The 57671-nt window shown below is 66.5% G+C and carries 44 protein-coding genes, 1 tRNA gene and 3 pseudogenes (1 of these 48 running past the window's edge); 27 read left to right on the forward strand and 21 right to left on the reverse strand.

The genetic code is table 11. The features are described 5' to 3' along the window. Positions 1–324 precede the first annotated feature (324 nt). Both DFR50_RS24965 and DFR50_RS24970 read left to right on the forward strand, forming a co-directional pair. The gene (locus tag DFR50_RS24965; protein ID WP_113891989.1) at positions 325–1044 is read left to right on the forward strand and encodes an SDR family oxidoreductase; all 720 of its coding nucleotides are present in this window, start codon (positions 325–327) and stop codon (positions 1042–1044) included. 99 nt (positions 1045–1143) lie between these two features. Further along, positions 1144–1845, forward strand: coding sequence for an SDR family NAD(P)-dependent oxidoreductase (locus DFR50_RS24970; protein ID WP_113891990.1), 702 nt, complete (start codon positions 1144–1146; stop codon positions 1843–1845). Between the two features lie 112 nt (positions 1846–1957). On the opposite strand, the gene DFR50_RS24975 is transcribed toward DFR50_RS24970, so the two are convergent. The 11 genes and pseudogenes from DFR50_RS24975 to DFR50_RS25020 all read right to left on the reverse strand — a co-directional run bounded on the left by DFR50_RS24975 (position 1958) and on the right by DFR50_RS25020 (position 10025). Then, positions 1958–2551, reverse strand: a complete 594-nt coding sequence (locus DFR50_RS24975; RefSeq protein ID WP_113891991.1) for a TetR/AcrR family transcriptional regulator — start codon at positions 2549–2551, stop codon at positions 1958–1960. Positions 2552–2634: 83 nt separating this feature from the next. Next, a pseudogene (locus DFR50_RS24980) lies at positions 2635–3073 on the reverse strand (SDR family NAD(P)-dependent oxidoreductase). 264 nt (positions 3074–3337) lie between these two features. Continuing rightward, positions 3338–3622, reverse strand: a complete 285-nt coding sequence (locus DFR50_RS31665) for a hypothetical protein (RefSeq protein ID WP_147262910.1) — start codon at positions 3620–3622, stop codon at positions 3338–3340. 171 nt (positions 3623–3793) lie between these two features. Beyond that, positions 3794–4342 (reverse strand): AAA family ATPase, encoded by a 549-nt coding sequence (locus DFR50_RS24990; protein WP_113891993.1) that lies wholly within the window; start codon positions 4340–4342, stop codon positions 3794–3796. Continuing rightward, a complete protein-coding gene (locus DFR50_RS31670; RefSeq protein ID WP_147262911.1) occupies positions 4339–4644 on the reverse strand; it encodes a hypothetical protein in 306 nt (101 codons plus the stop codon). Before DFR50_RS31670 ends, DFR50_RS24990 begins: the two co-directional genes overlap by 4 nt. A gap of 138 nt (positions 4645–4782) precedes the next feature. Next, complete coding sequence (locus DFR50_RS31680) at positions 4783–6117, reverse strand: hypothetical protein (protein ID WP_147262913.1); 1335 nt, start codon at positions 6115–6117, stop codon at positions 4783–4785. Continuing rightward, positions 6114–7142, reverse strand: coding sequence for a radical SAM family protein (locus DFR50_RS25000; protein ID WP_113891995.1), 1029 nt, complete (start codon positions 7140–7142; stop codon positions 6114–6116). The genes DFR50_RS31680 and DFR50_RS25000 overlap by 4 nt, the downstream gene beginning before the upstream one ends. After that, positions 7142–7750: a DUF4186 family protein gene (locus tag DFR50_RS25005; RefSeq protein ID WP_113891996.1), complete on the reverse strand. Its 609-nt coding sequence runs from the start codon at positions 7748–7750 to the stop codon at positions 7142–7144. Before DFR50_RS25005 ends, DFR50_RS25000 begins: the two co-directional genes overlap by 1 nt. Positions 7751–7757: 7 nt before the next feature. Then, entirely contained in the window at positions 7758–9206 is a 1449-nt protein-coding gene (locus DFR50_RS25010; protein WP_245428122.1) for a helix-turn-helix domain-containing protein, read from the reverse strand. Further along, complete coding sequence (locus DFR50_RS25015; RefSeq protein WP_113891997.1) at positions 9203–9640, reverse strand: DUF6932 family protein; 438 nt, start codon at positions 9638–9640, stop codon at positions 9203–9205. Before DFR50_RS25015 ends, DFR50_RS25010 begins: the two co-directional genes overlap by 4 nt. Positions 9641–9950: 310 nt before the next feature. Further along, positions 9951–10025 (reverse strand) — tRNA-Gly (locus DFR50_RS25020). Positions 10026–10223: 198 nt separating this feature from the next. Here DFR50_RS25020 and DFR50_RS25025 point away from each other — a divergent pair. The 4 genes from DFR50_RS25025 to DFR50_RS25040 all read left to right on the forward strand — a co-directional run bounded on the left by DFR50_RS25025 (position 10224) and on the right by DFR50_RS25040 (position 20534). Further along, positions 10224–11768: an MdtA/MuxA family multidrug efflux RND transporter periplasmic adaptor subunit gene (locus tag DFR50_RS25025; RefSeq protein ID WP_113891998.1), complete on the forward strand. Its 1545-nt coding sequence runs from the start codon at positions 10224–10226 to the stop codon at positions 11766–11768. 25 nt (positions 11769–11793) lie between these two features. Continuing rightward, positions 11794–14889: an efflux RND transporter permease subunit gene (locus tag DFR50_RS25030; protein ID WP_113891999.1), complete on the forward strand. Its 3096-nt coding sequence runs from the start codon at positions 11794–11796 to the stop codon at positions 14887–14889. After that, positions 14886–18185: an efflux RND transporter permease subunit gene (locus tag DFR50_RS25035; RefSeq protein WP_210209037.1), complete on the forward strand. Its 3300-nt coding sequence runs from the start codon at positions 14886–14888 to the stop codon at positions 18183–18185. Before DFR50_RS25030 ends, DFR50_RS25035 begins: the two co-directional genes overlap by 4 nt. 852 nt (positions 18186–19037) lie before the next feature. Next, entirely contained in the window at positions 19038–20534 is a 1497-nt protein-coding gene (locus DFR50_RS25040) for an efflux transporter outer membrane subunit (RefSeq protein ID WP_245428126.1), read from the forward strand. On the opposite strand, the gene DFR50_RS25045 is transcribed toward DFR50_RS25040, so the two are convergent. Beyond that, positions 20526–22613 carry a hypothetical protein gene (locus tag DFR50_RS25045; RefSeq protein WP_113892000.1) on the reverse strand — a complete coding sequence of 696 codons (2088 nt, stop codon included), beginning with the start codon at positions 22611–22613 and terminating at the stop codon, positions 20526–20528. The two genes, DFR50_RS25040 and DFR50_RS25045, sit on opposite strands and share 9 nt — an antisense overlap. 459 nt (positions 22614–23072) lie before the next feature. Between DFR50_RS25045 and DFR50_RS25050 the strand changes: the two genes are divergently transcribed. Further along, on the forward strand, positions 23073–23528 hold the full coding sequence (locus tag DFR50_RS25050; RefSeq protein WP_245428128.1) for a RidA family protein: 456 nt from the start codon (positions 23073–23075) through the stop codon (positions 23526–23528). 125 nt (positions 23529–23653) lie between these two features. Here the strand turns inward: DFR50_RS25050 and DFR50_RS25055 are convergent, their stop codons facing one another. Further along, positions 23654–24568, reverse strand: a complete 915-nt coding sequence (locus tag DFR50_RS25055; RefSeq protein WP_113892002.1) for an AraC family transcriptional regulator — start codon at positions 24566–24568, stop codon at positions 23654–23656. Positions 24569–24631: 63 nt separating this feature from the next. On the opposite strand from DFR50_RS25055, the pseudogene DFR50_RS25060 reads away from it, so the two are divergent. The 3 genes and pseudogenes from DFR50_RS25060 to DFR50_RS25075 all read left to right on the forward strand — a co-directional run. Then, positions 24632–24778: pseudogene (locus DFR50_RS25060) on the forward strand (SDR family NAD(P)-dependent oxidoreductase); the annotation flags it as partial. 172 nt (positions 24779–24950) lie between these two features. Further along, on the forward strand, positions 24951–26273 hold the full coding sequence (locus tag DFR50_RS25070) for an MFS transporter (protein ID WP_147262914.1): 1323 nt from the start codon (positions 24951–24953) through the stop codon (positions 26271–26273). 122 nt (positions 26274–26395) lie between these two features. Beyond that, entirely contained in the window at positions 26396–27778 is a 1383-nt protein-coding gene (locus tag DFR50_RS25075; RefSeq protein ID WP_113892005.1) for a leucyl aminopeptidase family protein, read from the forward strand. A gap of 1459 nt (positions 27779–29237) precedes the next feature. On the opposite strand, the gene cyoD is transcribed toward DFR50_RS25075, so the two are convergent. The 5 genes and pseudogenes from cyoD to DFR50_RS25100 all read right to left on the reverse strand — a co-directional run bounded on the left by cyoD (position 29238) and on the right by DFR50_RS25100 (position 34178). Then, on the reverse strand, positions 29238–29630 hold the full coding sequence (cyoD, locus tag DFR50_RS25085) for a cytochrome o ubiquinol oxidase subunit IV (protein ID WP_113892007.1): 393 nt from the start codon (positions 29628–29630) through the stop codon (positions 29238–29240). After that, positions 29627–30130: a cytochrome c oxidase subunit 3 gene (locus DFR50_RS33175; RefSeq protein WP_245428132.1), complete on the reverse strand. Its 504-nt coding sequence runs from the start codon at positions 30128–30130 to the stop codon at positions 29627–29629. Before DFR50_RS33175 ends, cyoD begins: the two co-directional genes overlap by 4 nt. 159 nt (positions 30131–30289) lie before the next feature. Further along, positions 30290–32272, reverse strand: a pseudogene (cyoB, locus tag DFR50_RS25090) (cytochrome o ubiquinol oxidase subunit I); the annotation flags it as partial. Continuing rightward, a complete protein-coding gene (gene cyoA / locus DFR50_RS25095) occupies positions 32272–33210 on the reverse strand; it encodes a ubiquinol oxidase subunit II (RefSeq protein ID WP_113892009.1) in 939 nt (312 codons plus the stop codon). The gene cyoA and the pseudogene cyoB, both read right to left, overlap by 1 nt. Before the next feature lie 290 nt (positions 33211–33500). Beyond that, entirely contained in the window at positions 33501–34178 is a 678-nt protein-coding gene (locus DFR50_RS25100) for a TetR family transcriptional regulator (protein WP_113892010.1), read from the reverse strand. Between the two features lie 623 nt (positions 34179–34801). On the opposite strand from DFR50_RS25100, the gene DFR50_RS25105 reads away from it, so the two are divergent. The 7 genes from DFR50_RS25105 (at position 34802) to DFR50_RS25135 (ending at position 47118) form a co-directional block, all read left to right on the forward strand. Beyond that, a complete protein-coding gene (locus tag DFR50_RS25105) occupies positions 34802–36406 on the forward strand; it encodes a UbiD family decarboxylase (RefSeq protein WP_210209038.1) in 1605 nt (534 codons plus the stop codon). Positions 36407–36651: 245 nt separating this feature from the next. Then, positions 36652–38457 (forward strand): UbiD family decarboxylase, encoded by a 1806-nt coding sequence (locus DFR50_RS25110; RefSeq protein ID WP_113892011.1) that lies wholly within the window; start codon positions 36652–36654, stop codon positions 38455–38457. A 106-nt stretch (positions 38458–38563) separates the two neighbouring features. Continuing rightward, on the forward strand, positions 38564–39136 hold the full coding sequence (locus DFR50_RS25115) for a UbiX family flavin prenyltransferase (protein WP_113892012.1): 573 nt from the start codon (positions 38564–38566) through the stop codon (positions 39134–39136). Then, the gene (locus tag DFR50_RS25120) at positions 39123–39617 is read left to right on the forward strand and encodes a pyridoxamine 5'-phosphate oxidase family protein (RefSeq protein WP_113892013.1); all 495 of its coding nucleotides are present in this window, start codon (positions 39123–39125) and stop codon (positions 39615–39617) included. The genes DFR50_RS25115 and DFR50_RS25120 overlap by 14 nt, the downstream gene beginning before the upstream one ends. A gap of 166 nt (positions 39618–39783) precedes the next feature. Continuing rightward, entirely contained in the window at positions 39784–41079 is a 1296-nt protein-coding gene (locus DFR50_RS25125) for a PrpF domain-containing protein (protein ID WP_113892014.1), read from the forward strand. A gap of 41 nt (positions 41080–41120) precedes the next feature. After that, on the forward strand, positions 41121–42869 hold the full coding sequence (locus DFR50_RS25130) for a hypothetical protein (RefSeq protein WP_113892015.1): 1749 nt from the start codon (positions 41121–41123) through the stop codon (positions 42867–42869). Between the two features lie 166 nt (positions 42870–43035). Next, entirely contained in the window at positions 43036–47118 is a 4083-nt protein-coding gene (locus tag DFR50_RS25135; protein ID WP_113892016.1) for a PAS domain S-box protein, read from the forward strand. Between the two features lie 51 nt (positions 47119–47169). On the opposite strand, the gene cysN is transcribed toward DFR50_RS25135, so the two are convergent. Genes cysN through DFR50_RS25150 form a run of 3 tightly spaced genes read right to left on the reverse strand, consistent with a single transcriptional unit; the run spans position 47170 to position 50537 of the window. Beyond that, complete coding sequence (cysN, locus tag DFR50_RS25140; protein WP_113892017.1) at positions 47170–49041, reverse strand: sulfate adenylyltransferase subunit CysN; 1872 nt, start codon at positions 49039–49041, stop codon at positions 47170–47172. Beyond that, positions 49041–49949, reverse strand: coding sequence for a sulfate adenylyltransferase subunit CysD (gene cysD, locus DFR50_RS25145; RefSeq protein WP_210209039.1), 909 nt, complete (start codon positions 49947–49949; stop codon positions 49041–49043). The genes cysN and cysD overlap by 1 nt, the downstream gene beginning before the upstream one ends. Before the next feature lie 27 nt (positions 49950–49976). Then, positions 49977–50537, reverse strand: coding sequence for a GNAT family N-acetyltransferase (locus tag DFR50_RS25150; RefSeq protein ID WP_170153382.1), 561 nt, complete (start codon positions 50535–50537; stop codon positions 49977–49979). Positions 50538–50681: 144 nt separating this feature from the next. Between DFR50_RS25150 and DFR50_RS25155 the strand changes: the two genes are divergently transcribed. The 10 genes from DFR50_RS25155 to DFR50_RS25200 form a co-directional block, all read left to right on the forward strand. Next, positions 50682–51986: an SAM-dependent methyltransferase gene (locus DFR50_RS25155; RefSeq protein WP_113892018.1), complete on the forward strand. Its 1305-nt coding sequence runs from the start codon at positions 50682–50684 to the stop codon at positions 51984–51986. A gap of 60 nt (positions 51987–52046) precedes the next feature. Further along, on the forward strand, positions 52047–52652 hold the full coding sequence (gene folE, locus DFR50_RS25160) for a GTP cyclohydrolase I FolE (protein ID WP_113892019.1): 606 nt from the start codon (positions 52047–52049) through the stop codon (positions 52650–52652). 3 nt (positions 52653–52655) lie between these two features. Next, entirely contained in the window at positions 52656–53213 is a 558-nt protein-coding gene (locus DFR50_RS25165) for a dihydrofolate reductase family protein (RefSeq protein ID WP_113892020.1), read from the forward strand. Positions 53214–53759: 546 nt separating this feature from the next. Further along, positions 53760–54104, forward strand: coding sequence for an ArsR/SmtB family transcription factor (locus DFR50_RS25170; RefSeq protein ID WP_113892021.1), 345 nt, complete (start codon positions 53760–53762; stop codon positions 54102–54104). Positions 54105–54114: 10 nt separating this feature from the next. Further along, positions 54115–54975 carry an arsenite methyltransferase gene (locus DFR50_RS25175; protein WP_113892022.1) on the forward strand — a complete coding sequence of 287 codons (861 nt, stop codon included), beginning with the start codon at positions 54115–54117 and terminating at the stop codon, positions 54973–54975. Between the two features lie 8 nt (positions 54976–54983). Continuing rightward, positions 54984–55499, forward strand: a complete 516-nt coding sequence (locus tag DFR50_RS25180) for an arsenate reductase ArsC (RefSeq protein ID WP_425376092.1) — start codon at positions 54984–54986, stop codon at positions 55497–55499. Beyond that, a complete protein-coding gene (gene arsB, locus DFR50_RS25185; protein ID WP_113892023.1) occupies positions 55499–56554 on the forward strand; it encodes an ACR3 family arsenite efflux transporter in 1056 nt (351 codons plus the stop codon). Before DFR50_RS25180 ends, arsB begins: the two co-directional genes overlap by 1 nt. Beyond that, on the forward strand, positions 56551–57009 hold the full coding sequence (gene arsN2, locus DFR50_RS25190; RefSeq protein ID WP_113892024.1) for an arsenic resistance N-acetyltransferase ArsN2: 459 nt from the start codon (positions 56551–56553) through the stop codon (positions 57007–57009). Before arsB ends, arsN2 begins: the two co-directional genes overlap by 4 nt. Further along, positions 57010–57417: an arsenate reductase (glutaredoxin) gene (gene arsC / locus DFR50_RS25195; RefSeq protein ID WP_113892025.1), complete on the forward strand. Its 408-nt coding sequence runs from the start codon at positions 57010–57012 to the stop codon at positions 57415–57417. Between the two features lie 89 nt (positions 57418–57506). After that, on the forward strand, positions 57507–57671 hold the beginning of the coding sequence (locus DFR50_RS25200) for a DUF1015 domain-containing protein (RefSeq protein ID WP_113892026.1). It continues 1062 nt past the right edge of the window; the window shows 165 of its 1227 coding nt (coding positions 1–165); it begins with the start codon at positions 57507–57509; the stop codon falls past the right edge of the window.

The following is a 57671-nucleotide window of genomic DNA, read 5'->3' on the forward strand; positions in this document are numbered from 1 at the left end:
TTTGGCAGGTCGTGGACGAGCCCGTCGTCAACAAGCACATCCCCGACCTCGAAACGCTCGAGGCCATCGTCTCGCAACGATGCGCCCAACTCGCCGACGACCGACAAACCCTCAAGGGGAGAGCCGGCTTCCACTGGTGGCCACCCATCGCCAACGCGAGCTGATCACCCGGAAATGGTATAACCCATTCGCTCGAAACATCGCCGCGGCGAGCAAGGCCCCTCCCCGACGTCCTTTTTGATCAGTGGGCGTCTTGAGACCCTCATGGGCCTGTAGCCCGTCGTCGATTGCTTTCCGCAAGCCAAGAACAAGGATTCACCGATCATGGTTCAGCGCACATTTCTTGTGACCGGCGCCACTAAGGGTATTGGTCTTGCGGTCTCAAAACGCCTGGCCGCGGCCGGACACCAGGTTGTCGGCGTCGCTCGCGAGCCGCTTCCATCGTTTCCTGGGACCCTCGTGTCGGTCGACCTCAGCGATGACAGAGCCTCAGCTGAAGCCTTCGTCGAGCTTGCCCAACGGCACTCGTTTGATGGCGTCGTCAACAATGCCGGAGTCGGGAAGCTGCAGCCCCTGGGCGAGGTCGATCTGGCTGTCGTCGACCAACTCATGCGCTTCAACTTGCATCCGTCCATCAACGCTGTCCAAGCGATCCTCCCAACGCTGCGGCGGAAGGGATGGGGGCGCATCGTCAACATCACCAGCGTGGTGACCCTTGGCATGGTGAACCGAACGGCCTATGCGGCCAGCAAGGCGGCGCTTGGAAGCTTCACCCGAACATGGGCGCTGGAGCTCGCGGAGACGGGCATCACAGTCAACTCGGTGGCGCCGGGACCCGTCGAGACAGAGTTGTTCCGCCGCAACACGCCTGCCGGCAGCGAGGCGGAGCGCATCTTTCTCGCAAATATCCCCATGCGACGTCTGGCGCATCCGGACGAGATCGCGGCCGCGGTCGCTTTCATGCTGTCTGAAGACGCCAGCTATATTACCGGGCAGACGCTGTTCGTCGACGGCGGCGGCTCCATCGGAAAAGCCGCGACGTGAGGTGGGATCGCGCGGTTCAGCGGAGCGTTCGCCGTCTCCTCGATCGCGAGCGAGCCCACCAAGCGGTCTACTCCAATTCAAATCAACAGTGAGAACTCCATGGCCGACTTTCCCTACCGCTGCGCCCTGATCCTCGGAGCCGGGCCCGGCATTAGCGCTTCGCTCGCGCGGCGCTTGACCAAGATCGGTTTGCAAGTCGGCCTCGCCGCTCGCGATGTCGAAAAGCTCAAGCCGCTCGCGCGGGAAACCGCCGCAGCCGTCTTTGCCGTCGACGCCTCCCAGCCGGAGGACGTGGCGAAGCTGTTCCTCGACATGGAACACCAGGTCGCGGAGCCCGACGTGGTGATTTACAACGCGAGCTCACGCGTCGCCGGCCCGCTCTCGAATGTCGATCCTGTCGCGGTCGAGAAAGCGATTGCGATCACCGCGTTCGGCGCGTTTTTGGCAGCGCAGCAGGCCGCGAAGCGGATGGAGCCAAAAGGGCATGGCGCGATCTTCTTTACCGGCGCCAGCGCCGGCATGAAGGGGTTCGCCCAGTCGGCGGCTTTTGCGATGGGAAAGTTCGGACTGCGCGGGCTCGCTCAGAGCGCCGCAAGAGAGCTCGGCCCGAAGGGAATACACGTCGCGCACTTCAACATCGACGGAAGCGTCCGCTCATCGCGCCGGCCGGACCCAAGCGATCACCCTGACAGCACGCTCGATCCCGATGCGATCGCCCAAGCCTACATCGACGTCCTCGCGCAGCCGAGAAACGCCTGGTCGCACGAAATCGATCTTCGGCCGTGGACCGAACGATTCTAGGCATAGGCATTGTCGTGCTGTGCAGCACCTGGATCGGTATGATCTGGAGCGAGCGCGCCCCAGCGACCTTTCTGCTCGATTGTCAGCCGGCGGCCGCCCTGGGGGCTTGGCATTATCCGCTCGAACGTTCGGCGTCAGGCCATGCCGGCAGCGCGAGCGCGACTGTTCGACGCAGCTCTTTGCGGGTGGCCCCAGATTGGGCTTCGACAGCCAAGCCCCAGGCAGTCACCATGACCAAACGCGCAAGGGCGTCAGCGTCCATTCCGGCGGGCAAGCCGCCTCCGCGCGCCTCGGCAAACCGATCACGGAACCGCATCCGTGTTTGCTCGCGGAGTTCAGCCAGCCATGCCCGCAGGGGATCGCCCGCCGCACACGGAAGCGAGCTGTTCATGGCGAGGCATCCCGGGGCATGACGTGGGTCCGTAAGGACGACGGCATAGCCGTTGAGAAAATGCGTCGCAACGGCTCGCGGGGTTGGCTTCCGCAGAGCCGCCTCAGCAAGTTTACTTTGTTCGGCGAAGTACCGTTCAATGACCTTTCTGAACAGCCCTTCCTTGTTACCGAAAGCGAAGTAGAAACTCGGCGGAGAGATCCCGATCGCTGTCGTCAGATCGCTAAGCGACGTGCCCTCATAGCCATTCCGCCAGAAGAGGTCCGTCGCCTTCTCGATCGCGTCGTCAAGTTCAAATTCGCGAGGACGACCCATTGTTGTCAAAGCCCATATTCTATACCGATCGCTATATAACCTGAAGCGTAGCCTGACACAATTCAGTTATGCGCGTCAGCGACCTAACGCCGCCGTCCCTTGACGTTCGCGATCGAGGTCGTGAGGACGACAGCGCCTCCATGGTCAATCAGCGGCGCGAGCTTCTGCACCGCGAAAAACGGTCCCTTCGCGTTCAGGTTGAACATCTCGTCGAATGTCGCCTGGGTCGTGTGCTCGAGAGGGCGAAAAGGCCGAGCCGGCATTGACGAAGAGCAGGTCGAAGCTGCCGAACTCGGCCTTCACCCGAGAGGCGAGGGCGTCGATGTCCGTCAACGAGCGCGCGTCGCTCGAAACCACGCCCCCGCCGTTCCCAAGCTCCCTCTGCGCCGAGTCCAGTCCGGCTTGCGAGCGACCCGTCACCAGAACGCGCGCGCTCCCATCGAGGAGCATCTTCGCCGTCGCGAGCCCGATGCCGCTCGTGCCGCCGATGATCGCTGCCCGCTTCGCTTCGTATCGTTCCATCCGTGCTCTCCGCGCGACCCGAGGGTCGCCTAGGACGGGATCGTTGACATTCTATAGCACACGCTCACTAAATTCTAGAGTGCACGCTATATTACGCTATCGCTTCGGCCGGGGACGGGGCCGTCGCTGAGTCCCGATCATGCGCGAACGCACGCAACTCGAAGGAATAAATAATGGCAGATATCACCTAGAAATGTTCCCCAGTGCGGGATTGACCGTTACGTATTTTCTCACCTCGGCAAGTATAAAGAAAGCGGTGGACTTCTACTCACGTGTTCGGGCGGCAAAGTCGGCAAGACCGGCAATCCGCACGGGGTGCAGCTCGCGAACAGGTGGATCATCATCAATGTCGGCGAGGGGCCGACAGACGACCAGCCGGCCGTATACTTCGCGGGTGACCAGGTGCTTGAGGCGATATTGGAGCGTACGCGGCGGGACAGGCGTTGTCAGGGCGCGAAGAATCTCTGGCGCCGACACCACCCCGTTTGGGTTGCGCCGCACCGCATCTTCGATCGCTGCCAGTGCTTCTTCGGGGATTTGGTTCGCCAAAGCCGCCTTTCCTGCTTGCGGATGCTAGGCGCAAGAATGACCCATGTAGGCGCTATAATCAAGGCTACGCGAAAGTATGGGCTCTAGGCGAAATAACACTTTGCGTTTAAGACGCTGAACGCGCAATCGGCATCCGAAGCCGCCAAGCACGTCAGCCTTAATCTATAGAACTTAAATACTGGCCTTCTGCCAGCGCCGGGCGATTCCGAGGCAGTCGGCAACAACCCGATCGAACGGTTGGGTGGCGTCAATTATAGCATGGGCGCGTTGTGGCAGGGCGTCTTGCAACTCATCCTCCACTCGATGGCCAGACGCGCGCTCAAAGTCCTGGGCGTCGGCTCTCGTCTGGATGCGGGCGTTACGCGTGCTCTGAGGGGCGCCGAGAAACAGCAGGCGTGCCTCCGAAGGCACACTCACCGTGGCAAGTATATCGAATATAGCTATATGCCGAATGCCGTCGACAATGAAGTCATCGCCAGGCTGGAAACCTGCGGCCTCCAGGACATCACGGCAGAAGGCGGTGGAATCCTCTTCCACCCGTTGCTGGCCAAGGTCCTGCAACGCCTTGCGATCGGTTGGGTCACCGCCTATTCGGGCGATCTCCTTCCGCAAATAGTCACCGAATCCGGTGCTGCGCCAACCAAGCGCTTCGGCAACAGCGGCGCTGACCGACGATTTTCCGCTACCGATTTGGCCTGAGAAACAGAGCAATAAGTTCATGACAGATCGAACGCTAATTGCCGGGATCCCACCGACACCCAGCCTCGGCGATCGCGCTTACCGCAATTCACCGGTCCGATGGAGGTGGGCTCATCCAATTCGATAAGAGACGCGTACAACGCGTCAGCCCCAGAGGACCAGAATTCGTTGTCGCCGCGGATCCCCGCACCGAATCGATGGCGTATCCGGTCGAGCGGCTCGATGGCGAGATCGTAGCACCAAATCCGTCGCGCGAACGCTAGACCGCAGATCGGCCCCGCCACCTGCTTTAAGGGGATGATGTCGCCATCATATTTCGCCATACGGCGCGCAGCGATTGCGCCTAAAGCGGGACTCGATCGTCTTTTCACCCGACAGCACCATGGACAGGAACGGCTCAGCGAATATTGCGAGATGAATCCCAACTCGGCTGGAGGGTCGAGTCGCATTCGAGAGATAGGTCAGCCAGACATGGTCGCCGTCGACCTGCTCCAGTAGTTCGTCGAACTCGACCTCCAAGGCACGCTCCGTTCCATCTTCAATGAGGGCGTATTGCCCTCTTCCTGCGCCTCGATCGCTGCCAGCGCGCGCAGTTCAGCCGCGACTCGCTCCAGTGCCTCAAGCTCCCCGATTGTGCCCCAGAGGCCGGGCTGGATGCCATAGCCCATTCCTTCGCTAGAGCACGAAATCGCGGCCTCTAACACAAGCTGTGGATTATCGGTCCGAAAGATTCTATTTCCCGAGGTCCAGACGTTGGCCGCCCGGCGACGAGGATCGCGTCGGCTTACTGTTGGCAGGATATCGCCGACAATGAGCGACGCGAGACTGGCCTCGAGAGGGCCGGCCCTACCAGTGCCGGCGATGAATAACCTCATGCGGCCGATGCAGACCTCGGTCCAGTCGCGGCGACGGGATGAATAGACAAGTTGCGGTGCTGTGGTAGGGGGAAATTTCCGGAATATAACCAAGTCGCCGCGACGCCACTGAGGCGGCGGGTGGAGTCCGACAGCGGCCAAAGCGTTGCGTTCAAAAAAGGGGGTTTCGTACCGGATAGCCAGCGGCGAATGTTCAATGATTTTAAGTCCGAGCCGCCGCCCGAATGCGATGACTCCTCGTCTGTCGGCTTCCGCTGTAGGGCGCGCACCATCCGGGGGCAGATTAATCAGCACGACACCTCCGGGCCGACACGCCCCTGCAGCTGCAGCTAACATCGGGCGGATGAAGTCGATGTACCAGGGCGGATCGAGGAACACGGCGTCAGCGCTTTCGCGCGGGAGGCCGCCACTGCAAAACGCGATTGACAGGGGTGATCCCGTAGCCTGATTAAGAGCAAAGACGCGATCGGTGACGCAGTTGTTTTCGGCGAGGAATGCCAAGCGTCGACCGATAGGCAGCGTGAGTGCCTCGATGGCGAGACCTGGCGTACCGAAAAGCAACAGATCGCCACCGGACGGCGTCAGATCAACTGCGCGATCGAGCAGCGAGCGTGCCGCGTCGGGCGTGAAGCGCCATTCGTAGTCGAGAGGGTGCGGGAGCGGCAGCAAGGAACGGCCTTCGACTGCCGCAACGCCTTGGGAACCGGCTTGGCGGCGGATCGACGCCATCACGGCCCAATCCAGTCTTTCGCTTTCCACTAAGCGATTGAGGGAAGCCAGTAGTTCGGTCGGATAGACGCCTGGAAGTCGATGCAGTAGCGTCGGAAAGCCGGTCGCGCCGTCCCCAATCGCGGCCTGGGTCCAACGGTCGACCTGTACCTCGAAGGCGGCTTGCGATAGGGAATGACGCGACGCGATCATGCTTGCCTCGATCTGAGCGGCACATCACAAATTTGCTTCGCGCGCGTCTCGGGATCGAACCGGCGTTCAAGCTCGCTCATCCATGCAGCGATCGCCTCCTCCTGTATGACAAGGCTCCGCTCACGTGCGTCGTCACGAGCCAGACGCTGTTCGACCGGCGTGAACACCTCGATACGAAGAGGAATGACGCGAAGTGGATAGTTCGGATCGATGGACTGAAGTCTATCCATCAGGTCCGCAACGCCTTGTGCAACCCCGTCGTCGTGTGGAGACGTCAACGTCACGTAGCCGTACAGGTCGAGACCCAGATCCATTACGCGCCGCAGAATCTCGAACTGACGATCGTAATCCTGGGACGCCGCGCGCGTATTGAAGGCGAAAGAACGGGAGTCAAAGCCCTTGACGCAACAGACGCGGCCGTAGTTGCGATAGCGACGCAGCCGCTCAAGATCGGCGGCCGACAGCTCGTCGAACATGTAGGTCGTGCTGAGGTTATCGTCGGTCCAGAGATAGGTTGATTCTGCGAGGCCCGCATTGGTGAGCGCTCGCATCATCCAAGGCGTCCACTCGGGCACTAGGTCAGGTGATCCTCCAGAGAGGTCGATAATCCGGGGGGCGTCTGGGATCTGGCGGTAGAGATCAACCAGTTCGGCTGCCGTGAACCACTCCGCGTGATCGTGATCGGCCTTGAGCAATTCCTCTGGCACGAAGCAGTACCAACAGCGCCACGCGCAAGCGGCGTTCTGAAAAACCAGCGCGGTCATTAGGACCGGGACTTGCTCGATCCCGAGCGCGTGACAAGCCGGGGCGATCGGCAGCGGGTTGGCCGGCCAGCCTTTCGCCGTGGCCAAACGAAAGTGGCGAACGCGCCCATAACCATTGCAGTTCGCTGGAAGAGTGAGGTCGACCTCTTGGCCCGATCCAGCAAGGCGCGAGATCAGGACGCGGCCGCTTTCAACATCGATGGCCCGTGCGCGGAGCTGAGCGGCGAATCGTTGCGTTTCGATGGGCTTGATGGTGCTCATCAGGGATATGATCCCCCGTGCTGAGCAGGCTGGCCGTGGGGCCGACGTGGCACCTTGATCGGCTCGTCGGAGAGATCAGGCAACTTCTCATCGATGAAGAAGTCGACAAGCGTTGCGCAGTAGTCGAATTCCTCCGGCGTCAACGGGCGTCCCTTGGGGATGTCATGCCAATACTCGAGACAGGTCCGGCAGCAGGTCGCCGTCGCGTGCTGAGCGTAATAGATCACGTTGCCCGCAAGCGGTGTCTGCCGACCGTCCCGCGTCGGCTCCGCTACCGCGAGGTACTTGTACAGACGATCATGGGCGGCGGCCTTGATCGCAATACGCCCTTTACGTTGGGCGTGGCGCATCGCCGTTTCATCAACGGGGCGATGAAAAAAGTGGTGGCGTATCATCTCGTGCTGGAGTGCTTGGAATGTGTGCGTCGTATCACCCTTGTCCCGCCGGTGGATGCGATGCCAGTCCACGAGATCCGCCCCGCAGGCACGACATTTCCCGCGCTCGTCCGGTGCCATCTTTTTCAGTTGCTTGAAGCAGTGCAAGTCATGCTCGCAGTCGGTCGATGTGCATTTGATGTCAAGCGGTGGCGGCTTTTTGAATACAGACATTGAAACCTCAATGCAGTGCCCGATCGAGCAATTGCCGATCGAGTTCGTTATCGATGTCGTACGGAAAGCGCTCCACGAAGACGTCGCGGGCGATCTTCCAGGGATCGCTGTCATCTGCCTGCAGGTTTGCCGCTGCGCCCCACCAGTTCACGCCCTGCCACGAGAGCCGGAAGGCGAGGTAGTTGGCCAGCCCGCCCACACTCACCCCATTCTTTTCTGCGATCGACGGAACGACGCTTTTCAGCCGCTCCACTGACTTGCGTGCGGCCTGAACACAGGCCTGCGCCAACGCCTCTGCCTCACCGTTGAGCACGACATCGCCGGCGAATTGGCTGGCGGCAATTTCCTCGTCTGAGTTACGTCGTTCGGAGGACGTCTCATCCGCCTCAATCACTTCCAGCGTGTCGGCCTCCGGCTGCTGACCGGCGTGAAAGAGTTCGTGCAGAAGATCGAACAGCCAGCGGGCTTCGTGCTTCGACGTCTGTTTCAGCACGACGGCGTTGCGACCAGCGTAGCGCCAGCAGGCGCCATGAAAGGTGCCGCGGTCGCGAAGCGGTAGAACGACGACACCTAGATCCCAAGCCGTATGAAGCGCGCTCTTGAGATCGATGGTCTTGTAGGTCTCCTGAATACGGCGATGCATGACCGCCGGGTCCGTGGGGATTTCGGTCTTGGGCAGCGATCGCGCGCCCTTGAGCACGACGACGGCAAGATAGTTCGCATAGGCAGCATAAAGGCCGGTCGTTGCCTGCGCGCGATTGGCAGGCATCTTGAATCGTGCTTCGGCCGCGGCGAAGCGCGGCGCGACTAGTGCCTGTGCGCCGAACATATTATCGCGCGTCCAACCGAAAACGCGTTCGAGGACCGCGCCGGCCTTGGAGGTCAAGGCATAGTCGCCGTCCTCGCTGGGAATCTCGCCGCTGGCGCGTGCGGCGTCTGCCGATGGCAACAGCCGCGACAATAGAAAGTCGCGATCAAGCCCAACCTGACGCAGTTTGCTGACGAGCCCACCAAAATTGGCGGGCGCCACCGGCAGAAGGATGTCGTTCTTGATGCGTACGCGAAGGGCGCTGGCGATCTCTCGCAGGCGTTGATAGCTGGCGGATGCATAGCGCTCAGCCTCGTAGCGCTGGATTTGTTGCTCCTTGAGCCCAAGTCGATCGGCGAGAGCCTTTTGACTGAGTCCGCTTGCGATCCTCGCCCGGATGAGGCCGTCGGCCAGTTCGTCGAACGAGTCGATAGAGATCATAGAGAGGTCGGCGGACTTCAGACGGTCATATTCGGCAAGCTCAGCTTCTAGGTCGGCGAGTTGGCTTTCCATGGCCTCGCGCTCCGCCTGAAGCAGGCGCGGATGCACATCTGGCCGCACGGTGGCGTTGGCGAGTTCGCTGATAGCCTTACGAAACCGATCGGCTTCACTCCGGGTGATCCTGTACTGCCGTTCGTTGGTAATCATGGCAGGCTCCCCAGGTCGATATTGACGATTCCCTTGGGCACGCCGTTGCGGTCCTTCATGAAGAAGTCACGGTAAAGGACGCCAGGGGCCGCGAAAGAAGACGCCGGAAAGAGTTCGCCCAGATATTTCGATTTCATAGCCGCTCGGCCGTTAGTGAAATCGAGCAGCACCGGGTCGAGACGATAGGGGTCGACCCCCGCTGTGTCCCACGCTCCGTCATAATCCTCCGGAAGGTCCTTTTGTGAAACGAAGCTTCCGTCGAGCAACATTGATCGGCAGCCCGCAGCAGCCAGATTTTGCAATGCGGCAAGAAGACCCCCGACGAGACGGGTGCGATGGCCGTTGCTGCTAAACCGCGGTGCCACCTCACCCCAGGGTGCGTCATGCACTCCAGGGGGAAGATAGCCAGTCAATGGATCAACGTCGGGAAGCATGACACAACAATATCGTTGTGTCGCTGGTTCGTCAAGAGCTCCCGATCGACGCAAGTCGCGCATCTGCCTGGGCCTTGCCATGTCGGCATGCCGTTTCATCGGCGCGTCGGAATTGCTCGGTTTCGTGGCGGAAGCGTATCGGCGGCTGGGGCGCATCAGCATCGCGGGCATTGGACCGGAAGGTGCGTCGAGACTCGGCGGGGAGGCGGCGGCCCGTCGTCGTGGACACCATGTGGACACCACGCCAGAAACGACGAAGGCCGCCTTGCGGCGGCCCTCTCGTTAAAGTCTGATTTCCTTTAATAAATTTTGGAGCGGGCGAAGGGATTCGAACCCTCGACCCCAACCTTGGCAAGGTTGTGCTCTACCCCTGAGCTACACCCGCATCCGTGCGCCGGCTCGCCGACGCCGGGCGCTTATGACCCAGCCGGGCCCCGATTGCAACACCTTGTTTTCGCCGCCATGACCAGAATAGTGCATGCCCGTGGAAACCCGTTGCGGCGACGGGACACGCGGGGTTGATTTGACAGCGTCACCCGCGCGCCGCATGCGGACCCGAGCACGAGCGCACGAATGACACCTCATGAATGAAGCGTTCAAACCCGAGGTCGCCGAGCGCGTCGCGCCGGCGCCTCCGGGTCCCGAGATCCCCGCCCCCGCGCCCGAGCCGAAAGCGCCGCCGCGGCGGCGCAGGCTTCTCGTCCGGATCGCGCTCGTCGTCGTGCTCGCGGCGGTCGCCGTTTTTGCCTGGCAGAGGTTCGACAGGCACGAGACCGCGCCGAAGGAGGGCGTCGCCGAGTCCGGCCGCGCCGGACCGCCGCCGCAGACGGTTCGGGTCGCGCCGGTCGCGACCGGCGACATGCCGATCACCCTCGACGCGCTCGGAACCGTGACTCCGTTCGAGACCGTGACGATCCGGACCCAGATCGCCGGCACGCTGATGAATCTGGGTTTCACCGAAGGGCAGACCGTCAAGAAAGGCGACTTCCTCGCCCAGATCGACCCGAGGCCCTATCAGGCGGCGCTCGCCCAGGCGCAAGGCCAGCTCGCCAAGGACCAGGCGCTGCTCGCCCAGGCGGAGAACAATCTCGATCGGTATGAGGCGCTGATTAAGCAGGATTCGATCTCCAAGCAGCAGGTCACCGACCAGGAGGCGCTGGTCCAGCAGGACAAGGCGGCGATCCAGAGCGATCAGGCGGCGGTGCAGACGGCTCAGATCAACCTCAACTACGCCCATATCGTCTCCCCCATCGACGGCCGGGTCGGGCTCCGCCTCGTCGACCCTGGCAACTATCTGCAGCCGTCCGACTCGACCGGCATCGTCGTCGTCACCCAGCTCGATCCGATCAGCGTCGTCTTCGCGACCGCGGAGGACAACCTGCCGCGCATCGCCGCCCGGCTCGCGTCCGGCGCGACCCTCCCGGTCACCGCGTTCAACCGCGCCAATGTGGACAAACTGGCCGAGGGAACGCTGACCGCCTACGACAGCCAGGTCGACATCACCACTGGCACGATCAAGATGCGCGCGACCTTCGCCAATCCGAACGGCGTCCTGTTTCCGCAGCAGTTCGTCAACGTACGGCTTCTGGTCGACACGCTGAAGGGCGTCGTCCTCGCCCCCAACGCCGCGGTCCAGATTGGCCCGTCGGGCGATTACGTCTATCTCCTGAACGCCGACGGGACGGTGACGAAGCGCGACATCGTCGCCGGTCCTTCGAACGCCACGTCGACCACGATCACGTCCGGCCTCGCCGCAGGCGACAGGATCGTGATCGACGGCGTCGACCGGCTCAGGGACGGCGCCAAGGTGACGGTGGTCGGCGCTCCGGGGGAAGCTGCGCCCGGCGGCGGCGCGGAAGCCTGCGCGGCGAAACTGTCGCCCGAGGCGAAGGCGATCTACGCCGCAGCCAGCGCCGGATTCGCGGCGGCGGACGATCCCCGCGCCTTCGTCAAGGGCAAGGTTCAGGATCTCGTCAAAGCGGGAACGGTCCAGAAGGACAGCGCACGCCCGAGCGCAATGGCAGCGCGCGCGTGCCTGGATCAGCTGTCCGCAGCCGGCGCGCCCCCGCCGGCCGGCGGGCGCCCTGCTGGCGGGGCGCAGCCCGCCGCCCAGGGCGCGGCGAAGTGAGCGCCGCCGCGGGAGCAAGCCGCCCGTGAACCCGTCCAGACTCTTCATCGACAGGCCGGTCGCGACCAGCCTGCTCATGATCGCCATTCTGCTCGTCGGGCTCGCCGGATACCGTTTCCTGCCGCTCTCGGCGCTGCCGGAGGTCGACTACCCGACCATCCAGGTCCAGACCTTCTATCCGGGCGCGAGCCCCGAGGTGATGACCTCGGCGGTGACGGCGCCGCTCGAGCGCCAGTTCGGCCAGATGGCGAGCCTCAGCCAGATGATGTCGGCGAGTTCGGCCGGCGCGTCGGTCATCACCCTGCGCTTCGGCCTCGACATCGGCATCGACATCGCCGAGCAGGAGGTCCAGGCGGCGATCAACGCCGCCGGCAACCTTCTGCCCGCCGACCTCCCCGCCCCGCCGATCTACGCCAAGGTCAACCCGGCCGACGCCCCGATCCTGACCCTCGGCGTGGCGTCCAATACGATGAAGCTCACCGAGGTCGAGGACATCCTCGAGGGCCGGATCGTCCCGAAACTGTCGCAGCTTCCCGGCGTCGGCCTCGTCACGATTTCCGGCGGACAGCGGCCGGCGGTGCGCATCCACGCCAATCCGCTGGCGCTCGCCGCCTACGGCGTCAACCTCGACGACCTGCGCACCACGATCGCCAATCTCAACGTCAACACGCCCAAGGGCAGCTTCGACGGGCCGTCGCAGTCCTCGACCATCAACGCCAACGACCAGATCCACGACCCGAAGGACTACCTGAAATCCGTCGTCGCCTACCGCGACAACGCGCCGATCCATCTGTCCGACGTGGCGAGCGTCGAGATCGGGCCGGAGAACAGCCGGCTCGCCGCCTGGATGAACACGACGCCGGCGCTGATCGTCAACATCCAGCGCCAGCCGGGCGCGAACGTCATCGCGGTCTCGGACGCGGTCGAGGCGATCCTGCCGACCCTGAGGGCGACCCTGCCGGCGGGCCTGACCCTCGAACCGCTGACCGACCGCACGACGACCATCCGAGCGTCGGTCAAGGACGTCGAGTTCGAGCTCGCGCTCGCGGTCGGCCTCGTCGTCATGGTGATCTTCCTGTTCCTCAGGAACATCCCGGCGACCGTCATCCCGAGCCTGTCGGTGCCGCTGTCGCTCGTGGGCGCGCTCGCGATCATGTACGCGTTCGATTTCAGCCTCGACAACCTGTCGCTGATGGCGCTGACGGTCGCGACCGGATTCGTCGTCGACGACGCCATCGTGGTGATCGAGAACATCGCCCGCCACCTCGAGGCGGGTGACAGCCCGTACGACGCGGCGGTGAAGGGCTCGGCGCAGATCGGCTTCACCATCATCTCGCTGACCGTGTCGCTGCTCGCGGTGCTGATCCCGCTGCTGTTCATGGGCGACGTGGTGGGGCGGCTGTTCCACGAGTTCGCGATCACGCTCGCCGCCACCATCGTGATTTCCGCCTTCGTCTCGCTGACGCTGGTTCCGATGCTGTGCGCCAAGCTCCTCAGGCCGACCGGCGGGGGCGAGGCGAGCGGCGGAAGACTGTTCCAGGCGCTGACCCGCTTCTACGCCGCGACCCTGCGGGTCGTGCTCGACCATCAGGGGATCACGCTCCTCGTCGCAGTCGGGACCTTCCTCCTGACCGGCTACCTGTACGTGACGATCCCGAAGGGGTTCTTTCCGATCCAGGACACCGGCGTCATCCAGGGCGTGACCCAATCGTCGGAGGACGTCTCGTTCGAGCGCATGGCCACGCAGCAGCAGGCGCTGGCGAAGGCGATCCTCGCCGATCGAGACGTCGCCAGCCTGTCGTCGTTCATTGGCGTCGACGGCGACAACGTCACGCTCAACTCCGGCCGGCTGCTGATCAACCTCAAGCCCGAGAGCGAGCGCAAGGCGACGGTCAGCCAGATCATCCGCCGCCTCGCGCAGGAGACCGCTGGCGTTCCCGGGATTTCGCTCTACATGCAGCCGGTGCAGGACCTGACCATCGACACCGCGGTCAGCGCCACTCAGTATCAGTTCACGCTGCAGAACCAGGACCTCGCGCTGTTGCAGGCCTGGACTCCGAAGGTCCTGCAACGGCTTGCGAAGGTCCCCTCGATCGTCGACGTCGCGAGCGACCTGCAGCCGAACGGTCGGTCCGTGTTCGTCGATCTCGACCGCAGCGGGGCCGCGCGCTTCGGCATCACCCCCGCGATCGTCGACAACGCGCTCTACGACGCCTACGGCCAGCGCATCATCTCGACCATCTTCACCCAGACCAACCAGTACCGGGTCATTCTCGACATCGACCCGAAGATGGCGCGCTCGCTCGATTCGCTCGACAACCTCTATCTGCCGTCGGCCTCGTCGACCTCGGGGCAGACGCCGCTGAACGCGGTCGCCAATTTCGTCGTCAGGACCTCGCCGTTGCAGATCTCGCATCTGAAGCAGTTTCCGGTGACGACGATTTCGTTCAATCTCGCGCCCGGCGCGTCGCTTGGGCAGGCGGTCGATCAGATCGACGCGGCGCTCGGCGACATCGAGCTTCCCAAGAGCTTCGGCGTCGCCTACCAGGGCGCGGCGCAGGCGTTCCAGTCGGCGCTCCAGAACGAGGTGTTCCTGCTCGCGGCGGCGATCGCGGCGATGTACATCGTGCTGGGCGTCCTCTACGAGAGCTTCGTCCACCCGATCACGATCCTGACCACGCTGCCGTCGGCCGGCATCGGCGCCTTGCTCACGCTCGAGGTCGCCGGCGCGGGTCTCGACATCATCGGCGTGATCGGCATCGTGCTGCTGATCGGCATCGTCAAGAAGAACGCGATCATGATGATCGACTTCGCCCTCGACGCGCAGCGCAACGAGGGTCTGGCGCCGCGCGAGGCGATCACCCGGGCCTGCCTGCTGCGGCTGCGGCCGATCCTGATGACGACGGTCGCGGCGATCTTCGGCGCGCTGCCGCTGATGCTGGGAACCGGCGTCGGCTCCGAGCTTCGCCATCCGCTCGGCCTCGCCATCGTCGGCGGCCTCGCGTTCAGCCAGGTCCTGACGCTCTACACGACCCCGGTCATTTATCTCTTCTTCGAGCGGCTCGGCGGACGCTTCGGCATGGGCGCGACCGGCGCGACGCTGGCGGCGGCGCCGACGTGAACAACCGCTTCTCCGAGATCTTTATCAGGAGGCCGGTGGCGACGACGCTGCTGACGATCGGCGTCATCCTCGCGGGCCTGCTCGGCTACCGGCAATTGCCGGTCGCGCCGTTGCCGCAGATCGACTTTCCGGTGATCTCGGTCCAGGCCAACATGTCCGGCGCGAGTCCGGAGACGATGTCGTCCTCGGTCGCAGCGCCGCTCGAGCGCCACCTCGGCCAGATCGCCGACGTCAACGAAATGACGTCGCAGAGCACGCTCGGCTCGACGCGCGTCATCCTGCAGTTCGGCCTCGACCGAAGCATTGACGGCGCCGCGCGCGACGTGCAGGCGGCGATCGTCGCGGCGCGGGCGGACCTGCCGACCAGCCTGCGCCAGAACCCGTCCTATCACAAGATCAATCCGGCGGACGCGCCGATCATGGTCCTCGCCATGACGTCGTCCGGCCACACCCCGGGCCAGCTCTACGACATCGCCTCCAACGTGCTGCAGCAGCGCCTGTCGCAACTGCCGGGCGTCGGCCAGGTCAACATCTCGGGCTCGGCGTTGCCGGCGGTCCGGATCGAGGTCAATCCGACGGCGGTCTTCCGCTACGGAATCGGCCTCGAGGACATTCGCGCCGCGCTCGCCTCCGCCAACGCCAACAGCCCGAAAGGCGCGATCGAGGACGGCGCCGCGCATTATCAGGTCTACGCCAACGATCAGGCGACGAAAGCCGCGCAATACCGCGATCTCGTGATCGCCTACCGCAACAACGCGGCGGTCAAGCTCTCCGACGTCGCCGAGGTCGTCGACTCGGTCGAGGACCTGCGCAACGCCGGCCTCGTCAACGGCCGGCCCGGGGTGGCGGTGGTCGTCTCCCGCCAGCCCGGCGCCAACATCATCGACGTCGTCGACGCGGTCCACGCCGAGCTGCCGCGCCTGATCGCGTCGCTGCCGGGCGACGTCGATCTCAGCATTGCGGTCGACCGTTCGACGACCATCCGCCAGTCGCTCGCCGACACGCAAAGGACGCTGATCGTCGCGGTCGTCCTGGTGATCCTGGTGGTGTTCGCCTTCCTGCGCAGCGTGCGCGCGGCGGCGATCCCGAGCGTCGCGGTGCCGACCTCGATCATCGGCACGTTCGGCGTGATGTACCTGGCTGGATTCAGCCTCGACAACCTGTCGCTGATGGCGCTGACGATCTCGACCGGCTTCGTCGTCGACGACGCAATCGTCGTGCTCGAGAACGTGTCGCGCCATCTCGAGGCCGGCATGGGGCGGCGCGAGGCGGCGATCCGCGGCGCGAACGAGGTCGGGTTCACGGTGCTGTCGATCTCGCTGTCGCTGATCGCGGTGTTCGCGCCGCTGATCTTCTTCGGCGGAATCGTCGGGCGCCTGTTCAACGAATTCGCGCTGACCCTGTCGGCGGCGGTGATGATTTCGCTCGCCGTCTCGCTGACGACGACGCCGATGATGTGCGCGCTGATCCTGCCGCGCGAACACACGCGGCGCCGCGGCCGGATCTATCAGGCCTCTGAGCGCGCGTTCGACGCAGCGCTCGGCTTCTATCGCGTCACGCTCCGCGTGGCTTTGCGCCACCCGGCGATCGTGGCGATGACGCTCCTCGCCACGATCTGGCTCAACTACGATCTCTTTCGCTATCACGTGAGCTACGGCCTGTTCCCGGTCCAGGACACCGGCCTCATCATCGGCGCGATCCAGGCCGACCAGAGCATCTCGTTCCAGTCGATGGAAAAGAAGTTCACCGAGTTGCAGACGATCGTGCAGGACGACCCGGCGGTCGCGAACGTGGTCGGCTTCACCGGCGGATTGCAGACGAACTCCGGCTTCATCTACGTGTCGCTGAAGCCCCAGGCCGTCCGCAAAGTCACAGCGGACGAGGTGGTCAACCGGCTGCGCGGCAAGCTCGCGCGCGTGGCCGGGGCGCGCCTCTTCATGATCGCGGTGTCCGATCTGCGCGCCGGCGGCCGGCAAAGCAATGCGGCCTACCAATACACCCTGCTCGCCGACGACGCGTCGCAGCTCGCCCAGTGGACGCCGAAGCTGACCGAGGCCTTGACGAAGAGCGAGATCATCAAGGACGTCAACTCGGACCAGCAGCAGGGTGGGCTCGAGACCGACATCGTCATCGACCGCGACACCGCGATGCGGCTCGGACTGACGCTGAGCGCGATCGACAACACCCTCTACGACGCCTTCGGACAGCGTCAGGTTTCCGTCATCTACAGCGCGCAGAACCAGTACCACGTGGTGATGGAGGTCGCGCCGCGTTACTGGCAGGACCCCGGCACGCTCGACGACCTCTACGTCTCGACCGCCGGGGCCAACCCGACCGGCTCCCAGCAGACCGGCCTCGCTGCCGGACTCTTCAAGTCCAGCACCGGCGCGCAGAGCACGGCGACGTCGATCGCAACGGACGCGGCGCGTAACCTCGCCACCAATGCGCTGGCCGCGAGCGGTCACGCGTCGGCCTCGACCGGGTCCGCGGTGTCGTCCTCGGTCGAGAAAATGGTTCCGCTGTCCGCCTTCGCCCGCGTCGTACCCGGCCACACGCCGCTCAGCGTCAACCACCAGGGCCTGTTCCCGGCCGCCACCATCTCGTTCAACCTCGCGCCCGGCAAGTCGCTGAGCCAGGCGCAGGCGGAAATCGACGACACGGTCCGGCGCATCGGCATGCCCTCGACCGTGCGCGGCGCATTCGCCGGGACGGCCGCCACCTTTCAGCAGTCGCAGTCGAGCATGCCGATGCTGTTCGGCGCGGCGCTGCTCACGATCTACATCGTGCTCGGCATCCTGTACGAGAGCCTGATCCATCCGCTCACGATTCTCTCGACGCTGTTCTCGGCGAGCGTCGGCGCGGCGCTTGCGCTGTGGCTGTCCGACACGCCGTTCACCGTCATCGCGGCGATCGGCGTGCTCCTGCTGATCGGCGTGGTGAAGAAGAACGCGATCATGATGGTCGACTTCGCGCTCGATGCGGAGCGGCGGCGCGGCCTCGACACGCGCGAAGCGATCGAGCAGGCTTGCCTGATGCGGTTCCGTCCGATCATGATGACCACCTTCGCGGCGATCTTCGGCGCGCTTCCCCTCGCCTTCGGAACGGGCGAAGGATCGGAGCTGCGCCACCCGCTCGGCATCACGATCGTCGGCGGCCTGATCGTCAGTCAGGCGCTGACCCTGTATACCACGCCGGTGGTTTTCATCTATCTCGATTCGCTTGGAAAAATGCTGGGGCGGCTGTGGAACCGATACTACCTGCGCGGAGCGCCCGCGCCTCTGCCGGACGCGCGCTGACGCCCGGGGCGCATCCGCGCGACCGGGACGCGGCCGCGAAGCCGGATATTTCTGATAATACAAATTGTTGAGAAAAAATATTGTGAAAAACTCGAAACCGAGGTAGGCTGATCCTTGCGCGACCCGACTGGATCCCCGATGCCTTTCCTGGCCCCCTCATGCCCGCAGCCGGATGGCGCCGAGCCCGCGCGGCTTTCCTCCCCCGTGGAGCGAAGCGGAACGGGGGATGGGGATCACCCGAGGGGCAGTGGCGGAGGCGAGCGCCATGGCGGTGTGTTTTTCGCCTCACAGGCCAGCCGTAGCGCCGCGCAACGGGAGGGTGCGCGTCTCGCGCACCCGGGCGGCGGGACGCCGCCCCTCCCAGCGCCCGCTCTGTCCGGCTCCTCGCGCGCAATCACCTCGGCGGCGCCGCAGGCGCTGGTTGGCTCCCAAGGTGGGCGCGAAGAACGCCGTCATCGCGAGCGAAGCGAAGCGATCCAGGGGCCGCTGGGCTGCTGTTGTGGCCCCTGGACCGCCACGTCGTCCTTCGCGGTTCGTCGCGAGCAGAAGACGGAGCAATCTTTACCGCAGGATGCAAGCGGCGGCGTGGATTGCTTCGTCGCTTTGCTCCTCGCAATGACGGGGTCGGCAGTCGCTTTTGGACGTAACTGCCAAGCCTGCGCCTCCCTCTCCTTCCGGGAGAGGGACAGCCGGGCGAAGCCCGGCAGGGTGAGGGCCCGGAACGCCGACGGTCGGCGTGGCGAACCCTCGCCTGGCCGCTTCGCGGCCTGTCCTCTCCCTCAGGGAGAGGAATTGCCCGCTGCCTGCGCCGACCGCCCCCGGCGCGGCTCGGAGGTTGCTTTTGGACAGATTTTGGCGCCCAAACCCCTGATATCGCTCGCGCGGCGCCAATCCTGCGCACGGCGTTCGACTCGGCTGTGGGGCGGGTCCGCCGCCGTCCTCGCCGCCGTCGCGCTCGCCGGCTGCGCGCCGGTCGGTCCAAACTTCCAGCAGGCCGCGGCGGTCATCTCGCCGCAGTACAAGGAGATCGCCGGCTGGAAGGTCGCAACGCCCAGGGCGGGCGAGCCGAAGGGCGACTGGTGGAACGCCTTTCGCGATCCGGAACTCAGCCGCCTCGAGGAGGCGGTGGCGATCTCCAACCAGACCGTCAAGGCGGACGAGGCCAACTACCGCGAGGCGCTCGCCCTGATCAACGAGGCCCGCGCCGGCCTATTTCCGACTGTCAACGGGCTCGGGTCGGCGACGCGCAGCGCAACCAGCGGGACCGCGCTCACGACGCTCTCCGCCGAGGCGTCGGGGTCGTGGACGCTCGACGTGTGGGGCGAAGTGCGGCGGGCGGTCGAGGCGCAGACGGCGGGGGCCGAAGCGAGCGCCGCCGCGCTCGCCAACGCGCGGCTCGCCGAGCAGGCGGCGCTGGCGCTCGCCTACGTCCAGGTGCGTCAGGCCGACTCGCTCGTGGACCTGCTGGCCCGCACCGTCGAGGAGTACAAGCGCTCGCTGACGATCACCCAGAACCAGTACAACGCCGGCACGGCGGCCAAGTCCGACGTGATTACCGCGCAGGCGCAGGTGCTGAACGCCCAGGCGCAGCTCATCGCCGCGGGCGTGACCCGCGCCCAGAGCGAGCATGCGATCGCGGTGCTGATGGGCCGTCCGCCCGCGGGGCTGACGATCTCGCACGGCGTCCTGGCGACCCGGCCGCCGTCGATTCCGGTCAGCCTGCCTTCGGACTTGCTGGAGCGCCGGCCCGACATCGCCGCGGCCGAGGAGACGATGCGGCAAGCCAACGCCGAGATCGGCGTCGCCTTCGCCGGCTATTTCCCGGCCGTGTCGCTCTCCGGTCTCGTCGGCTATTCCGGCAACCCGTTCGCCGCGCGCTACGGCCTCACGAACCCGGTCTGGTCGTTCGGCGCTTCGCTCGCCGAGCCGCTGGTCAACGGCGGGCTGACGGGCGCGCAGGTCGAGGCGGCGCGGCAGACGTACGACGCTCAGGTCGCGACCTACCGCCAGACCGTGCTCAACGCCCTCGGGCAGGTCGAGGACAACCTCGCCGCCATTCGCATTTATTCGCAGGAGGTCAAGGTGCAGGCGGAGGACGTGCGCATCTCCACCCAGGCGACCCAGATCGCGCTCAACGAATATCGCGCAGGCACTCAGGCCTTCACCGCGGTCGTCGTCGCCGAGGCGCAGCAATTGTCGGCCTCGGAGGCGCTGCTCTCGACCGAGGCCTCGATCCAGACCGCCGCCGTCAACCTGATCGTCGCGCTCGGCGGCGGCTGGAGCCGGTCGAAGCTGCCGGACGCCGCGGCGGACGCCTCGCCGATCGCCGCGGCGGCTGCGTCACACTGACGGGGCGTAGCGCCGGGCGACGGCGTCGGCGGCCCGGGCGTCGGCCACCGTCAAGGCGCCGATGTTGGCGGCGCGGGCGCTCCTGACCGCCGAGACGAGGCGCTCCGGGCCGTCGAACGGCTCGAGGTCGCCCCCGCCGTTGGAGAGGCGCCTGCGCATCGCCGACTGGATCTCCTCATCGGCGAAGGCGACCGCCAGCATCAGCGCGATCGCCGAACGCGAGGCGTTCGAGCAGCGCGCCAGCCGATAGGCGTTGAGGAAGCGCTTGGCCGCGCGCGCGGAATCGGCGGCGAGTGGGGCGAGCGCAGCGAGGAGCGTGGTCTCGGCGCTCGACAAAGGCTCCGTCAGCGCCTTCGCGACCGCCGGATCGGGCGCCGGCGCAGCCGGCTCGACGTCGGGCGCGAGCAGCCGCGCGATCAGGCGCTCGCCGGAGACGGCGGCGCGGCCGGGCAGGTTGACGACCGCCTGCAGCCACTTGTCGAGCCGCCGGCGCGCTTCCGTCGGGCCGCCGAGCGCGCCGACGAGGCGCGCTGGATCGAGCGCCAGAACCCCGACCGCGCCGGGACCGATGGCGCCCCGAGCCGCATCGATCCAGGCGATCGCGGCGGCGGGCGGCAGGGCGTCGAGGTTGTCGACGACGAACACCAGCCGCTCGGGCGCGCCCTGCGACGGTCCGGCGGCGATCCGCTCGCCGAGCGCCGCGAGGAAGCCCAGCGCGGCCGCCGTGTCGCCGTGGCGCGCGTCGAGGAAGTCGGGCCCCGGGGCCCGCGTCTGCGCCTTTCCGCGCACCCGATGGGCTGCGGCTTCCGCCCGCCTGGCCGCGGTGTCGGCGGCGGCCGACAGGGCCGCCACCCGCTGGCTGAGCCGGGCGACGCGGTCATCGAGATCACGGCGGCGGTCGCGGACGTCCAGATTGAGAAGCTGCGCGCCGCGCATGACGAGGGTCGCGAAGCCGACCGCGCGCCACAGGTTGAGCGCCAGCGCGAGGGCGCCGAGGGCGTAGAGGATCTTTGCCGCCGTCTCGAACCAGGAGCCGTGCGTCCTGATCCAATCGGTGGCTTTCAGGGTCGAGTTCGTGACCATCTCCCCTGCCGCCGTCGGGACCTGGACGGCGTCCATCGCCTGCGAACCGTGCATGAGATGAACGCCGAAGCCGAGCGCGAACGCGACGATCGCCCAGAACAGCAGCCGGCGCTGGCCGGAATAGGCCCAGACTGCGCGCAGCGCGACGCCGATCCGGCCGCCCGCGCCCATGCTCGCCACGTCCCGGACGAGGTCGCGGTAGCTCGCGCCGGCGTCGGTCCCGGCGAGGTCGAAGCGGCGCAGGCTCGCGTCGATCGCGCCGCGCCGAGATCGGGCGAACACGTCGACGCGCGATCCGGGGGTCTCGAACAGCAGCGCGTCGGGCAGACGGGCGCTGCGCGCCTCGGCCTCGTCGCGCTGGCTGCGCTCGGCTTCGAGCCGGCGGACGGCCTCCTCGTGCCGATCGGACGCCGCCATCGCGGCCCGCATCGGATCGCCACCGGCGTGAGCGGATTCGTCGAGGAGAGAAGCGTAATCGACGCCCTGCTCTCGGTCGAGCGCGGAATAGGCCGCGCTCGCCAGCGCGACCGCCGCCTCCGCGCCGCCGGTCGCCTCGACGTGGGCGACCACGACCCGCCCGAGCGCGCCGGCTGTGCCCGCGAGCTTCTCCACCGTCTGCGCCAGGCGCTTCAGCGCGAAACTCTTGCCGGCCCCCGCCGGGCCGGCGATCGCGGCCAGAAACGGCGTCTGCGCCGCGCCCGTCACGCAGAGCTGCGCCAGCGGCTGGACGATCGCCGCCGCCCCGAGAACATCCGCGCCGTCCGCGGCGTCGGACAGGAAGATCGGCGCCGCGGGCCGCTCGGCCGCAGGCGCCCTCGCCGGCGCTTCGGCGGGCGCGGCGCGGGGCGCGGGCGCATCGGCGGGCGCGACGAGCGGGGCCGGCTTCGCTGGCGCGCCGTCGCCGATCAGACGGATCCTGGCAGTTTGGCTGATCTCCGACACGCGTCTCTCCTCGACCCCGATCTCGCCGTTGAACCGTCCGCCCGGCTCGACCATGCGGAAGGCTCTCGCGGAGGCGAAGCCGGTCGCCGGTCAAAAGTCAAGGGTTCACATGCGACAGAAGTCGACGCCCCGCTTTGGGCCGCCGCGTCTCGTGGTCACGAGCGGCAATGTCGGGACCAATCGCCGGGGGACCGGCGATCCGTCCCCGCGTCCTTTGGTCCCGAGAGACGTCGGCCTCCGTCATGGTCGCGCGGCCCGTCTGTCGCCGCGGCTGACAACGAGCGCAAACAGGGCGCTGCGCAGGCCGGCGAGCGCCTCGACGAGACCGCTCTGGCCGTTGCCCGCGACGCCCGCGATCCCGACAATCTCGCCGCCCCTGACGTCAGGGCGACGCGATCGTACGTGGCTCAAGAGACGTCTGGAACAAGCTCGCCGGAGCAAATCGCCGTGGGCGATGGTCCCGGTTTGATGTTGGCGGCTCCACGCGCGCTGGTCCACGCCCGAAGCGCCCCCTTGACGCTCCTCCCCGCCTTGTCTAGTTCTCTTTTTGTTCGATTCTCAATTCAGGATGATCGCGATGCGCCAGCTGTCTCCCTCGTCCATTCGCCCCCCTTGGCGCGCTACAGCCACGGCGTCGCCGTGCCCGCGGGCTGCCGGATGGCGTTCGTTTCGGGGCAACTCGGCATCGATCGCGATGACCGGATTCCCGATACCAGCGAAGCGCAGGCCGATATCTGCTTCGCAAACATTGCGGCGATCCTGGCCGAAGATGGGATGACGATGGCGAACATCGTCAGGCTGAGCGTCTATGTGACGGCCCGCGAGCACATGGATGGTTACAGGCGTTCGCGCGACCGCCAATTTTCGGGGACGCCGCCGACGTCGACGCTGATCGTCGCGGCCGGCTTGGTACGGCCGGAATTTGTGATCGAGATCGAAGCCATCGCAGCCGCCCCCGAACAGGGATGATTTGCGTCGCATGAACCCGGGCCCTGCCCGGCAGGACCGGTTCTCTTAGAATCAGGTCCGGGCTCCCGAAAGTCTCCTCGAAACGGCTCGCGAGCGATCACCGCATCTGGGCCGGAGGCGCTTCGTCAGTCTGGGGCGCGGCGCGGCGTCGTTGCGAAAGCGCGGCGGAAGGCGTGACCGAACGCGCTTTGCGACGCATAGCCGACGCGCATCGCCACGCTTCCGACACTGGCCTCGCCCCGGTCGAGCAGCGCGCGGGCGCGCGCCAGGCGCCAGGACCGGACGTAGGCGAGCGGCGGCTGTCCCACCATCCTCGTGAAACGAGCGGAGAAGGCCGACCGCGACATGCCGGCTTCGGCGGCGAGGCGCGCCACCGTCCAGGGCTCGGCGATGTCGCTGTGGACCAGCGCGAGCGCCCGGCCAAGGCGCAGATCGGCGAGCGCGCCGAGCCAGCCGGCAGGCGCTTCGCCGCTCGCGCAGGCCCGCAGCGCCTCCACCAGCAGCACCTCGGCGAGACGGGCGGCGACCGCCCCCGCTCCCATCTCGGCGCGCGTCATCTCCGTGTCGAGCAACGCCAGCACCGCCGTGACGCTCGCCGCGCGGACGGACGCGCTTGGCGCGACCGCGAAAACCGGCAGCATGTCGAGCAGGACGCCGGCGCTCGCGCGAGAGAGCGCAATCCCGCCGCCCAGCATCACCGTCGCCTCGCCGCCGAGCCGCAGCGAGCCTTGCCCCGCACCGTCGAGCAGCGACAGGCCGTCGACCGCAGGCAACTCCGGATTGCTGGCGACCGTATAGGCGGTGCGCCCGATCAGGCAGACGTCGCCGGCGGACAGGCGCTGACGCCCCCCGACCAGGGTTTCGATCCAGCACACCCCCTTCACGACGGCGACGAACTTCAACCGATCACGAAGCGGAAACGCCAGCGCCCAATCGCCGTCCGCCTCGAGCCGTTGCGGGCGCGTCGCGCGGGCGTCCAGCACCGCGAGCACATCGGACAGCGGATCGAGCGCAGGCGTGGACGCGGGCGACAAACTCATGGCGGCGCCAGCATAGCTCGTCCCCGCCGGGACCCCTAAATTCCGGCCTGAAGGAGAGACGACATGCGGGAATCGAACAAGGTGGTCGCGATCACGGGCGCCAGCAGCGGCATCGGGCGAGCGACCGCGCGATTGCTGGCCAGTCGCGGTTACACGGTGGCGCTCGGCGCGCGGCGCGAAGACATCCTCGCCGCGCTGACGTCCGAACTGAGGAACGATTGAAGGGCGTCGCAATCGCCCCGGACGCCATCGCGCGTGGCATCCTGTTTGCGCTGGAGCAGCCGCCCGACGTGGATGTGGGAAGCATCGTCATCCGGCCGACGGCGCAGGACTGAGCGGCCGGGCGGAGGGCGACACGACGCAGGAGGCGCGGGCCGCGCCCGTGGGCTTTTCCCTTTCGCGACCAACCGTGTATCGGCTCATCGGCGAAGCGATCGCGAACCGGATTGGGCCGATGTCGAAACGTCTGGGCGGTATCGGCGAAGCGTTCGCCGACAGGAATTTCCGGATTTACTCGATTGGCTCCGTCACGTCGTGGATTACCTACTTTGTTCAAGAGATCGCCTTCTCGTGGACGGCGTGGGAGGTCACGAAATCCACCGCCTGGCTCGCGGTCGTCGCGGGTCTGACGACGCTCGCCACCATCCTGTTCATTCCCGTCGGCGGGGTGTTCGCGGATCGATACGATCGTTTCACCATGGTGCGCATCGCCTACGGGTTCGATCTCGTGAAGGCGATGATCCTCGCCATCCTCGCGGCGACCAACTCGATCACCCTATCCATCATCTGCGCGGCCGCGTTCGCCCACGGGCTGATCCACAGTTTCAGCATACCGGCGTCCTACGGCATGATGCCGCGCTTCGTAGCAAAGGATCGACTCGCGTCCTGCATCGCGGTGAGCGCGGCCTATACGCAATTCGCGGTCTTCGCTGGCCCAGCGCTGGCCGGATGGCTGTTGGTCCACTGGGGCATTGCTGTAGCGTTTTTGACAAACGTGCTTGGCTACATCCTGTATTTCGTCACCACACTATTCCTGGTCACGCCCGACGGCTACCAGCAGGACAGGGCGCCGAGGCAATCGATCCGCCAGGATATCCTGGTCGGCATATCCTACGTCGCAAGCCACAGGGGTCTGTCGGCGTTGCTCTTGCTCATCCTGGCCGGGGATTCCGTGTCCTCCGCCCTTTACCGGCTGATGCCAGCCTACTCGTCCACCGTGTTGGCCGGGGGGGCCGGGACCATGTCCGCGCTCTATGGCGCTGCGGGACTCGGGGCCACCCTGGCGGCTCTGTGGCTGGCGCATGGCGGAGCGGCCGGCGCGACGCCGGGACGGGTTCTCTGGGCGTTGCTCGGCCTCGCCGTGTCGGCCCTGCTGCTCGCGGGATCGATAACGCTCGCAATGGCGCTTCTTGCGATGCTCCTGTTCGGCTTCTCGCAGGAGACCCGGCGAACCGGGACGGTTTCGATCATGCAAGCCTCGGTTCAGGACTCGCAAAGGGGGCGTGTGCTGTCCTCGCTGTTTCTGTTTACGCAAGTGGCGGGCGGCCTCGGCACGATCATTGTCGGAACATCGGCCCAGGCGACAGGGTTGCGGCTGCCGATGCTGGTTTCCGGCCTGCTCGTGGCTGTCGTCTGGTTCATCACCTTTGGGCGGCGAGAGACGATCGCCGCGTCGTTCGCCCGGAAGAGCGGGCGTAATCAGTGACTTCGGACGCCGGTCTGCGATCTCGACTCAAACCGCGCCGCTCGAATTTCGAGCCGGGACCTGCCAGCCGCCGCCGAATCCGTGGTAATGCGATTGATCCCCTCACGTGATGGAGTCCGGCCTTGCCCCGTTTCGCCGCCCCGACGCCCAGCGCCGTCCCGGTCTGGTTGGCCGCGCCCGGCGCGTGGGACGCGATTCAGGCGTCGATCGGCGCGACCGCTGCAGCCTTCGCGCAAGCGTGCGGATTCAAGGCGAAGCCGGGACAGATCCAGCTCCTGCCGGGCGAGGACGGCCGGCTCGCGGGCGCGCTGTTCGGCGTGGAGGCCGAGGGCGTCGGGCGCGACCCTCTTGCCGCGGGGAAGCTCGCCACGAGCCTGCCCGAGGGCGTCTATCGCTTCGCCAACCCGCCGGCCGATGCAGCCCTCGCCGCGCTCGGCTTCCTGATGGCGCTCTACCGCTACGACCGTTTCAAGGCCGACGCGGCCGGCAAGCCGCGGCTGGTCGCGCCGGAGGGCGTCGACGCCGACCGGATCGAGCGGATCGCCGAGGCGGTCGCGTTCGGGCGCGACCTCGTCAACGCGCCCGCCAACGTGCTCGGCCCCGGCGCGCTCGAGCAGGCGGCGACGAGGCTCGCCGACGACTTCGGCGCCGAGGCCCGCGTGACCCGCGGCGACGATCTCATGGCCGCGAATTTTCCGCTCGTTCACGCGGTCGGGCGCGCCGCGGCTGAGGCGCCGCGGGTGGTCGATATCGCCTGGGGCCGGCGCGACGCGCCCAAGGTCACGCTGGTCGGCAAGGGAGTCACGTTCGACAGCGGCGGCCTCGACATCAAGCCGGCCTCCGGCATGGAATTGATGAAGAAGGACATGGGCGGCGCCGCGACCGCGCTGGCGCTCGCGCGCCTCGTCATGGAGAGCGGCCTCGACGTGCGGCTCCGGGTGGTGACGCCGATCGTCGAGAACGCCGTCGCAGGGGGCGCGATGCGGCCCGGCGACGTGATCGTCAGCCGCAAGGGCCTCGCGGTCGAGATCGGCAACACCGACGCGGAAGGGCGGCTGATCCTCGCCGACGCGCTCGCGCTCGCCGACGAGGACGCCCCGGACCTGATGATCGATTTCGCGACCCTGACCGGCGCGGCGCGGGTGGCGCTCGGCCCCGACCTGCCGCCGTTCTACACCGACGACGACGCGCTGGCCGCCGCGATCGCGGACGCCGCCGCCCGCGCCCGCGATCCCATGTGGCGGATGCCGCTGTGGCGGCCGTACGAGGCGATGATCGACGGGACGGTCGGCGACGTCTCCAACTCCGGAACCGGCGCCGGCATGGCGGGTTCGATCACGGCGGCGCTGTTCCTCCGGCGCTTCGTCGACAAGGCGAAGGCTTGGGTCCATTTCGACGTCTACGCCTGGAACCCGAAGGCGCGCGCCCACGGCCCCGCCGGCGGCGAGATCCAGGCGGCGCGCGCCCTGTTCGAGCTCTTGAGCGAGCGCTATCCGAAGCGGTGAGCGCCGCGGCTGACGCCGTTGCGGCGTCGCGGCCGCCGACCATGCCGACACCCGCGCGCCGGGCTCCGCGCGCCGTCGTCGGCCGGGACCAGGAGTTCGACTTCGAAAGGCGCCCGCCTTCGATGGGCTCCGGCGGCCCGGCCCGGTGGCGGTTCCGGCTGGCGGCGGCCGGCGTGCAGGTCTGGCAGGCGGCGCACCTTTTCAGGGACTTGGGCGCCCAAACCTGTCACTTTGTTACTTTGTAACTGCCAAGCCGGCGCCGCCCTCTCCCTTGGGGAGAGGGACAGCCGGGCGAAGCCCGGCAGGGTGAGGGCTCGGAACGCCGACAGTCGGCGTGGCGCACCCTCACCTGGCCGCTTCGCGGCCTGTCCTCTCCCTGGGGGAGAGGGCGGCGCCGGCTTGGCAGTTACGTCACTTTTTTGCTTCTTCACTTTGCGACGCCCGAGGCGGTTGTTCGTGAGGAGCCGGACAGGGCGCCCCCTGGGACGGGCGGCGTCTCGCCGCCCGGGCGCCCTCCCAATGCGCGGCGCGACCGCCGCGCATCGGCACGGAGGGCCTTGGCGATGCTTCGCAGCGAGACCAGCGCGATGGACGAGCGGATGCGATCCATCGTTGCTGCGAGCGAGGAGGATGCGGCGCCGAGCGCGACTACAAGAGCGCCGGCGCCGGGAATCGGCGCGGTTGCCGCCCCGAACGCGTCGAAGGAGGCAGGCGCGAGCCCGCGCACTCGGATGTCAAACAACCTGCCGCGTTCGCGGGAAGCGAGTCGCGGCCAATCAGAACACCATAACCCGTATTTCTGTTTTTCGCAACACTTGGCTATCGACACATTTCGCCATCGACACTATCGACACGCTTGGCTGTCGACACACCCGGCTTCGAGCGCGCCGCCGCCGCGAAATCTCTTCGGCGCCGCATCCGAGCCCCGCGGCTCGAAGCCATCATGGCGAAGGCCCCATGATAGGGGCGCCTCGCGAGCCGGGCGCCTTGCGGCCGCGGCAAAGCTCCGCGGCGCGAAGGCTCGAGTCACATCCGCTTGCCGATCTCGACGAAGAGCCAGCACCCGAGCGCAATGCCGGCCGGCCAATAAACGTAAGTCGAAATCACCGCTTCAGGCATTGAAGTCCTCCAGAGCGTGTCGCCGGGTCAAGGATCGATCGAGCCGGGTCGGTCAGGACCGGCGGAGCCGCCGGGTGAGAGCAGAGCGTGAACTCCGATCGGCCGAATCAGCATAATCACAGCAATCTGAAAAAATTGGCCAGCCTCTATGCCTGAGTCAATCCCGGACATCCGTCAGCACAGGCTGCCGAACGGGTCCGCTCTCGGGCTCGACGCAACGCTTCATCCGCTACCGCCTCCTGACTTTAAGGTAATTCAAATTGTGGTGATACCATGACGCGCTTTCGCCCGGCCGCCGGATGTCTGATCGAGGCGAGGTCCCTGGCGCGGTTCGTCGCGACTACTGCGTCCGCAGATCCATCATCCCGCCCGGCAGGCTCATGTTGGCGTCGAGGTGGGCCATGATCCACACCGAGCCGGCGATGACGAGACCGACGATCAGCGCGCCGAAGGCGAGCGCCAGCACGTTGTTGGTGTTGTCGGGCCCAGTGGTGATGTGCAGGAAGAACACGAGATGCACCCCCATCTGGGCGATCGCGAGCGCGGCGAGCCCCATCAGCACGCCCGGCCCGTAGAGGAGCGCGGTGCCGCTCGCCACCCAGAACGAGGCGATGGTGAGGAGGGTCGCGAGAAGGAGCCCGATGCAATAGTTGCGCACCGCCTCCACCGCCGAACGCTCGCCGAAGTCGCCGCCTTCGCCCGGCGCCGCGTCGCGCCCGTGATGCTCGCTCATGTCAGCGTCCCCAAGAGATAGACGTTGGTGAAGATGCCGATCCAGATGATGTCGAGGGCGTGCCAGAACAGCGCAAAACACATCGTGCGGCGCAGGATGCTCGGCTGGAAACCCTTGGTGAACACCTGCGCCATCATCGTGCCGAGCCAGAGCAGGCCTATCGAAACGTGCAGACCGTGGCAGCCGACGAGGGCGAAGAAGGCCGACAGGAAGGCGCTGCGCTGCGGTCCATTGCCGTCGGCGATCATCCGGGCGAACTCGTTGAATTCGAGCGCCAGAAAGCCCGCGCCCAGCAGGCCGGTCACGAGGAGGCCGATCTGGGTCCAAAGCATGGCGCGCACGCCGAGCGCGATCATGGCGAGGCCGCAGACGAAGCTCGACAGGAGAAGCAACGCCGTCTCGACCGCGACGGTCTTCAGGTTGAAGAGCTCCATCGGCCCCGGTCCGCCGGCGGTCGCGCGCGACAGCACCGCATAGGTCGAATAGAAGGCCGAGAACATGACGAAGTCGCTGAGGAGGAAGATCCAGAAGCCGTAGGCGGTGACGATGCGCTTGGGCGCCGGACCCCGGTCCCGGTCGGCGCTCTCCGCGCCGGCGGCGACGCGCTCGCCGCGCTCCTGTTCCCGAACCCGCACCAGCCGGATGCCCGGCTCACGCCCCGCCACCAGGTCTGCGCGCCGCTCGCGCCGGCGAGCGTCGATCCGTCTCACCTCCTCGGCCGGGATTTCGTATTCCTCGGCATTGCGCCAGGCGAAGACGACGAAGGTGGCGAAGGCGCCGGCAATTCCGGCCGCCGTCAGCCACCAGATGTGCCAGATCAGCGCAAAGCCGGTGAAGAAGGCGAAGAAGGCGACGACGAATCCGGTCGGGCTGTTGACCGGCATCTCGATCGCCTCGTAGCGCGGCGGCGGCGAGAGCTTCGCCGTCGCGATCGCCCGCTGCTTCAACACCCAGTAGGCCTCCTCGCCGGCGACGTCCGGCAGGGCGGCGAAGTTGAAGGCGGGCGGCGGCGAGGCGGTGAACCATTCGAGCGTCCGCCCGTCCCACGGATCGCCGGTGCGGTCGCGCAAGAGCGCGCGCTCGCGCACGCTGACGACGATCTGCACGATCTGGCAGACGATTCCGGCGAGGATGACGACCGCGCCGATCGCGGCGATGGCGAGCCACGGCCGCCATTCGGCGACGTCGTAGCGCTGCAGCCGGCGCGTCATGCCTTCGAGCCCGACGACGTAGCCCGGCATCCAGGCGACGTAGAAGCCGATCACCCACAGCCAGAAGGCGGCCAAGCCCCATCGTCGGTCGAGGCGGAAGCCGAACGCCTTCGGAAACCAGTAGGTGTAGCCGGCGAAGACGCCGAACAGCACGCCGCCGATGATCACGTTGTGGAAGTGGGCGACCAGGAACAACGAGTTGTGCAGCACGAAATCGGCCGGCGGGACCGCGAGCAGCACGCCGGTCATGCCGCCGATGGCGAAGGTGATCATGAAGGCGAGCGCCCACAGCATCGGCGGCTCGAACCGCACCCGCCCGCCCCACATGGTGAAGGTCCAGTTGAGAATCTTCACCCCCGTCGGGACGGCGATGATCATCGAGGCGACGCCGAAGACGGCGTTGACGTCGGCGCCCGCGCCCATGGTGAAGAAGTGGTGCAGCCAGACCATGAAGGACAGAATGCAGATCGCGAGCGTCGCCAGCACCATCGAGCGATAGCCGAACAGCGGCTTGCCCGAGAAGGTCGACACGACCTCCGAGAACACGCCGAACGCCGGCAGAATCAGAATGTAGACCTCCGGATGGCCCCACGCCCAGAACAGGTTGACGTACATCATGGCGTTTCCGCCCATGTCCGTCGTGAAGAAATGGAACCCCAGGTAGCGGTCGAGCAGCAGCATCGCGAAGGTCGCGGTCAGCACCGGGAAGGCCGCGACGATCAACAGGTTCGAGGCGAGCGCGGTCCAGCAGAAGATCGGCATGCGCATGTACGTCATGCCGGGCGCGCGCAGCTTCAGGATCGTGGTGACGAAATTGACGCCGGTGAGCAGCGTCCCCACCCCGGAGATCTGCAGCGCCCACAGATAGTAGTCGACTCCGACGCCGGGCGAGAAGGCCGCTTCCGAGAGCGGCGGATAGCCCATCCAGCCGGCCTTGGAGAACTCGCCGACGATCAGCGAGACGTTGACCAGCAGCACGCCGGTCGCCGTCAGCCAGAAGCTCACCGAGTTCAGGGTCGGAAAGGCGACGTCGCGCACGCCCAGTTGCAGCGGCACGGCGAAGTTCATCAGCCCGATCACGAACGGCATCGCCACGAAGAAGATCATGATCGTGCCGTGGGCGGAAAAGATCTGGTTGAAGTGGCCGGGCTCGAGAAAGCCGTTGGAGTGGAAGGCGAACGCCTGCTGCGCCCGCATCATGATCGCGTCGGCGAAGCCGCGCACCAGCATCACCAGCGCGAGCGCGCAGTACATGACGCCGATGCGCTTGTGGTCGACCGAGGTGATCCACTCGCGCCAGAGATAGGGCCACCAGCCCTTGACCGTGACGAGGGCGAGCACGCCGAGCACGATCACGATCACGACCAGCCCAGTCACGAGCGGGATCGGCTGGTCGAGCGGGATCGCGCCCAGGGTGAGCTTGCCGAGCATCAGGTCCCCCCGCAGATCGCCGCGCCCGGGGCGCTCGCTTCGTGCGCCGGCCGGATCAACGGCGAGGGCTGCGGCGCGGTTCCCTCGACGATCGCGCGAAACAGGTTCGGGTCGGCCGAGCGCCAGACGGCCGGCTTCACGGCCTCGCTGGGCTTGACGAGTTTCTCGTATTCCGCGCGATCGAGGACGGCCGGAGCCGCTTTCGCGGCGGCGATCCACCCGGCGTAGCCGTCGGCGGGCAGCGCTTTCACTTGGAAGCGCATGTCTGGAAACCCCCGGCCGCTGAAATTGGCGGAGAAGCCGGGGTAGTCGCCCGGCTCGTCGGCCTGCAGCCAGAGCTGCGAGGCCATCCCCGCCATCGCGTAGATCTGGCTGCCGAGCCGCGGCACGAAGAAACTGTTCATCGGGCCGCTCGAGGTCAGGGTGAAATGGATCGGGCGGCCGACCGGGACCGCCAGTTCGTTGACGCTCGCCACCCCCTCGTCGGGAAACAGGAACAGCCATTTCCAGTCGAGCGCCACGACCTGAACCTCGACCGGTTTCTCCTTGCCCGGCAGGGGTTTGTAGGGATCGAGGTCGTGCGAGCCGAACCAGGCGACGCCGCCGAGGACCACGACCACCAGCAGCGGAATTGCCCAGACGATCAGCTCGAGATGGCCGGAAAACTCCCACTCCGGCCAATAGAAGGCGCGCCGGTTGGAGGCGCGGAACCAGAAGGCGACGCCGGCGATGAGCGCGATGACCGGCAGCACGATCGCCAGCATGATCGCCACGGAATCGATGAGAATGAGTTTCTGCGCAGCCCCCACCGGGCCCGCGGGGTCGAGCACGCCGCCGCAGCCGGCGAGCGGCGCCGCCGCAAGCGCCGCGAGCAGCCGAAAGCGCGACGCCGCGACCAGACCGTCCGGACCTTGGCGCCCGATGAGCCGTCGACGCATTGGCCGCTCCGCATGAGTTGGCGGGTCCCGAATTCGGTCGATGTCTCGCTTGCCGTCTTGGCGCGGACGTCTTCGAAGCCTGCGCCGCCGCGCGCAAAAGGTTGAGGGGAACAATGGGGCGGAGTTTTGGCGACGTGGACGGCAAGGGCCCCGTCGTGGCGCTCACGCCGACACGGGGCCAGGTGATCGGCTCACTGGCGGCTCCCTGCGCCGCGCGGACCGGAGCGCCGAAACTGCCGCCGAGCGCTCTCGGCCCGAACGGCCGCGTCCGCTCGCCACGACTCGTTCCGCTAACGGCCGGCCAGAGCCGGAACCACGATTCGCGCGATCAGGTCCTGCATGGCCGCGAGCGTCGACTCCGGAGGCCTCCAGTCTGATGGCGGCTCTGCGGCGGTCGGCGCGACCGGAATCACGATTTCGTGGAGGATCAAAGGCCCGACGAGCAGGTAATGGACGCTGAGGAGGTCGAGGGGCGGCAGGAGTCCTCGCGCCCCCGCCGTATCCACGTAACGCTTCGTCACACCGAGGATGCGCCACACGATGGCGCGAACCTCCGCGCCGGTGCGGGAGAGGCCGTCCGCCAATTCGTGGGCGATCGTCCGCGTGGAGGCACGGCTTCGGCTGTACTCCTCGGCGTGAATGCGAACGATGCCGCGCAAGCCCTCCAGCGGGTCCTCGCAGTCGGCGAGTTCCCGCTCCAGGCGATCGGCAAAGCGCGAGAAGTGGCGCTTGAGGATTTCCTGATAGAGCTTTTCCTTGTTTCCGATGTGATAATAAATCGTCGCCTTGTTCAGACCCGCCAGGGTCGCGATCTGATCCATGCTGGCCCCGGCGAAGCCCTCGTTCGCGAACACGGTTTCCGCCGCATCGAACAGCCGCGCGACCGCGTTCGACTCGAAATCGATGACGGTGCGGCGGCCGCGCTCGAGGACACGGGACGGAGCTCTTGGAACGGATTTGCGCAACAACCCTCACACGGAAAGCCCGCTCGCCGATCGACGCCGACATCAATGCTCTGGTCGAGCAGATCTCATTGCGCATTTCGCGGCGCGATAGCGAGCGCCATTCAATGGATCGACGGCGAATTCCGCGCAACCCCCGGTCCGGTTGGGCGATCCGGCGCGCGGAGAAGGCGCGCCGGCCGAATCCTAACTAACCGGTTAGTCTAATCGAAGTCGTTGACCGATTCTGAGTCGCCCGCTCCGAGCGTATATTTCCCCGTCCTTAAGTTCGCTTTGGCTACTTCTCTCGCCTATTATGCTATCCATGACTAATGATTCGCTGTTCGTGAGAAACCGATCGAGATCGCCTAACCTCCCGATCTCTTTTACTGCCTTGGCGCTATGCCCTGTCCGACTTGTTCCTCACAAGTTAATGTGAGCTACCCTAACATTAACTCACCAAGGACAATTTGTCGCAGGTTTAGACTTACGCCGCGCGTTGACTCCGAACGCCGCCGCCCATACCCTCTAACCGGTTGGTTAGTGTCAGTCTATCTGAAGTGACGGCGATGAACGACATGGTCAAACGCCCGCAAGGGCGAAGTTACTCAGACTTGCAAGACCATCTATCGATCTTAGAAAAAAACAATTTGCTAAATACCATCGCGCGATCCATCAACAAGGACACAGAGGTCCATCCCCTCGTTCGGTGGCAATTCTGCGGCGGCATCGCGGAAGACGAACGAAAAGGGTTTCTGTTCACCGCCGTCAGCGATTCCAAGAACCGCGCCTATGATCGGACCCAGGTCGCCGTCGGGGTGCTGTCGGCCAATCCGCAGATCTATGCGCTCGGCATGAATTGCTCGATCGACCAGATCGGAAAGGCCTGGATCGACGCGATCGCCAATCCCGTCGCGCCCCGCGTCGTCGACAGCGCCGCCTGCCAGGAGATCGTGCTCACCGGAAAAGACGTCTCCGACCCCGGCAAGGGCCTCGAAGCGCTTCCCATCCCGGTGTCCACGCCGGGGTTCGACGTCGCGCCCTACCTCACCGCCGGCCTCTGGATCACCAGGGACCCCGACACCGGCGTGCAGAACATGGGAGTCTATCGCGGCAACCTGAAAGCCGCGGACCGCCTGTGCGTGATGATGGAGAAGGCGACGCTCGCGGGCGGCTATGTCCACTGGACCAAGTACCGGGACCGGAATGAACCGATGCCGTTCGCCGTGGTCCTCGGCGCCCCGCCGGTCGTCGAATTTCTCGGCCCGCAAAAACTGCCGATCGGCGTCGACGAACTGACGGTGGCCGGCGGGCTGGCCAAGGGGCCGATCAACGTCGTCAAGTGCCGAACCGTCGATCTGCTCGTGCCCGCCGAGGCCAACGTCGTCATCGAAGGCCTGATCGACACCGAGACCCTCGAGCCGGAAGGCCCGTTCGGAGAGTCGCACGGCTACATGCAGATCGAGGAATACAACATGATCGCCCGCGTGACCGCGATCACGCGGCGCAAGGACGCGATCATCACCTCGATCATCTCGCAAGTGACGCCGAGCGAATCGAGCGTCATCAAGAAACTGGCCTACGAGCCGCTGTTTCTCGAGCATCTGCGCGATCGTCTCAACATCAAGTCGGTCAAGCGCGTGTCGCTGCACGAGCCCTGGACGAACCTGAGAAAATTCGTGTTCGTCACGCTCGAGCGCGGCGCGGCCAAGACCGAGGTCTGGCGGGCGCTCGCCGGCGCTTCGTCGCTCCAGCCGGCGATCGGCAAGTTCTGCGTCGCCATCAACGAGGACGTGAATCCCGACAACGCCAATCACGTCCTGTGGGCGATCGCCTATCGCTGCAACCCGGTCGATGACATCCAGATCGTCAACTACAAGAGCGCCGGGCACGCCCCCAGGACCGCCGCCTCGCCGCTCGAGTCGATCGTGCTGATCGATGCGACGCTGAAGGTGGACTTCCCGCCGGTGGCGCTGCCGAAGCGCGAATACATGGAGAACGCGAAGCGCCTCTGGGCGGAGCTCGGCTTGCCGCCGCTCAAGCCGGAAAGCCCGTGGTTCGGCTATTCGCTCGGCGAATGGAACGACGACTGGGACAAGCGCGCGAGCCTCGCCGCCGCGGGCGACTGGCTGCTCAACGGCCTCGACAGCGCCAAGCGAGCCCGGGCGATGCGCGAGCCGAACGTGACGGTTTCGGACGTCCTGCCGGACGGTCCTCAATCGACCAGGGCAACCGACGCAAAGACGAATCTCTAGGGAGGCTGCGATGTCGCAGCGGACTCTGCCCGGGTTCGCCGCCCATCTGGAGACGATCGGGCGGCTTGTCCGATCGAGGGGGAGAAGCGGGCCGACGAGCGAGTCGGCCGCATCGCCGAGCGTCGACCGGACTGTTCGTAAACGTTCGCGGACGCCTGCTGCGTCTACGAACAAGGGAAGGCGGAACGTCGACGCCGCGCGCCCGGGAACGGCTCGACAATCAGCATGTTGTAGGAGATCAGGCTATGGGAATCGTCGCCCCTGACACCACCGCGACCAAGGACGCTCCGCAAAAAGGCTTCAAGCGCGCTTACGACGACTTGAACGACCATCTGGAGAAGCTGAAGAAGGCCGATCTCCTGTGGACCATCGACGAGCCGATGAACAAGGACAAGCATCTGCACGCCTTCGTTCGCTGGGGCTACGTCGGCGACGTCGGGACGGTGCTCACCAACAATCCCAAGCGCGCGTTCCTGTTCACCAACGTGACCGACGCCAAGGGCCGAACCTACAAGGGCGACTGCGACGTGCAGGTCGGCGGCACCGCCGGGTCGCCGGCGATCTATGCGATGTCCATGGGAATCGACGACAAGGGCGAAGACCTGACCGCGTTGTCGCAGAAGATCTACCAAAAATGGATGCACGCCTTCAAGAATCCCATCCCGGCCGTTGAAATTCCGTCGGAGGAGGCGCCGGTTCACGAGGTGGTTCTGCTCGAAAAGGACATTCAGGGCGGCGCGGGCAAGGGCCTCGACACCATCCCGGTCCCCAACAACACGCCGGGGTGGGACACCGCGCCCTACTTCTCGGCGGGCCTCTGGATCACGCTCAACCCCGACACCGGAATTGAGAACTTCAGCCAGAACCGCTGCAGCCTGAAGGCGTCCGACCGGATGACGGCGATGTGGCTCATCCAGACCAACGGCGGCGCGCACAACAACTGGACGAAGTACAAGGCGCGCGGCGAGAAGATGCCGGTCGCCCTGGTGGTCGGCGCGCCTCCCGCCCTGCAGGTGATCGGACCGCAGAAGACCCCGGAAGACCTGAACGACATGGATGTCGCAGGCGGGCTGGCCGGCGCCGCTTATCGGAAGGTGCGGGGCAAGACCGTGCCGCTGTGGGTTCCGGCCGACGCGCAGATCGTGATCGAAGGCTGGATCGATCCGACCAAGCTGGAGATGGAGGCGCCGTTCGGCGAATCCTACGGCAACATGTCGGTCGAGGAATACAATCATTCCATCACGGTGACGGCGATCACGCGGCGGAAGAAAGCGATCCTGACCTCGATGATCTCGCAGATGGCGCCGTCCGAATCGGGCGTGATCAAGCAGTTGAACTATAGCGCCGTCATGCTGAACCACTTGAAGAACACTTTGTACATCAGGCAGGTGAAGGACGTGGCGTTGCACGGGCCGATGATCGGCGTTTCGCGCTTCACCGTGATCGTTCTGGAGAAAAACACGCCGCGCACCGAAATCTGGCGCGCGCTCGAAGGCGCCACGACTTTCATGCGCTCGGTCGGCAAGATGACCGTCGCCGTCGACGAAGACGTCAATCCCAACAACATCGAGGAGGTTCTGTGGGCGATCGCCTACCGCACCGACCTGATGAAATCGGTGAAGATCGAGGACTACCAGGCCAACGGACACGCGCCGAAACTGCGCGATCGCGAATGGGAGGCCAAGATCATGATCGACGCGACGATGCATTACCCGATGCCGCCCGTCGCCCTGCCGACCAAGGAGATCATGGAGGAGGCCAGGGCGATCTGGCAGAAGGTCGGACTGCCGCCGGTCACGCCGCGCTGGAAATGGTACGGCTACAACCTGGGCGACTGGACGGACGAATGGACGAAGTGCGCCGAACGCGCCGTCGCCGGAGACTGGCTGATCAACGGCCTGAGGACGGCGCGGCTGGTCGACACCGACGCCGTCGGCGGACCGACCGCCGGCGTGCCGCACAAGGGGGTCGTCGTCTGGAACGAGAAGACCAACGAGGTCGATTATCCCCCGGGATTCCCGCTCAAGGACCAGTTCGACACCGACGAGTGAGGAGCGGGCCTCGGGGTTTGCAATCGCACGCGAGCGGCCAGGATCGTGAAGGGCCGGCGTTCGACGCCGGCCCTGCGGACCTGGGCCGCTGGGGGAGAGCGGAGCCATGAAACGGTTGATCGTCGGGCTGTCCGGCGCCAGCGGATCGATTTATGGGATCAGGCTTCTCGAAGTCCTGAAAACCATTCCGGAGATCGAAACCCACCTCGTCGTGAGCAAGGGGGCGGAGATGACGATGCGGCTGGAAGCCGGCCTCGACCCCGCCGCCGTCAAGGAGCTCGCCGAGGTCGTCCACCATCCGGGCAACCTCGCGGCTTCCATTTCCAGCGGTTCGTTTCAGACGATCGGGATGGTGGTTCTCCCCTGTTCGATGAAGAGCCTCGCCCAGATCGCGCTGGCGCTGGACGACAACCTGCTCACGCGGGCCGCGGACGTGACCTTGAAGGAGCGGCGCAGGCTCGTCGTCGTGCCGCGCGAGACCCCGCTCAACCTGTCGCATCTCCGGCACATGGTTGCGATCACCGAGATGGGCGGCGTCATCCTGCCGCCGGTCCCGTCCTTCTACCACCATCCGCGCTCGGTCTCCGACATCGTCGACCAGACGATCGGCAAGGTCCTCGACCAGTTCCAGATCGCCCACGACCTCTTTGCGCGTTGGAAGGGCCATGCCGAACGATGACCTCGAGGCGAGGCGCCTCGACCTCATGACCAGGTCGACGACGATGACGCTCGCGACCTGCGCCGACGATCGCCCGTGGGCGACCGACGTCTACTTCGTCAGCGTCGGCTTCGATCTGTGGTTCGTCTCGTCCTCGAACTCGCGGCACTCGGCCAACCTGAAGCGCAATCCCCGCTGCGCGGCGACGATCCACGCGCCGGCGCGCGACTGGACGGAGATCCGAGGCCTTCAGTTCGAGGGAACCGCCTCCCGCGCTCCGGCGACGGACACGATGCGGCTGCTTGTTCCGTATTTCCAGAAATTTCCCTTCGCCGAGGCCATTTTCGCCGGTTTGAGTTCGGGATCGGGCCTGGCGCGGATGGCCGTCTACCGATTTGCCGCCGACAGGGTCTGGTACATCGACAATTCTCTCGGCTTCGGCTCGAAATACACATGCGCGATCGACGGCGGAAATCGGGTCGGCGCGTTCGGCAAGATCTAGAGCATGATGAAATCAAGTGGAAACACCGCCGTCATTGCGAGCGAAGCGAGGCAATCCACGCCGGGACGCTGCGGCGCCGTGGATTGCTTCGCCTTCGGCTCGCAATGACGAACCTCAATTCATCCTGACCTAGGGGCTGCTCCGTCCGTCTGCAAGGACTTGCATCATGGCGTACTTCCACTTTGACCGAAACCTCGAGCAGATCCTCGCGCCGATCACGCTGATCCGCGCCGGAACCAGCCGCGGCTTCTTTTTCGAGGGGCGCAACGTCCCGAAGCCGGGCGAGGGCCTCGAGGAATTCCTGCTCGCCGTCCGCGGCTCGCCCGACCCCATGGGCATGGACGGCCTCGGCGGCGACACCATTCTCCAGTCGAAATGCGCGATCGTCTCGCCGTCCAGGCGCCCTGACGCCGACGTCGACTACACCTTCGTCCAGATTTTTCCTGACCAGCCCGCCACGCTCACCTACAAGATGAACTGCGGCAACATCTCCGCGGGCGTGCCGGTGTTCGCGCTGATGAAGAACATGATCCCGAACCCCGCCGACGGGCGGGTGACGGTGCGGGCGTTTTCCACCAACACGCAGAAGATGATGTACATGACGCTCGACGTCCTGAACGGCGAGGCGCGGGTGGCCGGGGACACCGCGATCGGAGGCGTTCCCGGGACGGGCGCCGAAATCCTCGTCGACTTTCGCGAGCAAGGCGGCGGCTTCACCGGCCGGACGTTTCCGACCGGCAATCTCGTCGACAGGATCACGCTCGGCGACGGCGCCGCGATCGACGTCACGATCATGGACATGGTCAATCTCTGCGGCTTCTTCGACGCCTCCGCGTTCGGGATCGGCTGCACCGGCCTCGAACTGCCGGCGCCGAGCGGCGCCGTCCTCGCCCCGCCCGGAATGCTCGCGCGCCTGACCGAACTGCGCCTGAAGATCGCGCACCTGATCGGCTGGAAAGGCTACACGCTCGACTCGATCGCCAGGGCGACCCTGCCGTTCGCGGTGTCGGTCGCCCCGCCGGCGAGCTACGCCGGCCTCGGCGGCGAGACAGTCGAGGCCGCGGACATCGACGTCGTCGCGCGGTTCTATCTCGAATCGATCATGCATTCGGCTGCGCCCGGCAGCGGCTCGACCTGCCTCGCCGCCGCGGCGGCGATCCCGGGAACCGTACCGAACAGGGTCTTGCGCGACGGCGCCCTCAAGTCCGGCAAGGGCGGCAGACTGACCCTCGGCCATCCGAGCGGCGCGTTCGCGCTGACCGTGTCGCCGATCCCGGGCGCGACCCCGAACGCGACCGCCTATTCGGCGCTGAGTTTCCCGAGGACGGCCCGGATTCTGTGCGACGGCGCCGTCTACATCCGCAACGAGAGGCCGCCCGAGCGCAAGGCCTGGAGCGAAGCCGACGAACTGACGGCGGCGTCGTTCTTTCTGCGCGGCGACAGCGTCGTCGTTCAGAAGTAATCCCGGCGCCGCCCCTGTGGCGGAGCGGAGGTCCAACGCGCGTGCCGACTCTGCTCGTCGTCTGGGTAGGCCTTCTTCTTCTGGCTGCGCGTCCGGCCGGCGCGCAGACCGCCATCCTCCAGAACGAGCCGCAGAATTCGCCGTTCGCCTACATCCTCGACGCCCTCGCCCGCCACCCGGGGACGCCGCAGTGTTACATCGACGAGGGGTATCTGAACTTCCTCGAGGACTGGGACCTCGACCCGGACATCGTCCCGACGCCGGGCGGCGGAACGAGCGACATCCGGCGCTGGCGCTATCCGCCGGGGAGCGAGCCGGGCAGCCCGGACGTCACGCGGACGTTTCTCAGCGGTCTGGACGCCATCCGCGGCGCCGACGTCAACGTCGCCGTCTCTCGCAAGGACTGCGACGGGTGCGCGAACCAGCGCCCGTACCTGCGCGAGGTCTTGCCGAAAGGGCGCCTGCACATCGACCTGCCGGCCGACGCGACCCACGCCAAGACCGTGCAATGCAGTAACGGCAGCGTCTACATGACGCAGAACGGCTCGACGAACCTGCAGACGGTCGGCGTCACGACGAAGGCCAACAGCGCTTTGGTCTTCGTGGAACTGGGCGCTCCGGACCGGGCGCCGCCGTTGTACGCTCGCTTCCGCACCCTGTGGCGCGCCGTCGTCGAGGATACGGGAACGGTGTTTCCCGGCGGAACGCACGATTCCTCAGGGCTCGACGGCATGACGACGCCGGCCGAGATCGGCGGCCGGAAAGTCAGTTTCTACGCCGGCCGACGGCATGCCTTCGTCGGGCCGACCTGGTCCGACGGCGGGTTGTCGCGGCCGTTTCCGGACAATCTCCATCCGCCGGCCGAAGGCGAGGTGGACGATCTGCAGACCGTCGATTGGTACGATCAGGTCATTCTCGACGCCGCGACATGGCTCGCCGAGGGGCGAGCCGTGACCGTCGACGTCTTCATGTTCGAGGTTGGCGCCGCCAATCCGTTCGTCGACAATCTCGCGAGGCTGGTCAGGTTCGGGTTCGTGGACTGCCCGGTGGCGGCCTGTCCGAGCTTCGCGAGCGCCAAGGTCGTGTCGGTCAGCAAGAAGCCCGGCGCCGTCCCGGCGCCGTCCGCCTTTCCCGGGAAGCTCACGGTGAATTTCTACTATCAGTTCCAGAACGGATGCGCGCGTCGCGCCGGATGCGCCACGACCACCTCCCAATACCTGAACAGCCCGATCGCCGGCGGCAGTTCCGACTACACGATGCGGGTGCGGAAGGTCTGGCAGGGCTTCGCCGACAGCCGCATGGAGGGCAACCCGGAAAGACCGTTCACGCCCCAGGACATGCACCTGAAAGTCGTCGTCGTCACCGCCGGGCGGCAGGCGAAACTCTACATCTCGACGTCCAACCTCGACACGCCGGACAAAGGCTCGGGACGGAAATGGCAGGCTGGAACCGTCGTCGATACGGCTGTCGACGACGAACTCATGCGCTTCTTCCAGCGGGAGCTCCACAGCATCGCCGAAGACGGCGACCTGTCCCAATTCCGCCTCGGCGCCGCCAACGCCTCGGGCAACAGCTACTTCGATCGAGCGGTCCGCCCGGCAGAGGAGCCCTTCGCCGCCTCCGGCATCGCCGCATTCGTGTTCCCGCTGAACGTGCAAGCCGCGGAGCCGCACGGCCCCCGCCAAGCGCAGCCGCCCAAGCCCCAGGGCCCGGCCGCCCTTCGGTCTCCTCTCGATGATGGGACAACGGCGCCCCCCGTGTATCCAGGGTTGAAAAAAGGCGCCCGATAGTGACCCTGTGTCGCATCGACGGCGCGAACATTGTGCTAACACTCATAATAGGGGCAGAGTGGACCCGACCGTTGGGCCGGCGCAGGCAGGCGGCGGATTCGTCGCAGCAACGTGGATCGGGTCGGAGTCTTTGTCAGGCGATCGTCAGCCTCGCGCGGGTCCTACCGTGTGGCCTTACTATGGCGCCTCGCTGGCGATCACGCTCCTGTTTGCGCTGGTGTCGGCCTACGTGGTCTGGCAGGTTCGGGCGACGGACTACGCCTCTGGCGGCAGGGCGGCGGCGAATACCGCCAAGCTCGTTGCGGACGATTTCGAGAATTCGTTTGTTCAACTGGACGGGCTGTTGAAGTCGATCGGCCGGCTCTACGTCGACGGGACGGCGAGCGGCGCGAAGGAGCCGTCGCGCCTCGCCGATTATATGAAGAACGAGATCGCCGACTATCCGTGGGTCTCGCGAGTCTTCGTCTTCAATCCGGACGGACAGGCCGTGCTGAGCAGCGGCGTACTCCAGCTCGACCCGAGCGCCGTCAATGTTGCGGACAGGACGTATTTCAGGCGCGCGGCCGCGGGCGACAAGGCGCTGATCTTCGACGGCCCGGTCGAGGGCCGATTCGCGAACGAGTGGGTGATCATCCTCGCGAGGCGGCTCGAGGACCGCCAGGGCGGCTTCCTCGGCGTCGTCGGCGTCAGCGTGCCGGTGGCGTATTACGCGACGCGGCTCCCGGCGGTCGACCTCGTCGACCATGGCGTCATCGTCCTGAGAAACCAGGAGGGCGTGCAGATCGCCCGCTTCTCCGGCGATCCGGGCGAGCGCGGCGCGCCGGGCGACAGCTCCATTTCGGCGACCTTGAAGGTCCTGATGCGCGGGCCGCTGGATCATGCGTTCTATCGGGCGGTTTCGCCGCTCGATCACGTCGACCGGCTCTACGCCTATGAAAGGTTGAGCCACGCGCCGTTCTTCGTGCTGGTCGGACTGCCGATGCAGTCCCTGGACGCGTCGTGGCGGCGTCTGGCGATGGAACTCGGCCTCCTGACGCTTGCGCTCGCAATCGCCGCGACGTGGTTCGCGCGCCGCCTGCACGCCTCGGCCGTCCTCCTGGACGAGGACAAGAGGCTGCTCGAGAAGCGCGTCGCCATCCGGACCGAGGAGCTGGAGACGAAAAACCGGGCGTTGATCGCGAGCGAACGGAAGTTCAGCGACATGATGGCTTGCGCTCCGAGCGCGATCGCGATCTTCACCGCCGACGGACGGATCGTCGAGGTCAACGCCGCCGCCTGCGACCTGCTCGGTTACACCCGCGACGAGCTGCTCGCCCTCGACGTGGCGAGCGTCCTGGATCCGGGCGAGCCTCGCGATCCCACCAATAATATGCGCCGTCTGGCCGCCGGCGAATTGAAGACCTACGGCGTCGTCAGACGCTGTCTGCGCAAGGACGGGCGGAGCGTCCCGGTGCAGGTCGAGACGTCGGTTGCGCGGACGTCATCCGGCGACGTCCGGTATTTCATCGCGCAGGGCTACGACGTCTCGTCGCGGCTCGCCTACGAGGAGCGCCTCAGGGCGCTGCTCGATTCCGCGGTCGACGGCGTCTATATCCACGATCTCGACGGCGTTATCGTCGAATTCAGCGAGTCCTTCGCCGAGATGCTCGGCTACAGCCGCGACGAGATCAGGACGCTCAACGTCGCCGACATCGACGTCGTCAAGAGCGCAAGCGAGCTTCGGGCCGCGTTTCGCCGGGAGGCGCAAAGCGGGCGGGCCCTCGCCATCGAGACGAGGCACCGCCGCAAGGACGGGTCCGTGCTCGACGTCGAGATCAGCGTCAAGGCGGTCGAACTCGGCGGAAAAACCTACCTCTACACGTCCTCGCGCGACATCGGCGAGCGCGTGCGCATGCGAAAAATGCTCGACGAGGAACGCCGGCGGCTGCGCGATTTCTCCCGCAGCACAGCGGACTGGTTCTGGGAACTCGACGAGAACTTGAAGTTTTCCTACCTCTCCGAGAGTTTCAAGGGCATCGACGGGCTGTCCGCCGACGATCTCCTGGGGATGTCGATCACGGACGTCTATGCCCAGGACGCGCTCAATCCGGGCGCGCTCAAGGCGGAAGGCGTCGAGCGATTGCGGGCGCGCAAGGCGTTTCGCGATATCGAGCGCTGCTACAGGGACGATCAGGGCGAGGTTCAGTGGTTTTCCGCGAGCGGCGTTCCCGTTTTCGACGAGGGCGGCGCCTTCACCGGCTATCGCGGCGTCGCCGCGATCGTCACCGCCCGCAAGCGCGCGGAACTCGACCTCGAGCGCAACCGTCGTCTGTTGCAGGAGCTGGTCGATTCCGCGGCCTACGGAATCGGCGTGTTCGACGAGAACCGGGAATGCGTCGTTCGCAACGAGAACTACGGCCGCATCCTCGGCCTGCCGCAGGACTTGCTCGACCGCGGACCCCTGCGGCTGCCCGACCAGTTCCGGTTCTGCTACGATCGCGGCGACTTCGCCGACCTCGGCCCCGATCTCACGGCCGATGAGGTCTGGTCCGCCGTGCAGACGCGGGGCGCGAGGCAGGCCGAGCGAAGGCTGGGCAACGGACGTTGGGTCGAAACGCGGGTCGCGCCCGTGACGGGCGGCGCGCTGGTGACCTATTTCGACGTCACCAACTACAAGACGATCGAAAGCGAACTGCGTCAGACCAAGGAACGCCTCGAAGCCGCGGCCGCGGCCGGCATCATCGGCGTTTGGGCAATCGATACCGCCACCGGCGCGATGTACTGGGACAAGGTGCAGCGCCAGCTGTACGATTTTCCCGAGAAGGATTTCGAGGTCACGACCCGAGCCTTTTACGCGCGGATCCATCCGGAGGACGAGCCCTCCGTCCGGGAGGCGCTCAGGCAGGCGGTGCTGGGCGAGCGCAACGCGCCGGCGGAATTCCGTATCCGCCGGCCCGACGGGTCGATTCGATACTTCCGCGGGCTGTCCCAGACGATTCGCCGACCCGACGGAAAGCCTGAGCGCGTGGTCGGCGTCACCTACGACGTGACCGAGCAGAAGACCGCCCTCAACGCCCTCGAGCAGGCCCGGGCTCAGGCGGAATCGGCGAACCGGGCGAAGTCTGAATTCCTGGCCAATATCAGCCACGAGATCCGGACGCCGCTCAACGCCATCCTCGGGATGACCCAACTGCTGGCGCGCAGCGAACTCGGCGAGGAACAGACCGGCTATGTCCGCGCCCTCGATGCGGCCGGACACAATATGCTGATCCTGCTCACCGACGTCCTCGACCTGTCGAAGATCGAGGCCGGCCAGCTCGAGCTGAACGAGGCGCCGTTCTCGCTCGGCGAGGTCATCGCCAGCGTCACGAACACGTTTGCGGTGGCGGCCCGAACGAGGGGTCTCGCGCTGCGCGTGGACCCGCTTCCCGACGACATTCCCGTCCTGCTCGGCGACGCCACGCGGCTGGGACAGGTCTTCAACAACCTGGTGGGCAACGCCCTCAAGTTCACCGCGCAAGGCGGAGTCACGGTTTCGGCCGAGACGGTCGCCGACCTCGCGGAGTCCGTTCGCGTTCGCGTCACGGTGCGCGACACCGGGATCGGCATCGCGCCCCGGCATCTGGGCAAGCTGTTCGAGCCGTTCGTCCAGGCGGAGCGCACGACCTACAGCAAGTTCGGCGGCACTGGCCTCGGTCTCGCAATCAGCAGGCGGTTGATCACGCTGATGGGCGGCGAGATCGGCGTCGCGAGCGAGCCGGGCAGCGGCAGCGAGTTCTGGTTCGTCGTCACGCTCAGGAAGGCGCCGGCCGAGTCGGCGAAGGCGGTGGCTCCGAGGTCGGCGAAGGGCGAGAAGCGGCTTTCCGGCATGCGGCTGCTCGTGGTCGACGACACGGACACAAACCGCGAGATCGCCGTCAAGCTGCTCGCCGTCGAAGGCGCGATCTGTGAGGCGGCCGAGAACGGCCGGGAGGCGATCGAGCGGCTTCGCGCCGATCCGGACGCCTTCGACCTGATCCTGATGGACATTCAGATGCCCGACATGGACGGCCTCGAGGCGACGCGCGTCATTCGCCTCGACCTGGGGCTCGCCGACCTGCCGGTGATCGCCCTGACCGCCGGGGCGTTGGCCAGCCAGCGCGAACTCGCCCTCGCCGCGGGCATGAACGGTTTTGTCGCCAAGCCGTTCCGGCTCCGGGACCTGGTGGCGGCGATCGCCCCGTGGCTCGGGCGCGAGGCCGCCGGGCGCAAGGCGTCCAGCGCCTCGTGACCGAAGCAAGACGTGGAGTCGTCTCCCCGTCGAGCGGCGTCGCGCCGCCGCTCAGAACCTTGCGACGTTCCCGCGCCGCTCCAGCTCGGCGACCACCCGGTCGGCCAGCGCTTCCACGCCCTCCTCGCCGGACAGGAGCGTGAGATCCGGGCTCTCCGGCCGCTCGTAGGGCTGATCGACGCCGGTGAAGTTCTTGATCTGGCCGGCGAGCGCCTTCTTGTAGAGGCCCTTCGGGTCGCGCGCGATCGCCGTCGCGAGCGGCGTGTCGACGAAAATCTCGATGAACTCTCCCGCCGCCGCCGTATCCCGCACGAGCTTTCGCTCGGCGCGGAAGGGCGAAATGAAGGAGCAGAGCACGATCAGCCCGGCATCGGTCATGAGTCTCGCCACCTCGCCGACGCGCCGGATGTTTTCGACGCGATCGGCGGCGGTGAAGCCGAGGTCCTTGTTCAGGCCGTGGCGGACGTTGTCGCCGTCGAGCAGGGCGGTGTGAACCCCGCGGGCGTGGAGCTTGGCCTCGACCACGTTGGCGATGGTCGACTTGCCGGCGCCCGAGAGCCCAGTGAACCACAGCACCGCCGGCTTCTGGTGCTTGAGACGCGCATGCGCCTCTCGCCCGACCGTGAGGCCCTGCCAATGAACGTTGGTCGCGCGGCGGAGCCCGTGGGCGATCATGCCGGCGCCGGCGGTCCCATTGGTCAGACGGTCGATCAGGATGAACGAGCCGGTGTCGCGGTTGTCGACATAGGCGTCGTAGGCGACCGGCATGGTGACGGCCAGATTGCAGAGGCCGACCTCGTTGAGGTCGAGCCGCTTGGCGGCGAGCTTGTCGTAGGTGTTGACGTCGAGCCGATGCTTGAGTTCGGTGACGGAAGCCGGGACGGTCCTGGTCCCGATCTTCATCAGATAGGACCGCCCGGGCAGCATCGCGTCCGCGCTCATCCAGATGACGTTCGCGGTGAACTGGTCGGCGACTTCCGGACGATGGTCCGGATGCGACAGCACGTCGCCCCGCGCGATGTCGAGTTCGTCGGCGAGCGTCAGGGTGACGGCGTCGCCGGCCTCGGCGCTTTCGGCCTCCGCGTCGGCGACCAGGATTCCGGCGACCGTGGTCTGACGACCGGAACCCGCCACGACGATCGGGTCGCCCCTGGCGACCCGCCCGCTGGCGATCGTGCCGGCGACGCCGCGGAAGTCGAGGTGGGGGCGATTGATCCACTGGACCGGCAGGCGGAACGGCGCGGTCCGGCGGTCCTCCTCGACCTCGATGCGCTCGAGATAGTCCATCAGATGCACGCCCTCGAACCAGGGGGTGCGTTCGCTCGTCGCCGAAACGTTGTCGCCGTAGCGCGCCGACAGGGGGATGGCGTACAGCGAGTGGAAGCCGAGCGGCTCGGCGAACTGGCGATACGCGATGACGATGTCGCGGAACGTCTTCTCGTCGTATCCGACGAGGTCGATCTTGTTCACCGCCAGAACAATGTGCCGGATCCCGAGCAGCGACGCGATGATCGAATGGCGATAGGTCTGGGTCAGCAGCCCCTTGCGCGCGTCGACGAGCACGATGGCGAGATCGGCGTTGGAGGCGCCGGTGGCCATGTTGCGGGTGTACTGCTCGTGCCCCGGCGTGTCGGCCACGATGAACGAGCGCTTCTCGGTGGCGAAGTAGCGATAGGCGACGTCGATCGTGATGCCTTGCTCGCGTTCCGCCTCGAGTCCGTCGACCAGCAGGGCGAAGTCGATGTCGTCCTCGGTCGTCCCGAACTTCTTCGAGTCGCGCTCCAGCGCCGAAAGCTGGTCGTCGAAGATCAGCTTCTTTTCGTAAAGCAGGCGCCCGATCAGGGTCGACTTGCCGTCGTCGACCGAGCCGCAGGTGAGGAGCCGCAGGGTCGGAAGCGCGGATAGTCTGAGCGCCTCGTTCATCAGAAATACCCCTCCCGCTTCTTCTTCTCCATCGAACCCGCTTCGTCGCTGTCGATCAGACGGCCCTGCCGCTCGGAGGTGGTGGAGGCGCGCATTTCCGCGATGATGTCGGCCAGCGTCTCGGCCTCGGACTCGATCGCCCCGGTCAGCGGGTAGCAGCCCAACGTGCGGAAGCGGACCTTGATCTCGCGCGGAACTTCGCCGGGCTCGAGCGGAAGGCGGTCGTCGTCGACCATGATCAAGGCGCCGGAGCGCTCGACCACCGGGCGCGCCTTGGAAAAATACAGCGGCACGACCGGAATATTTTCCGCTTCGATATATTCCCACACGTCGAGTTCGGTCCAGTTCGACAGCGGGAACACACGCATCGATTCGCCGTCGCGCATGCGCGTGTTGAACAGCCGCCACAGTTCCGGACGCTGGTTGCGCGGATCCCAGGCGTGAGCGGCCGACCGATGCGAAAAGATGCGCTCCTTGGCTCGGCTCTTCTCCTCGTCGCGCCGCGCGCCGCCGAACGCCGCGTCCCAGCCGCCCTTGTCCAGCGCCTGACGCAGCGCCTCGGTCTTCATGATCTGGGTATGGACCTGCGAGCCGGACGCGACCGGCGAAATCCCGCGGCGGACGCCATCCTCGTTGATATGCACGATGAGGTTCAGACCGAGCCGCTGCGCCGTCTCGTCGCGAAACGTGATCATTTCGCGGAACTTCCAAGTCGTGTCGACATGGAGCAGGGGAAACGGCGGCCTCGCGGGATGAAAGGCTTTCATCGCCACATGCAGCATGACGCTCGAGTCTTTTCCGATCGAGTACAGCATCACCGGATTGCGCGTCTCGGCGACGACCTCACGCATAATGTGGATTGATTCGGCTTCGAGTCTCTTCAAATGGGCAGGCAACGCGTTCGTCATATCAAGTTCCGCAAAGAAGATCGCTTCTTATGAGTTTTCACGTGTGAACGCAACCCGGGGCGGCATCCGGGGTTCGCCTTGCTTTTCCGCCGGTTTCCCGGTCCGCTTGGCGCCCGGGGCCAGCGCGAGCTTCTTCTTGTAGCGAAGCGCCGTCGCGCCGTCGGCGTAATAATCCTCGTGCTCGCCGAACGGGCGGAAACCGCATCGTTCGTACAGGGCGATCGCCGGCGCGTTGTCGTAGCGGACTTCGAGCGTCAACGCCTCGCGTTCGTGGCGGAGCGCATATTTCTCCGCCGCCGCGAGCAGCGCCGATCCGACGCCGCGGCGGGCGAAGCGCGGGTCGACCGCGAGGGTGTAGATGCGCGCGGTGTGGCCTCCCTTGCTGAGCGCGACGAGGACATAGCCGGCGATCTGGCCGGCGATCGTCGCCGCGATCACCGGCCGGTGGGGCGCGCGCAGGTGCCAGGCGAACGATCGCCGCGAAACCTGATCTTCAGGAAAGGAAGCCCGCTCCAGGCTCGCGATCGCGTCCAGATCCTGGATGCCGGCGTCGCGAACGACAAGCCCGCCTCGTCGCCACTGTTCCATGTCGGTTCGCAAGGCTCCCGTGTCAGGCGAGGCTCTTTGCCTCGCCTCGTTCGTCCTGTCCATCCTGGCCAGGGACCGGAATGGTGTATGAGCGTCTCCGCGGCGTTCCTTCGCGCCGACGGCCGATGGGAAGGATGTGTGACCATGACAGGGGCAGACTCGCGCCTCGCCTCGCTGAAGCGCCTGCTCGCCGACATCCATCGGCGCATCGAGCCGGGATTCGGGTTCGGCCTGTGGGACGGCGCGACGGTTCCCGAGACCTGGCCCGCCGACGGTCTGCGCCTCGCCATCGCCGACGAGGGCGCGGTGGCGGCGCTGCTCAAGCGGCCCAACATCACCACCTTCGCCAACCTCTGGGCGGCCGGACGGATCGACCTCGTCAACGGCTCGATCTTCGATCTCGTCGCGCGCCGGCCGAAGGGGCGGACGCGCGAGCTGCGCAAGTCGCTCGCGTCGCTGTCGACGCTGCGCGCGCTTCTGCCGTTCCTGTTCGTGCCGCGCGGCGGCCCGTGGCCGCTCGAACACGTCGGGCGGGACCGCGAAAGCGACGGCTCGGAAGGCGAAAACACCCGCAACATCGCCTACCACTACGACGTCTCAAACGCCTTCTACGCGTTGTGGCTCGATTCGGACATGGTCTACACCTGCGCCTATTTCCACAATTGGAGCGATGATCTCGACGCCGCGCAGCGGCAGAAGCTCGACATGACCTGCCGCAAGCTCCGGCTCCGGCCGGGCGACACCCTGCTCGACATCGGCAGCGGCTGGGGATCGCTCGCCTGCCACGCCGCCGAGCATTACGGCGCGAGGGTTCTCGGCGTGACGCTGTCGGAGCGGCAGATCGCGCTCGCGCGCGAGAAGGCCGAACGGCGCGGGCTTTCGGACCAGGTGAGGTTCGAGCAGCGCGACTACGCGCTGATCGAAGGCGACGCCCAATTCGACAAGATCGTGTCGGTCGGCATGTTCGAGCACGTCGGCCTCGCCAATTTCACGAAGTATTTCGAGACGGTCCAGCGCCTCCTCAAGCCTGGCGGATTGTACCTGCATCACGCCATCACCCGCCCCGGCGGCAGCCACGCGGCCCGGACCGGCAAGAAGCGGCCGGAGTTCCAGGCGCTGACGCGCTACATCTTTCCAGGCGGCGAACTGGACTATCTCGGGCGCACCATCGCCAATCTCGAGCTCGCCGGGTTCGAGGTGCGCGACGTGGAGTGCTGGCGCGAACATTACCAGCGCACCACGCGCTTCTGGCACGACCGGCTCTGGGCGCGCTTCGACGAGGCGGCAGCCGAGGTCGGCGCCGCGACCGCGCGGGTCTGGCTCGCCTATCTCGCCGCCTGCTCGATCACCTTCGAGCGCAACAACGCCGGCGTCTACCAGACGCTGGCGATGAAGCGGGTGAGGGCCCCGAGCGGCCTGCCGCCGACGCGGCTCGACCTCTACCGCTGACCGGTTTTGAGAATTCGTCGCGGCTCCGCTACAGTCGCGGCCCCAAGAGGACAGGCAGGAATGATTCACAAGCTCGAAACCGGCGGCCACGGCGTCAGCGATCCCGAGGTCGAGGAGGCGTTCCGCACGGTGCTGCGTTGGATCGGCGAGGATCCGGAGCGCGACGGCCTGCGCGAGACCCCCAACCGCCTCAAGCGCGCCTTCCGCGAGTATTTCGCCGGCTACGACGAGGACCCTGAGCAGGTGCTGCGCAAGACCTTCTCCGAGGTCGACGGCTACGACGAGATGATCGTGCTGCGCGGCGTCACGTTCGAGAGCCATTGCGAGCATCACGTTGCGCCGATCATCGGCCGCGCCTGGGTCGGCTACATCCCGGACAAGCGGGTGGTCGGCATCTCGAAGCTCGCCCGGGTGGTGGAAATCTTCGCCAAGCGCCTGCAGATCCAGGAGCGCCTGACCGCCCAGATCGCCAACACGATCGAGGATGTCCTCAAGCCGCAGGGCGTGGCCGTGGTGGTGAAAGCGGCCCATCATTGCATGATCAGCCGCGGCGTCCACAAGCGCGGCGCCGACCTCGTCACCAGCCGCATGCTCGGCGTCTTCCGCGACAGCCCGGTGACCCGGGGCGAGTTCCTGTCGCTGGTCAATGCGGACCGGACCGAGTAGCCCATGATCGGACCCTGGCGCATCGAGGGTTTCGCCATCGTCTCGGCCGACGGCATGATCGCCGACGAGACCGGCGTCATGCCGCTCGCGCTGCAGCGCGACTCGGACAAGGCCTGGTTCGAGGCGGCCCTCGAACCGTTTTCAGCGGTGGTCCATGGCCGCCATTCGCAGGAGATCCAGCCGAAGGCGGCGCTTCGCCCCCGCCTCGTCGTGACCGGGTCGGTGGCGAGCGTCGCCCCCGATCCGGCGAATCCGCTGGCTCGGCTCTGGAACCCGGCCGGCGCGTCGCTGCGCCAGGCGCTCGAAGCGCTCGGCGTCGCGGGCGGGCAGGTCGCCGCGATCGGCGGCCCGAAGGTCTACAGCCTGTTCCTCGATCTCGGCTACGACGTCTTCCACCTCTGCCGCGTCGGCGACGTCCGCGTCCCCGGCGGCCTGCGCCTGTTCGCCCGCGATCGCTTCGACGGCGACCCGGAGGCGTGCCTCGCCGGCGCCGGCCTGACGCCCGGCGAGACCGTCCCGCTCGGCGACGGCGTGACGCTGACCGACTGGACGCGCGGCTGAACGCTTCGCGCGGCTCCCCCGATGGCGAGCCGGTTTCGAGCGTTTTCAAGTGTTTTCGCTGGATTTTCCGGGCGGGCGCAACACCCGAGCCTTAGCGCGCCTTGGGCATAACGGGCGGTCGTCGACGCCGAGGCGGGGGCGATGACGCTTCCCGCCGTCCTCGCGAGGCGCCCGAAGGGCGACGCGGCGATCCAGGGGCCGCCTGCGCCGACGTTGCAGCGCGGCCACGCCCGGCATACGGCAGGCCTTGGCCGCGCCCCCCTGGATCGCCACGTCCCCCCGGATCCAAGTCTGGATCCAAGTCCGGGGGTCGCTCCTGGCGATGACGCGCCACGTCGCTTCGCTCCTGGTGATGACGGCGGCCTGGGTGTTACGGGCGGGCGCGGCTTCGGGCCGCTGCCCGGCCGCCCCCCGGATCTCGGCCGGTTGGTAGCTCGGGTGTCGGCCGGCGCCAGTCGGCGGGCGGCGTCTCCCGAGGACCGCGGCGCCCCTGCACGTCTTGATATTCGATATTTCTATATTTATAGAACTATCGAAGAGGTCAAGATGCCCCAGAACGACTCCGACGCCATCGCCCGCTACGCCGACATGCTCGCGGCCCTCGGCGCCGAGCCGCGGCTCAGGATCGTTCGCCTGCTGCTGGCGGCCCACCCCGAAGGCCTCGTCGTCGGCGAGATCGGGGCGGAACTCGGCATCCCGCCGTCGACCCTCTCGCATCACCTCGACAAGCTGAAGAACGAGGGGCTCGTGTCGGCGCGTCGCGAAGGCACATACCTTTGCCACACGGCAAACACCAAAGCCCTTCAGGAACTCGTCGGATTTCTGTTCGCCGAATGCTGCACCCGCAACAAGGCGATTCGGCCCGAAGCCATCACCTGCGCCTGCCCGTGAGGAGACCGTCATGTCGGACGTCGATATCAAGGAGGTCGTGCGCGACCGCTACGGCGCAATCGCCCGCAATGTTCGGACGCCGGGTTCGTCATGCTGCTACGACGGAGAATGCGGATCCGAGGGGATTTCGGCGAACCTCTACGCGGCTGACGAAACCGGGTCCTTGCCGGAAGAAGCCGTGCTGGCGTCGCTCGGCTGCGGCAACCCGACCGCGCTCGCCGAGCTCGTCGAAGGCGAGACCGTACTCGATCTCGGCTCCGGCGGCGGCATCGACGTGCTGCTGTCGGCTCGCCGGGTCGGCCCGTCCGGCAAGGCCTACGGCCTCGACATGACCGACGACATGCTCGCGCTGGCGCGCGAGAACCAGCGCAAGGCCGGCGCCGCGAACGTCGAGTTCCTGAAGGGGGAAATCGAGCGCATTCCGCTGCCCGACGACTCGGTCGATGTCGTCATCTCGAATTGCGTCATCAACCTGTCTGCCGACAAGGACCGCGTGCTTCGGGAGGCGTTCCGCGTGCTCAAGCCGGGCGGGCGGTTCGCCGTCTCCGACGTCGTCACCCGGGGGACGATCCACGAGCGGATCCGTAAGGACGTTCTGCTCTGGGCGGGATGCATCGCCGGCGCGCTCGACGAGAACGACTACCGGATGAAGCTCGCTGCGGCGGGCTTCGAGGCGATCGGCGTCGAGCCGACCCGCATTTACGATGTCGAGGACGCGCGCGCGCATCTGGCCGGCAGGGGCTTCGACGTCGACGCCATCGCGTCGCAGGTCGAGGGCAAGTTCATGAGCGCGTTCGTGCGAGCGACCAAGCCGGGCCGCCTCGCAGGGAAACAGCCGGGCGCCTGCTGCGCTCCCACCTGCTGCAACTGAGGCCCCCGGTGTACAACGTGCTCTTCCTCTGTACGGGCAACACGGCCCGATCCGTTCTGGCCGAGAGCATCCTGCGTCAGGACGGCGCCGGCCGCTTCAACGCCTTTTCCGCCGGAAGCCATCCGAAAGGGACGGTCAACCCCTTCGCGCTCGAGGTCCTCGAGGCGCACGGCTATCCGATCGACGGCTTCCGCTCGAAGAGCTGGGACGAGTTCGCAGTTCCCGGCGCGCCGAACATGGATTTCGTCTTCACCGTCTGCGACAGCGCGGCGGGCGAGGCCTGCCCCATTTGGCCGGGGCAGCCGATGACGGCGCACTGGGGCATCGAGGACCCGGCCGCGGTCGAGGGGACGGACATCGAAAAGGAGCGCGCCTTCAACACCGCGTTCCGGTATCTCAAGAACCGCATCTCCGTCTTCACGAGCCTGCCGATGCGCAGCCTCGACAGGCTCACCCTGAACGCGAAGCTCGGCGAGATCGGCCGGATGGAAGGCGCGACCGCCACGGCAAGCGAGGCGACGTGATGTCGGTTTTCGAACGCTTCCTGACCGTCTGGGTGTTTCTCTGCATCGTCGCAGGCGTGGCGCTGGGCCATGCTCTGCCCGGGCTCTTCCACGCCATCGGCGGGCTCGAGGTCGCCAGGGTCAATCTGCCGGTGGCCGCGCTGATCTGGCTGATGATCGTGCCGATGCTTCTCAGGATCGATTTCGCGGCGCTCGGCCGCGTCGGCGAGCACTGGCGCGGCATCGGCGTCACCCTGTTCATCAACTGGGGCGTGAAGCCGTTCTCGATGGCCGCGCTCGGCTGGTTCTTCGTCGGCTACCTGTTCCGGCCGTGGCTGCCGGCCGGCGAGATCAATTCCTACATCGCGGGGCTGATCCTGCTCGCCGCGGCGCCCTGCACGGCGATGGTGTTCGTGTGGAGCAACCTGATGAAGGGCGAGCCGCACTTCACCCTCTCGCAGGTCGCGCTCAACGACACGATCATGGTGTTCGCCTTCGCGCCGATCGTCGGCCTGCTGCTCGGCCTTTCCGCCATCACCGTGCCGTGGGACACGCTGACGCTGTCGGTCGTGCTCTATATCGTCATTCCCGTGATCGTGGCGCAGGCGGCGAGACGCGCCGTGCTCGCGAGCGGCGGCGACGCGGCGCTCGGGCGCCTGCTCGACCGGCTCGGCCCGCTCTCGCTCGTCGCGCTGCTCGCGACGCTCGTCCTCCTGTTCGGTTTCCAGGGCGAGCAGATCCTGGCGCAGCCGCTGGTGATCGCGATGCTCGCCGTGCCGATCCTGATCCAGGTCTATTTCAACGCCGGGGCGGCCTATCTGCTCAACCGCATGGCGGGAGAGCGGCATTGCGTCGCCGGGCCGTCGGCGCTGATCGGCGCCAGCAACTTCTTCGAACTCGCGGTCGCCGCCGCCATCAGCCTGTTCGGTTTCAACTCCGGCGCCGCGCTGGCGACGGTCGTGGGCGTGCTGATCGAGGTTCCAGTGATGCTGTCCGCCGTCTGGATCGTCAACAGCACCCGGGACTGGTACGAGCGGGGCGCAGGCGGCGCCGCCGTCGCGGGGCGCGCGCCATGACGGACGACGGCGATCTTCGGGGAATGCGCCTCGAAGGCGACGAAAGCGACGCGCTGCGCGCGGCCTTGACCGCCGCCGGCCTTCCCGCCGACGACATCGCCGAGCCGGGCGTTCTGCTGTTCGGCTTCGCGCGCGATCGGACCGCCGTCGGCTACGGCGGCCTGGAACTCTGCGGCCGCGACGGCCTGCTGCGCTCCGTGGTCGTTGCGGCGGAGGCGCGCGGCGAGGGCGTCGGGCGCGGAATCGTCGACTGGCTGCTCGACCACGCGGTCCGACTCGGCTGCGAGCGCGTCTGGCTGTTCACCACCAGCGCCCGAGGCTATTTCGAGGCGCAGGGCTTCGCCGCCGTCGAACGGCGAGAGGCGCCCGCGTCGATTCTCTCGACCCGCCAGGGCGCCGGATTGTGTCCGGCGACCGCGACCGTCATGGTCAGGATTCTCGCGCGAGGCCCATGAATGACCGTCACCATCTACCACAACCCGAAATGCGGCACCTCCCGCAACGTGCTGGCGATGATTCGGCAGAGCGGCGAGGAGCCGGTGGTGATCGAATATCTGAAGACGCCGCCGACCCGCGAGCGGCTGAGGGACCTGATCGCGGCGATGGCGATTCCTGCGCGCGCGCTTCTGCGCGAGAAGGGGACCCCATACGCCGAACTCGGGCTCGGCGATCCGAAATGGAGCGACGAGCAACTCGTCGACCTCATGATCGCGCACCCGATCCTGATCAACCGGCCGATCGTCGTCACGCCGAAGGGCGTCAGGCTGTGCCGGCCGTCGGAGGTCGTTCTCGACCTGCTGCCGAGCCCCGACATCGGCCGGTTCGTCAAGGAAGACGGCGAGGTCGTCCCGCCGCGCCGGTGAGCGGGGCGGCGCGCCCTCGGCGCCGGCCGCCGCGCTTGCCAGGCGCAGCCGACCGGGGCAAGACACGCGGCGCAACCCCGGGAGCCGTCATGACCCTGATCAAGCCGTTCCGCGCCCTTCGTCCCGCGCCCGGGCGCGCGGCGGAGGTTCTCGCCCCGCCCTACGACGTGCTGTCGAGCGCCGAAGCGCGCGAACGGGCGAAGGGCAAGCCGTGGAGCTTCCTGCATGTCTCGAAGGCGGAGATCGACCTCGAT

Origin of the sequence: Roseiarcus fermentans (assembly GCF_003315135.1) — a bacterium.
Taxonomy (GTDB): Bacteria; Pseudomonadota; Alphaproteobacteria; order Rhizobiales; family Beijerinckiaceae; genus Roseiarcus; species Roseiarcus fermentans.

Coding starts and splice junctions, on each gene's coding strand:
- DFR50_RS25165 (WP_113892020.1), top strand. CDS start 52,656: ATGATCGGACCCTGGCGCATCGAGGGTTTCGCCATCGTCTCGGCCGAC.
- DFR50_RS25005 (WP_113891996.1), bottom strand. CDS start 7,750: ATGTCTGTATTCAAAAAGCCGCCACCGCTTGACATCAAATGCACATCG.
- DFR50_RS24975 (WP_113891991.1), bottom strand. CDS start 2,551: ATGGGTCGTCCTCGCGAATTTGAACTTGACGACGCGATCGAGAAGGCG.
- DFR50_RS25000 (WP_113891995.1), bottom strand. CDS start 7,142: ATGAGCACCATCAAGCCCATCGAAACGCAACGATTCGCCGCTCAGCTC.
- DFR50_RS24970 (WP_113891990.1), top strand. CDS start 1,144: ATGGCCGACTTTCCCTACCGCTGCGCCCTGATCCTCGGAGCCGGGCCC.
- arsN2 (WP_113892024.1), top strand. CDS start 56,551: ATGACGGACGACGGCGATCTTCGGGGAATGCGCCTCGAAGGCGACGAA.
- arsC (WP_113892025.1), top strand. CDS start 57,010: ATGACCGTCACCATCTACCACAACCCGAAATGCGGCACCTCCCGCAAC.
- folE (WP_113892019.1), top strand. CDS start 52,047: ATGATTCACAAGCTCGAAACCGGCGGCCACGGCGTCAGCGATCCCGAG.
- DFR50_RS25055 (WP_113892002.1), bottom strand. CDS start 24,568: ATGAGTTTGTCGCCCGCGTCCACGCCTGCGCTCGATCCGCTGTCCGAT.
- DFR50_RS25125 (WP_113892014.1), top strand. CDS start 39,784: ATGGCGTACTTCCACTTTGACCGAAACCTCGAGCAGATCCTCGCGCCG.
- cyoA (WP_113892009.1), bottom strand. CDS start 33,210: ATGCGTCGACGGCTCATCGGGCGCCAAGGTCCGGACGGTCTGGTCGCG.
- DFR50_RS25115 (WP_113892012.1), top strand. CDS start 38,564: ATGAAACGGTTGATCGTCGGGCTGTCCGGCGCCAGCGGATCGATTTAT.
- DFR50_RS25110 (WP_113892011.1), top strand. CDS start 36,652: ATGGGAATCGTCGCCCCTGACACCACCGCGACCAAGGACGCTCCGCAA.
- arsB (WP_113892023.1), top strand. CDS start 55,499: ATGTCGGTTTTCGAACGCTTCCTGACCGTCTGGGTGTTTCTCTGCATC.
- DFR50_RS25045 (WP_113892000.1), bottom strand. CDS start 22,613: ATGGTCGAGCCGGGCGGACGGTTCAACGGCGAGATCGGGGTCGAGGAG.
- DFR50_RS25010 (WP_245428122.1), bottom strand. CDS start 9,206: ATGATTACCAACGAACGGCAGTACAGGATCACCCGGAGTGAAGCCGAT.
- DFR50_RS25025 (WP_113891998.1), top strand. CDS start 10,224: ATGAATGAAGCGTTCAAACCCGAGGTCGCCGAGCGCGTCGCGCCGGCG.
- DFR50_RS33175 (WP_245428132.1), bottom strand. CDS start 30,130: ATGTTCTCGGCCTTCTATTCGACCTATGCGGTGCTGTCGCGCGCGACC.
- cyoD (WP_113892007.1), bottom strand. CDS start 29,630: ATGAGCGAGCATCACGGGCGCGACGCGGCGCCGGGCGAAGGCGGCGAC.
- DFR50_RS31670 (WP_147262911.1), bottom strand. CDS start 4,644: ATGGCGAAATATGATGGCGACATCATCCCCTTAAAGCAGGTGGCGGGG.
- DFR50_RS25150 (WP_170153382.1), bottom strand. CDS start 50,537: ATGGAACAGTGGCGACGAGGCGGGCTTGTCGTTCGCGACGCCGGCATC.
- DFR50_RS25120 (WP_113892013.1), top strand. CDS start 39,123: ATGCCGAACGATGACCTCGAGGCGAGGCGCCTCGACCTCATGACCAGG.
- DFR50_RS25015 (WP_113891997.1), bottom strand. CDS start 9,640: ATGCTTCCCGACGTTGATCCATTGACTGGCTATCTTCCCCCTGGAGTG.
- DFR50_RS25170 (WP_113892021.1), top strand. CDS start 53,760: ATGCCCCAGAACGACTCCGACGCCATCGCCCGCTACGCCGACATGCTC.
- DFR50_RS25175 (WP_113892022.1), top strand. CDS start 54,115: ATGTCGGACGTCGATATCAAGGAGGTCGTGCGCGACCGCTACGGCGCA.
- cysN (WP_113892017.1), bottom strand. CDS start 49,041: ATGAACGAGGCGCTCAGACTATCCGCGCTTCCGACCCTGCGGCTCCTC.
- DFR50_RS31680 (WP_147262913.1), bottom strand. CDS start 6,117: ATGATCGCGTCGCGTCATTCCCTATCGCAAGCCGCCTTCGAGGTACAG.
- DFR50_RS25155 (WP_113892018.1), top strand. CDS start 50,682: ATGACAGGGGCAGACTCGCGCCTCGCCTCGCTGAAGCGCCTGCTCGCC.
- DFR50_RS24990 (WP_113891993.1), bottom strand. CDS start 4,342: ATGAACTTATTGCTCTGTTTCTCAGGCCAAATCGGTAGCGGAAAATCG.
- cysD (WP_210209039.1), bottom strand. CDS start 49,949: ATGACGAACGCGTTGCCTGCCCATTTGAAGAGACTCGAAGCCGAATCA.
- DFR50_RS24965 (WP_113891989.1), top strand. CDS start 325: ATGGTTCAGCGCACATTTCTTGTGACCGGCGCCACTAAGGGTATTGGT.